Origin of the sequence: Ensifer adhaerens, from assembly GCF_013283195.1 — a bacterium.
In the GTDB taxonomy this organism is placed as follows: Bacteria; Pseudomonadota; Alphaproteobacteria; order Rhizobiales; family Rhizobiaceae; genus Ensifer; species Ensifer adhaerens_G.
In genome coordinates this window covers 1-57671 of record NZ_JABEKT010000003.1, presented here as the reverse complement: position 1 = coordinate 57671, position 57671 = coordinate 1, and the positions used below count along the sequence as shown (strand labels likewise).

49 protein-coding genes (1 of these 49 running past the window's edge) are annotated in these 57671 nt (G+C 62.4%); 29 read left to right on the top strand and 20 right to left on the bottom strand.

Features of this window, described 5'->3' with window-relative positions; translation table 11 throughout:
* From LPJGGPFB_RS23265 to LPJGGPFB_RS23245, 5 genes are all read left to right on the top strand, one after another.
* Positions 1 to 1958 carry the 3' portion of a hydantoinase/oxoprolinase family protein gene (locus tag LPJGGPFB_RS23265; RefSeq protein ID WP_173422352.1) on the top strand. Its footprint begins 55 nt before the window's first position, so the window shows 1958 of its 2013 coding nt (coding positions 56–2013); the start codon falls outside the window, past its left edge; it ends in the stop codon at positions 1956 to 1958.
* Positions 1955 to 3535: a hydantoinase B/oxoprolinase family protein gene (locus LPJGGPFB_RS23260; protein WP_173422351.1), complete on the top strand. Its 1581-nt coding sequence runs from the start codon at positions 1955 to 1957 to the stop codon at positions 3533 to 3535. The genes LPJGGPFB_RS23265 and LPJGGPFB_RS23260 overlap by 4 nt, the downstream gene beginning before the upstream one ends.
* A 48-nt stretch (positions 3536 to 3583) precedes the next feature.
* Entirely contained in the window at positions 3584 to 5053 is a 1470-nt protein-coding gene (locus LPJGGPFB_RS23255) for an APC family permease (protein WP_173422350.1), read from the top strand.
* 90 nt (positions 5054 to 5143) lie between these two features.
* Complete coding sequence (gene proC / locus LPJGGPFB_RS23250) at positions 5144 to 5971, top strand: pyrroline-5-carboxylate reductase (protein ID WP_173422349.1); 828 nt, start codon at positions 5144 to 5146, stop codon at positions 5969 to 5971.
* Positions 5972 to 6059: 88 nt separating this feature from the next.
* Positions 6060 to 6254 (top strand): 2-hydroxymuconate tautomerase, encoded by a 195-nt coding sequence (locus tag LPJGGPFB_RS23245; protein WP_173422348.1) that lies wholly within the window; start codon positions 6060 to 6062, stop codon positions 6252 to 6254.
* 148 nt (positions 6255 to 6402) lie between these two features.
* Here LPJGGPFB_RS23245 and LPJGGPFB_RS23240 read toward each other — a convergent pair whose 3' ends face one another.
* A complete protein-coding gene (locus LPJGGPFB_RS23240; RefSeq protein ID WP_173422347.1) occupies positions 6403 to 7299 on the bottom strand; it encodes a LysR substrate-binding domain-containing protein in 897 nt (298 codons plus the stop codon).
* A gap of 152 nt (positions 7300 to 7451) precedes the next feature.
* On the opposite strand from LPJGGPFB_RS23240, the gene LPJGGPFB_RS23235 reads away from it, so the two are divergent.
* The 13 genes from LPJGGPFB_RS23235 (at position 7452) to LPJGGPFB_RS23175 (ending at position 19595) form a co-directional block, all read left to right on the top strand.
* Positions 7452 to 8465, top strand: a complete 1014-nt coding sequence (locus tag LPJGGPFB_RS23235; protein WP_345791061.1) for a dimethylarginine dimethylaminohydrolase family protein — start codon at positions 7452 to 7454, stop codon at positions 8463 to 8465.
* Between the two features lie 12 nt (positions 8466 to 8477).
* Positions 8478 to 9554 (top strand): ABC transporter ATP-binding protein, encoded by a 1077-nt coding sequence (locus LPJGGPFB_RS23230; RefSeq protein ID WP_173422345.1) that lies wholly within the window; start codon positions 8478 to 8480, stop codon positions 9552 to 9554.
* Between the two features lie 43 nt (positions 9555 to 9597).
* Positions 9598 to 10221, top strand: a complete 624-nt coding sequence (locus LPJGGPFB_RS23225; RefSeq protein ID WP_173422344.1) for an extracellular solute-binding protein — start codon at positions 9598 to 9600, stop codon at positions 10219 to 10221.
* A complete protein-coding gene (locus LPJGGPFB_RS23220) occupies positions 10191 to 10373 on the top strand; it encodes a hypothetical protein (protein ID WP_173422343.1) in 183 nt (60 codons plus the stop codon). Before LPJGGPFB_RS23225 ends, LPJGGPFB_RS23220 begins: the two co-directional genes overlap by 31 nt.
* Before the next feature lie 3 nt (positions 10374 to 10376).
* Entirely contained in the window at positions 10377 to 11159 is a 783-nt protein-coding gene (locus tag LPJGGPFB_RS23215) for an ABC transporter permease (RefSeq protein WP_173422342.1), read from the top strand.
* Between the two features lie 184 nt (positions 11160 to 11343).
* Positions 11344 to 12480: an ABC transporter ATP-binding protein gene (locus LPJGGPFB_RS23210; RefSeq protein WP_173422341.1), complete on the top strand. Its 1137-nt coding sequence runs from the start codon at positions 11344 to 11346 to the stop codon at positions 12478 to 12480.
* Positions 12477 to 13394, top strand: coding sequence for an ABC transporter permease (locus LPJGGPFB_RS23205; RefSeq protein ID WP_173422340.1), 918 nt, complete (start codon positions 12477 to 12479; stop codon positions 13392 to 13394). The genes LPJGGPFB_RS23210 and LPJGGPFB_RS23205 overlap by 4 nt, the downstream gene beginning before the upstream one ends.
* A 12-nt stretch (positions 13395 to 13406) precedes the next feature.
* Positions 13407 to 14243 carry an ABC transporter permease gene (locus tag LPJGGPFB_RS23200; protein WP_234903011.1) on the top strand — a complete coding sequence of 279 codons (837 nt, stop codon included), beginning with the start codon at positions 13407 to 13409 and terminating at the stop codon, positions 14241 to 14243.
* Between the two features lie 38 nt (positions 14244 to 14281).
* Complete coding sequence (locus LPJGGPFB_RS23195) at positions 14282 to 15307, top strand: extracellular solute-binding protein (RefSeq protein ID WP_173422339.1); 1026 nt, start codon at positions 14282 to 14284, stop codon at positions 15305 to 15307.
* A gap of 59 nt (positions 15308 to 15366) precedes the next feature.
* Positions 15367 to 16770: an aminotransferase gene (locus tag LPJGGPFB_RS23190; RefSeq protein ID WP_173422338.1), complete on the top strand. Its 1404-nt coding sequence runs from the start codon at positions 15367 to 15369 to the stop codon at positions 16768 to 16770.
* A 28-nt stretch (positions 16771 to 16798) separates the two neighbouring features.
* The gene (gene aguB / locus LPJGGPFB_RS23185) at positions 16799 to 17677 is read left to right on the top strand and encodes an N-carbamoylputrescine amidase (RefSeq protein WP_173422337.1); all 879 of its coding nucleotides are present in this window, start codon (positions 16799 to 16801) and stop codon (positions 17675 to 17677) included.
* 80 nt (positions 17678 to 17757) lie between these two features.
* Positions 17758 to 18777, top strand: a complete 1020-nt coding sequence (locus LPJGGPFB_RS23180) for an agmatine deiminase family protein (RefSeq protein ID WP_210264585.1) — start codon at positions 17758 to 17760, stop codon at positions 18775 to 18777.
* A gap of 59 nt (positions 18778 to 18836) precedes the next feature.
* Positions 18837 to 19595 (top strand): helix-turn-helix transcriptional regulator, encoded by a 759-nt coding sequence (locus LPJGGPFB_RS23175; protein ID WP_173422336.1) that lies wholly within the window; start codon positions 18837 to 18839, stop codon positions 19593 to 19595.
* A 61-nt stretch (positions 19596 to 19656) separates the two neighbouring features.
* On the opposite strand, the gene LPJGGPFB_RS23170 is transcribed toward LPJGGPFB_RS23175, so the two are convergent.
* A complete protein-coding gene (locus LPJGGPFB_RS23170; RefSeq protein ID WP_173422335.1) occupies positions 19657 to 21357 on the bottom strand; it encodes an amidohydrolase in 1701 nt (566 codons plus the stop codon).
* A gap of 55 nt (positions 21358 to 21412) precedes the next feature.
* Positions 21413 to 22912, bottom strand: coding sequence for an aldehyde dehydrogenase family protein (locus LPJGGPFB_RS23165; protein WP_234903010.1), 1500 nt, complete (start codon positions 22910 to 22912; stop codon positions 21413 to 21415).
* Between the two features lie 138 nt (positions 22913 to 23050).
* Between LPJGGPFB_RS23165 and LPJGGPFB_RS23160 the strand changes: the two genes are divergently transcribed.
* The gene (locus LPJGGPFB_RS23160; protein ID WP_173422334.1) at positions 23051 to 24286 is read left to right on the top strand and encodes a Zn-dependent hydrolase; all 1236 of its coding nucleotides are present in this window, start codon (positions 23051 to 23053) and stop codon (positions 24284 to 24286) included.
* 539 nt (positions 24287 to 24825) lie between these two features.
* On the opposite strand, the gene LPJGGPFB_RS23155 is transcribed toward LPJGGPFB_RS23160, so the two are convergent.
* From LPJGGPFB_RS23155 to LPJGGPFB_RS23120, 8 genes are all read right to left on the bottom strand, one after another.
* Positions 24826 to 25479 carry a glutathione S-transferase family protein gene (locus tag LPJGGPFB_RS23155; RefSeq protein WP_173422333.1) on the bottom strand — a complete coding sequence of 218 codons (654 nt, stop codon included), beginning with the start codon at positions 25477 to 25479 and terminating at the stop codon, positions 24826 to 24828.
* A 380-nt stretch (positions 25480 to 25859) separates the two neighbouring features.
* Positions 25860 to 26237, bottom strand: a complete 378-nt coding sequence (locus LPJGGPFB_RS23150; protein WP_173422332.1) for a hypothetical protein — start codon at positions 26235 to 26237, stop codon at positions 25860 to 25862.
* A gap of 10 nt (positions 26238 to 26247) precedes the next feature.
* Positions 26248 to 27162, bottom strand: coding sequence for a glutathione-dependent disulfide-bond oxidoreductase (gene yghU / locus LPJGGPFB_RS23145; RefSeq protein ID WP_173422331.1), 915 nt, complete (start codon positions 27160 to 27162; stop codon positions 26248 to 26250).
* A gap of 741 nt (positions 27163 to 27903) precedes the next feature.
* The gene (locus tag LPJGGPFB_RS23140) at positions 27904 to 28164 is read right to left on the bottom strand and encodes a porin (RefSeq protein ID WP_173422330.1); all 261 of its coding nucleotides are present in this window, start codon (positions 28162 to 28164) and stop codon (positions 27904 to 27906) included.
* Positions 28161 to 30008 carry a recombinase family protein gene (locus LPJGGPFB_RS23135; RefSeq protein WP_173422329.1) on the bottom strand — a complete coding sequence of 616 codons (1848 nt, stop codon included), beginning with the start codon at positions 30006 to 30008 and terminating at the stop codon, positions 28161 to 28163. The genes LPJGGPFB_RS23140 and LPJGGPFB_RS23135 overlap by 4 nt, the downstream gene beginning before the upstream one ends.
* A gap of 89 nt (positions 30009 to 30097) precedes the next feature.
* Positions 30098 to 30934, bottom strand: coding sequence for a recombinase family protein (locus LPJGGPFB_RS23130; protein WP_173422328.1), 837 nt, complete (start codon positions 30932 to 30934; stop codon positions 30098 to 30100).
* A 213-nt stretch (positions 30935 to 31147) separates the two neighbouring features.
* Entirely contained in the window at positions 31148 to 32221 is a 1074-nt protein-coding gene (locus LPJGGPFB_RS23125; protein ID WP_234903009.1) for a hypothetical protein, read from the bottom strand.
* 475 nt (positions 32222 to 32696) lie between these two features.
* Positions 32697 to 33032: a hypothetical protein gene (locus tag LPJGGPFB_RS23120; protein WP_173422327.1), complete on the bottom strand. Its 336-nt coding sequence runs from the start codon at positions 33030 to 33032 to the stop codon at positions 32697 to 32699.
* A gap of 847 nt (positions 33033 to 33879) precedes the next feature.
* Here LPJGGPFB_RS23120 and LPJGGPFB_RS23115 point away from each other — a divergent pair.
* From LPJGGPFB_RS23115 to LPJGGPFB_RS23095, 5 genes are all read left to right on the top strand, one after another.
* A complete protein-coding gene (locus tag LPJGGPFB_RS23115; protein WP_173422326.1) occupies positions 33880 to 35076 on the top strand; it encodes a hypothetical protein in 1197 nt (398 codons plus the stop codon).
* Positions 35077 to 35409: 333 nt separating this feature from the next.
* Positions 35410 to 36480 carry a hypothetical protein gene (locus LPJGGPFB_RS23110; protein ID WP_173422325.1) on the top strand — a complete coding sequence of 357 codons (1071 nt, stop codon included), beginning with the start codon at positions 35410 to 35412 and terminating at the stop codon, positions 36478 to 36480.
* A gap of 117 nt (positions 36481 to 36597) precedes the next feature.
* Positions 36598 to 37131 (top strand): hypothetical protein, encoded by a 534-nt coding sequence (locus tag LPJGGPFB_RS23105; protein WP_173422324.1) that lies wholly within the window; start codon positions 36598 to 36600, stop codon positions 37129 to 37131.
* A complete protein-coding gene (locus tag LPJGGPFB_RS23100) occupies positions 37124 to 39112 on the top strand; it encodes an ATP-binding protein (protein ID WP_173422323.1) in 1989 nt (662 codons plus the stop codon). The genes LPJGGPFB_RS23105 and LPJGGPFB_RS23100 overlap by 8 nt, the downstream gene beginning before the upstream one ends.
* Positions 39109 to 39885 carry an ATP-dependent metallopeptidase FtsH/Yme1/Tma family protein gene (locus tag LPJGGPFB_RS23095; RefSeq protein WP_173422322.1) on the top strand — a complete coding sequence of 259 codons (777 nt, stop codon included), beginning with the start codon at positions 39109 to 39111 and terminating at the stop codon, positions 39883 to 39885. Before LPJGGPFB_RS23100 ends, LPJGGPFB_RS23095 begins: the two co-directional genes overlap by 4 nt.
* Positions 39886 to 40462: 577 nt before the next feature.
* Here LPJGGPFB_RS23095 and LPJGGPFB_RS23090 read toward each other — a convergent pair.
* From LPJGGPFB_RS23090 to LPJGGPFB_RS23050, 9 genes are all read right to left on the bottom strand, one after another.
* Positions 40463 to 41725 carry a benzoate/H(+) symporter BenE family transporter gene (locus tag LPJGGPFB_RS23090; RefSeq protein WP_173422321.1) on the bottom strand — a complete coding sequence of 421 codons (1263 nt, stop codon included), beginning with the start codon at positions 41723 to 41725 and terminating at the stop codon, positions 40463 to 40465.
* A 78-nt stretch (positions 41726 to 41803) separates the two neighbouring features.
* A complete protein-coding gene (locus LPJGGPFB_RS23085) occupies positions 41804 to 42610 on the bottom strand; it encodes an enoyl-CoA hydratase/isomerase family protein (protein ID WP_173422320.1) in 807 nt (268 codons plus the stop codon).
* Positions 42611 to 42648: 38 nt separating this feature from the next.
* The gene (locus tag LPJGGPFB_RS23080; RefSeq protein WP_173422319.1) at positions 42649 to 44166 is read right to left on the bottom strand and encodes an AMP-binding protein; all 1518 of its coding nucleotides are present in this window, start codon (positions 44164 to 44166) and stop codon (positions 42649 to 42651) included.
* Positions 44159 to 44671 carry a (2Fe-2S)-binding protein gene (locus LPJGGPFB_RS23075; protein WP_173422318.1) on the bottom strand — a complete coding sequence of 171 codons (513 nt, stop codon included), beginning with the start codon at positions 44669 to 44671 and terminating at the stop codon, positions 44159 to 44161. Before LPJGGPFB_RS23075 ends, LPJGGPFB_RS23080 begins: the two co-directional genes overlap by 8 nt.
* The gene (locus LPJGGPFB_RS23070) at positions 44659 to 45486 is read right to left on the bottom strand and encodes an FAD binding domain-containing protein (RefSeq protein WP_173422317.1); all 828 of its coding nucleotides are present in this window, start codon (positions 45484 to 45486) and stop codon (positions 44659 to 44661) included. Before LPJGGPFB_RS23070 ends, LPJGGPFB_RS23075 begins: the two co-directional genes overlap by 13 nt.
* Positions 45483 to 48458, bottom strand: coding sequence for a xanthine dehydrogenase family protein molybdopterin-binding subunit (locus LPJGGPFB_RS23065; RefSeq protein WP_173422316.1), 2976 nt, complete (start codon positions 48456 to 48458; stop codon positions 45483 to 45485). The genes LPJGGPFB_RS23070 and LPJGGPFB_RS23065 overlap by 4 nt, the downstream gene beginning before the upstream one ends.
* A 90-nt stretch (positions 48459 to 48548) precedes the next feature.
* The gene (locus tag LPJGGPFB_RS23060; protein ID WP_173422315.1) at positions 48549 to 49415 is read right to left on the bottom strand and encodes a helix-turn-helix transcriptional regulator; all 867 of its coding nucleotides are present in this window, start codon (positions 49413 to 49415) and stop codon (positions 48549 to 48551) included.
* Positions 49416 to 49469: 54 nt separating this feature from the next.
* Entirely contained in the window at positions 49470 to 50501 is a 1032-nt protein-coding gene (locus tag LPJGGPFB_RS23055) for a substrate-binding domain-containing protein (RefSeq protein ID WP_173422314.1), read from the bottom strand.
* A 10-nt stretch (positions 50502 to 50511) separates the two neighbouring features.
* Positions 50512 to 51864 carry an ROK family protein gene (locus LPJGGPFB_RS23050; protein ID WP_173422313.1) on the bottom strand — a complete coding sequence of 451 codons (1353 nt, stop codon included), beginning with the start codon at positions 51862 to 51864 and terminating at the stop codon, positions 50512 to 50514.
* Positions 51865 to 52046: 182 nt separating this feature from the next.
* Between LPJGGPFB_RS23050 and LPJGGPFB_RS23045 the strand changes: the two genes are divergently transcribed.
* From LPJGGPFB_RS23045 to LPJGGPFB_RS23025, 5 genes are all read left to right on the top strand, one after another.
* Entirely contained in the window at positions 52047 to 52859 is an 813-nt protein-coding gene (locus tag LPJGGPFB_RS23045; protein WP_173422312.1) for a sugar phosphate isomerase/epimerase family protein, read from the top strand.
* Between the two features lie 48 nt (positions 52860 to 52907).
* On the top strand, positions 52908 to 54026 hold the full coding sequence (locus LPJGGPFB_RS23040) for a substrate-binding domain-containing protein (RefSeq protein WP_412728405.1): 1119 nt from the start codon (positions 52908 to 52910) through the stop codon (positions 54024 to 54026).
* A gap of 110 nt (positions 54027 to 54136) precedes the next feature.
* The gene (locus tag LPJGGPFB_RS23035) at positions 54137 to 55303 is read left to right on the top strand and encodes a levoglucosan dehydrogenase (RefSeq protein WP_173422310.1); all 1167 of its coding nucleotides are present in this window, start codon (positions 54137 to 54139) and stop codon (positions 55301 to 55303) included.
* Positions 55300 to 56874 carry a sugar ABC transporter ATP-binding protein gene (locus tag LPJGGPFB_RS23030; protein WP_173422309.1) on the top strand — a complete coding sequence of 525 codons (1575 nt, stop codon included), beginning with the start codon at positions 55300 to 55302 and terminating at the stop codon, positions 56872 to 56874. Before LPJGGPFB_RS23035 ends, LPJGGPFB_RS23030 begins: the two co-directional genes overlap by 4 nt.
* Positions 56867 to 57671 (top strand): ABC transporter permease (locus LPJGGPFB_RS23025; protein WP_173422308.1); only part of this gene is annotated, 805 nt, incomplete at its 3' end. The genes LPJGGPFB_RS23030 and LPJGGPFB_RS23025, both read left to right, overlap by 8 nt.

Here is a 57671-nt window from a genome sequence, read left to right as displayed (position 1 = left end):
TCGTCATCATGGATACCCACGCGAAAACGACCAGAACATATAAGGTGCTCAGCACCCCGCGTGAGCCCGCAAAGGGAATGCTGCGAGGACTCGATGAACTTGGTGTCGCGAGGGACATCGATTTTCTCGTCCACGGCACGACGGCAGGATTGAACGCCATCCTGTCCCGCACCGGCGAGCGTATCGCGCTGGTGACGACCGAAGGCTTCCACGATGTGTTGTCGCTCGGGCGGGCCGGAAACAAGGATATCTGGAGCCTCAAGCCCAAGAAACCGGACCCGTTGGTTCACCCGCAGGACATTCACACGGTTCGCGAACGTATCCGTCACGATGGCTCGGTTGAAACACGGCTTGATGAGGCGGACGTCGAAAAGATCGCCAGTTGGCTGAGCGCCGAAGGCGTGCGCAGCGTCGCCGTGTGTTTCCTGCACGCCCACAAGAACCCTGCACACGAACTCGAGTTCAAGGCGCTGCTTCAGAAGCGCTTCCCGCAGACCTCCGTGATGCTCTCGCATGTCATAGCGCCGGAACAGGGAGAATTCGAGCGGACATCGACGACGGTAGCAACGGGCTATGTCGCCCGCACGGTCGAAACCTATCTCGCTGCACTCGTGCGGGAGCTTGGTGCACGGGAATGCACTGCGCCCTTGCACGTGATGCGCTCAAGCGGCGGTATTTGCTCGGCCGAACTTGTTGCGCGCCAGCCCATTCAAACCATTCTGTCAGGCCCCGCGGGCGGTGTGGTCGCCGCCGAGACCATCTCAAGATCGTTGAACCGGCCGAATATCATCGCAATCGATATGGGCGGTACGTCCTCGGATGTGAGCCTGGTGATCGGCGGGCGAATGACCTTGTCCGCGGAAGGCGACATCGCCGACAACGTGATGAAGATGCCGGTGGTGGAATTGCACACGATCGGTGCGGGAGGTGGATCGATCGCCCGTGCGGAAGCTGGCGGATTGCGTGTCGGACCGTTGAGCGCCGGCGCCAATCCTGGTCCAGCCTGCTACGGGCTCGGCGGAACGCAACCGACCGTAACAGACGCGCAGCTTCTCTTGGGGCGGATCGATCCAGACTGGTTCCTTGGCGGCCGGATGAACCTCGATGTTGGCGCAGCCAAGGAGGCGATGGGGTCGCTTGCCCGTGAATTGAGTATCGACGTTGACGCCGCCGCCGCGGGCGTGCTCGCTGTGGCGAACGCGATGATGGCCAATGCCATCCGGACGCTGACCATGCGTCGCGGTATCGACCCTCGCGATTTTTCGCTGCTCGCCTTTGGCGGGGCAGGTCCGCTGCACGGCGCCGCTCTGGCTGAGGAACTCGGCATTTCGGAGGTCATTGTTCCCTTCGGCACCGGCGTGCTGTCGGCCTGGGGCATGCTGCATGCCGACATTCGGCATGACGTTTCTGCACCGCTGAGTGGTCTCGCCCACAACCCGGATGCCGGGTCACTCCTTGAGCAGACACATGCGCTGCTTCGTGAACAGGGCGCCAGGCTTCTAAAGGAGGAAGGTGTAGAGGAAACTGCATCCGGCTACTCCGCAACGGTGGAGATGCGCTACGCCGGCCAGGCCCATCCGGTTTCCGTGCAGATGGTTGATCCCGAAAGCCTGTTGCAGGCGTTTCACGATACCTACCGTCAGCGCTTTGGGCACTCGATGCCGGGCGCGCCGGTCGAGCTCGTCCAGATGCGGCTTGCAGCGACCGGAAAGATCGGCGCCGATTTTGTCGACCGGTACACGTCGGCTGAAGAACGAGCCGAGACGAAGCGGACCGTTACCATCGATGGCAAGCGCCACGAAGCACGCATTGTCCACCGCGAAAGCCTCGATCGCCAGGACGTCATCACCGGCCCAGCGATCATTCTGGAAGATGGTTCGACCACGCTGGTGCCGCCTGGATGGGCCGCGCGCCAACAACAGTTCGGAACTCTAATCCTCAGGAAGATCAACCCATGACCGTCGACGTCGTTACCACAGAGATCGTTCGAAACCTCTTTCTGTCCGCAGCTGACGACATGCTGGCGACCTTGGTGCGATCTGCCTTTCAGCCGTTGATCTATGAAAATGGCGACGCGGCCGTCGCGCTGCTCGACCGCAATGCGGACGTTCTTGGTCAGTCGAGCGGCCTGCCGCTCTTCCTCGGCAGCCTCGATCAGGCCGTAAAGGAAGCCGTGCGATTGCGCGGCGGGAAAGTTTGGCTGCAGGAGGGCGATATCGTCTTCTTCAACGACCCCTACATCCAGGGGACGCATCTCACTGACGTGACGATGTTTGCGCCGCTTTTTCTAGAAGGGGAGTTGGTTGGCTATGTTGCCGCGCGCGCCGACGTCACCGATGTCGGTGGGCGCGATCCTGGCGGCGGAACCGAGACCACCGAGGTCTATCAGGAAGGCATACGCTTCGGCCCGGTAAAGATCGGCAACAAGCATGGACCGGTCGAAGACATCATCGACATCATTCGCCGGAACAGCCGCAGCAAGGACCTGATCGTCGGCGACATCAACGCCATGATCGCCGCTTGCAGGACAGGTCAGCGGCGCATGCTGGAGATCGTCAACCGCTTCGGTCTCGCCACCATCGAGGCTTGCCGCGATGAAATCTTCCGGCAAAGCGAAATGGCAGATCGCCAATCGGTCGCGGCAATTCCTGACGGAACTTACGAAGGCAAAGGATATCTGGACAATGATGCCATCGCGCTCGGACAGCCGGTTCCGATCGCAATCAAGGTCCATGTGAAGGGTGAGCGGCTGGTTGTCGATCTAAGCGAAAGCCCCGATGCGACGAGAGGGCCAATCAACTGCGGTCGCGCCCAGACGGTCGCCGCACTGCGGGTAGCCTACAAGATGCTCTTGGCGCCCGAGCGTTCCTTTGATGGTGGATGTTTCCGCAACATCGAGATCATTACTCGGCCCGGTTCGCTGCATGACGCTCTCGAGCCGGCGGCTTGTGCCTGGTACTACTCGTCGTTCGGTCTTTTGATCGACCTCTTCATCAGCGCGTTTTCCTCCGTGCTGCCCGATCGCGTTACCGCTGCGCAGTTCGGGGACTCGATGATCACCTACTTCGCCGGTCAGGACCCGCACGATCCCAACCAATCCTACATGTGCGTGGAGGCTCATGCCGGTGGTTGGGGGGCGTCGGCCAACGCCGACGGCGCCGATGGCATCATCAACGTGCTCAACGGCAGCTTCCGCAACACGCCCGTCGAGGCGCTGGAAGCGCGCTATCCGGTGACCGTCACCGAATACGCCATTCGCGTGGGTTCAGGTGGGGCCGGCCAGAACCGCGGTGGCTGCGGTATCGTCCGGCGGTATCGTTTCGACGCGCCGACGCAGCTCTATCTTTGGCTGGACCGGTCGATAACGCCAGCCTGGGGATTGATGGGCGGCGAGCCCGGTCTTCCGCCGCGCGTCGAAATAGCCGGCAGCGTCAACAGGGACGATCTTCTCAAAGCCAATGGAATCCTGCTCGCGGCGGGTGATCGGCTGTCGATCATGACCGGCGGCGGTGGCGGCTTCGGCAAGGCGGCCTGACGAAGGCGCACAAGACCAGCTCCAAACAGCAACAAAAAGGGGAATGTGATGACCAACATGTACTCGTCGGATGAACCCGGCTCAGGTGCACAGAGTTTGACCGATGCGTCGGCGAGCACTGGGGGAGGGCGGCTCGGGGCCAAAGACGTGGTGTTCTTTGTCATTGCGGCTGCGGCACCTCTCGGCTTCGCCGTCGGTTCGACGCCGCTGGCAATCGGGCGGGGCGGTATCGGAACCGCCGGCATGTTTCTGGTGGTCGGGGCATTCCTCGCGATCTTCGCCGTCGGTTACACCGCGATGACACGCTTCGTGCCTAACGCAGGTGCACTTTTTTCCTACATTGCCGCTGGCCTCGGTCGTCCGCTCGGCCTCGGTACCGCCTTCGTGGCGGTGCTCGCCTACGCAATTGCCGCGACGGGAGCGATAGGCCCCTTCGCCGTGTTCGCAAGCCAGGCGATGGCCTCGATGACGGGCGTGCAAACCTCCTGGGAGCCATGGGCGTTCGGGGCACTGGCGGCGATGGGTATTCTCGGCGTCATGAATGTCGAGTTGAACATCCGTGTTCTCGGCGTCATCATGCTGGTAGAAGTCGGCGTCTTGCTTGTGCTTTCGGCCGGCATCGTCGTTGCGGGCGGTGCAGAGGGGCTATCGCTCCAACCTTTTCGGCCGGACATCGTAGCCGGCGGTGAAATCGGCGTTGTGCTGCTCGTCGTCTTTGCTGCCTTTGCCGGCTTCGAGGCCACGGCGCTATTTCGCGAAGACGTGCGCAATCCCGTTGCGACCGTGCGCAAGGCAACCTTCGCGTCGATTGGCCTGATCGCGGTGTTTCAGGCACTTGTCACCTGGGCCATTGTACAGGGTTTCGGCAGTTCGGCTGTTGCCGTTGCCAACGAGAAACCGACTGAAATGTTCACCATGGCCGCGAGCCAATATGTCGGGGCAGGCTTTGCCGAGATCATTACGCTGCTTGTCGTCGGCAGCTGGTTCGCGTCCATTCTCGCCTTTCACAATGCCACTGCCCGCTATCTCTACGCGCTGGGCCGTGACCGCGCCATCAATCCAGTTTTTTCAAAAAAGTCGAAGGAGAGCGGGTCGGCGTGGGTCGCAAGTCTTGCCCACACACTCTTCAGTGCCATCGTTCTGTTGTACTGCATGTGGCAGGGCCTCGATCCTTATCTCGATCTGTTTGTCGTTGGAAGCGTCCCGGTTGCGGTCAGTATTCCGGCAATGGAACTGCTAACCGCGTTATCCATCCTTGCGTTCTTCTGGCACGATCGCCGCGGCGTCTCGCTGTGGGAAGGCAAGATCGCTCCCGCCATTTCGGCGATCGCGCTCGCCGTAGTCGTCTACTATGTGCTCAGCAACATACCGATGTTCACCGGGCGGGAGGGGGCAATCAACTGGATCCTCCCAGCCATCAATCTCGTCGTCCTGGCGCTCGGCATTAGTCGTGCCCTCTGGATGCGCCGCAACCGTCCTGCCGAATATCACCTGATCGGCCATTGGGGCGAGAAGTAACATTCGCAGTAGCCGCTTTGCCATGCGTCGCGTCCGCAGATCACTTGCGGACGCGACGCAGAATTTCACAAACGCTGGAGCCGAAAGATCGTGTCGCTTTTCTCGAAAGGGTGTTCTGTCCTGCTGATCGGCTGCGGAAACATGGGATCCGCAATTGCACTTGCTCTCAATGGGGCAATGGCGAACCTCTCTCTGACCGTGATCGACGCGGACGAAGAGAAGGCCAGAAGGCTGTTGGGAGAGCAAATTGAAGCCAGGGTTGTGAGCGATAGTGCTGCCCTGGGTGCCGATCAGTTTGATGTCTGCGTTGTGGCGGTCAAGCCAGGTGACGCGGTTGAGGCACTGTTGAGCGCCAAGGAAAATCTGCAAGCGTCACTGATCATTTCGATCGCCGCGGGAGCCCCTATTGCTTCGCTGCAACGAGGCGCGGCCCACAATTCACGGCTGGTGCGGATTATGCCCAACCTTGCCGCGATTGTGCGGAAGGCGATGAGCGTTGGATATGCCGACAGCGCGATATCGTCCGAGGATCGGACGTTTGTCGAGCTCGTTTTCGGGGCTATGGGGCGTTTCCATTGGCTGAAATCGGAAAATGAGATCGACCTTGCCACAGCGATCACCGGCAGTGGGCCAGGATACGTCTTCTCTTTCACGCAACATCTGCAGCAGGCGGCCGAACTGATCGGGTTTTCGAAAGAAACGGCCGATTTGTTCGCGCGCCAGATCATTGTTGGCGCGGCCGGGCTCATCGACGAGGATCCGCGCTCACCGCTTGAACTCAAGCATGCGGTCACAAGCCCTGGCGGCACGACGGCAGCGGGGCTGGCCGTCTTCGAGCAAGCGGAGGCCATGCCGCAAATCCTATGCAAAACCGTCGCCGCTGCCGCAGTGCGCGCGAAAGAATTGGCAACGGAATAAAGTTAGCGACGTCGGCCTGCTTGACGCTGCTCCCGTCTACCCCGAAAGCGTCCTTTATCACTGAACCGTTTCCGGAAAGGAACCCGTCATGCCCTGGATAAGAATTGACCTGTCTGAAGGTCGTACCGTCGAGCAAAAGCAGAAAACGGCCGAGGCCGTGACACAGGCACTGGTCGAACACTGTGGGTGTACGCGCGAAGCGGTCAGCATCGTCTTCAATGACGTCAGCGACGACAATTGGGCCTTCGCCGGCAAGCTTCTGTCGCAACGCGTCAAGCCATAGAACGTCAATGATCTCTTATCCGGCAAGCTCTCGCCTGCCGGACAAGACGCAAGTCGTTCCATCACACGATCCCGGTTCGACGGTTCTGTTCCAGCTGACGCAGAACCTCTGTCGCGGCCGGAGCGCAAGATGGAAAGAGCCAATGCAGTCAGTCAGTCACGCTCTTGGCTTCATTGAAGATCCATTCAATGAATACTTTTGACAGCGGGGAGTTCTCGCGGCCCTTCTGGGTCAGGACATAGTAGCCCTTCGGCGACGCATTGAGGGAACCCTTCAGTGGGCGCACCAGTGCACCTTGCGCCAGCTCCTCCGCGGCCGTGATGTTGTCGCCCATCGCAACGCCCAGGCCGCTGCGTGCTGCGGCTAGGTTCTGGTTGAAGTCTTCGAAATACAGCCGCCGGATGTCGGCGGGAACTGACTGGCCCTGCGCCTTGAACCAGTCGTTCCAATGGGTGCCGCCGACCCCATCGAGAAGCACGTACCGGAAGAGATCGCGATTTCGCTTGATACCGCCGTCCTGGTTCAGCAGGACCGGACTGCACACGGGAAAGAACTCCATCTGTTTCAGCAACCGGGCCTCCAGCTTGCTTGAGCGCGGGTCACCGAACGTGATCGCGAGGTCCGCGATCCCGTCCTGAAAGGGATCGCTCAGTTCGGCAAGCGACATCAGTTGCAATTCCACCCGCTCGAAACGCGCGTAGAACTTTCCGAGGCGGGGGATGAGCCAGCGCGTCGCAAATCCCGGCATGCAGCGCAGAACCAGCCGGCCTGCGATCGGGTCGCGCTGCAAGCCGTGAACAGCCTCATGGAGCAGACTGAAAGACTGACTGATCTTGCTGTGCAGCTCCTGCCCCTCGGGCGTGAGGGTGAAGTTATCGCGTGACTTGTTGGCAAGCGGAAAGCCGAAATGCTCTTCCAGTTGTCGAAACTGTTTGCTGATCGCGCCGGGCGTGACGTGAAGCTCATTGGCCGCCTTGGTCAGGCTTCTGTTTCTCGCACTCGCTTCGAAAGCGCGCAAGGCATTCAACGGCGGCAATCTGTTCAACGTTCCATCCAACAAACAGTTTGAGAAAAACTCAAGTTGAGAAGGAAATGTATTCGTTATGGATGAGAAAAGCTATCCAATATGATCCGCTGATATACAAGGCCCGGCCACCCGCAAGGAGGCTCGGACGCAGGCAGCAAAGGGGAATGAATGTGAGTGCGATCCCACCGAAAAAGCGAGATCTCTATTCGGCAACCATCAAGTATTTCGGTTCCGAGCCGGAACCGGCCTTCGAGGCGCCGCAGCGCTTGAGCGCCCTTTGGGGCCGGAACTGGGGATGCGACAACGATGTGGGCGCCCTGCGGTCGGTGCTGATGCATCGTCCTGGCGACGAATTCTCGATTATCGATCGCACCAAGACGATTGCCGAGACGGGTACGTACGGCGATCTCGAAGCCGGATGGTACTGGCAGAGCGACGTCATTCCGCAACTTGCCGAGCTCCAGGCACAGCACGACGCGCTTACCGACCTCCTGCGCCGGGAAGGCGTGGAGGTGGTGATGGTCGAGGGGGTCGACGGTTCGCGCTTCAAGTCCGTCTACACGCGCGATTCCTGCATTGCGATCAAGGGCGGCGCGATCGTGCCGCGGCTGGCGCCGCGCATGCGCCATGGCGAAGAACTGCCCGTGACCCGCACGCTTGCGAAACTCGGTATGCCGGTGCTGCGCACTCTGCACGGAAAGGCCATGGCCGAAGGCGGAAGTTTTGCCTGGCTCAACAGCAAGACCGCCGTCATCGGCCGTGGCATTCGCATCAATGACGACGGCATCGCGCAGATCGCCGAGGTTCTGCGTTATCAAGGCGTCGAGCTCATCGTCGTCGATCTCTGCGGCTATGATATTCATATCGACGGCCACTTTCTGATGATTGACGTCGATCTTGCTCTGGTGTGGGCGCGGGGGCTGCCGTTCAGCTTCCTTGAAAGGCTGAAGACGCTCGGAATCCGCACCATCGAGATGAACGAGGACGACAATCCGTGGATCGTCAATGGATTGGCGATTGCGCCAGGTCGCGTGATCATGCCACGGGGCCTTTCGGACCGCACCCGAGAGGCGCTCGGCCGAAATCATGTCGCCGTTCTCGAGATCGACTATGACAAAGTCCAGTTGAACGGCGGCGGTATTCATTGCTCGACGAGCCCGCTTATTCGCGATCGCGTCGATTGAGGTTGGTCATACATGGTCGTCCATCTTGCCATCATGAACGCACGCAAGTGCTTCGGAGCGTTCGAGGCGCTGAGGCGTGTCTCGCTCGACATCGAGAAGGGTGAGTTTCTCACCTTTCTCGGGCCGTCCGGCTCGGGGAAATCCACTTTGCTGAATGCAATTGCCGGTTTCGAGCCGCTGACAGGGGGGCGCATCCTCAAGGACGGTGACGATATCGGTCCATTGCCGCCGGACAAGCGAAATTTTGGCATGGTCTTTCAAGGCTATGCGCTGTTTCCGCATCTGAGCGTGGCCGACAACATCGCCTTCTCCCTGAAGGTGCGCGGCTTTTCGCGCGACGAGCGGGAACGACGCGTCAACAGGATGATCGATCTCGTCGGGCTCAACGGCCATGGGCACAAACGGCCGTCGGCTCTTTCTGGCGGGCAGCAACAGCGTTGCGCGCTTGCCCGGGCGCTGGTGTTCGAACCGGAACTGCTGTTGCTCGACGAGCCGCTGTCGGCGCTGGACAAGAACCTGCGCGAGCAGTTGCAGGACGAACTGGTCTCCATTCATCGCAGGACCGGGACAACCTTTCTGTTCGTGACCCATGACCAAAGCGAGGCGATGGCGATGTCCGACCGGATCGCCATCTTCAACAGAGGCGCGATCGAGCAGATCGGTCGACCGGACGAGCTTTACGATCGGCCGAATTCGAGATTTGTGGCGGAATTTCTCGGCACGATGAACGTCATTCCGCTGGGCGATCAGCCGGCCGCGGCCGGAAAGGTGTGCCACGCCGGGTTTGGTCTGGATGCGGATCACGAGACTATCTCTCGATCTGCCGCAAACGGGAGTGCCGTGCTGGCGATCCGGCCGGAACGATTGACGCTGCATCGCGATCGACCGGCAGCCGACAGCAACGTCTTGCCGTTCCGGGTCGATGCCCTGGTCTTTCAGGGATCCTGTGTCGTCGTGAAGGGGAGCGCGCCCAAACAATTGGCGCTCACCTTGACCGTCCCGCGCGGCGGTTTCAACGAGGACCTCGCCGTCGGGCAGGACCGTTGGGTGTCCTGGAACAGGAGCGACGCCAGACTTCTGCACGATTGACGAGAGCCGAAAATCAAAAACCTAAAAACAAAGGGGAATAGCCATGAACAGCAACCTGACGAACGAATGCCTCGATCTCCTGCACACGCAACACGCGACAGGCAGGATCGACCGCCGCACCTTTCTTGCCGGGCTCGTCTTTCTCGGCGCCGCCTCAACGATCGGCGGCAAGTTCGCCCGGGCGGCCGAGAAGCAACTGGTCGTGACGAACTGGGGCGGCGACGCGGTCGACGCATTCGAAAAGGCGCTGACGAGCAGCTATGCAAGCGAGCACGCCGTGGAGGTCAAGATCAACGGCTCCGGCCCGACGAAGGGTGCAATGAAGGCGCAGTTCGAGAGCGGCGCCGTCAGCTGGGACGTGTGCGACGCCGACCCCGGCGCCACCAAGTCGCTCGGCGAACTCGGCATGGTCGAGCCGATCGACTACACCGTCGTCGAGCGCGATGCGGTCCAGCCGGGGTTCGCCTATGAATTCAGCGTGGCGAACTATTTCCTGAGCTATGTGATTGCCTACGACGCCAAGAAATTTGGCGACAATCCGCCCAAGTCCTGGGCCGACTTCTGGGACGTGGAAAAGTTTCCGGGCAAGCGCTCGCTCTACAAATGGATGTCGGGGTGCATGGAGGCAGCACGCCGATGGTTCTGGGCGGCGGCCGGGTCACGATGATCGCGGAAGCGGTTTTCGTGCAGATGTTCCAGACGGCCAACTGGGGGCTTGGTTCCGCACTCGGTATCATCCTGCTCCTCTTCGTCGTTGCGGTGCTGTGGCTGGTCCAGCGTGTCGTCAAACTCGATCCATCCGTCACGCGGCAGGAGTGAACAATGCTTGGAAGATCACGTATGGGTGTCCTTCTGGCGGGAGCGATCGGGCTTTTCCTCCTCCTCCCGCTGGTAGCGGTGGTGCCGTTCTCCTTCACTGCGAAACGGTTTCTTTCGCTGCCGGATGGAGACTATTCGCTGCGCCACTACCGCGCGCTCCTGGACGCCGACACCTGGCTTGCCAGCATCGGCACCAGCGCGCTGATTGCGATCCTGTCGAGCATCGTCGCGACGCTGCTTGCCACCGCTTTCGCGCTTGGCGTCTGGCTGCTGCGGCCAAGACTTGCAAAGGTCCTGACCGGGCTGGTGCTGCTGCCAATCATCGTGCCGCCGGTCACATCGGCCGTCTCGATCTACTTCCTTCTGGCCCAGATCGGCTTGCTGGATACGATTGCGGGCGTGATCATAGGCCATGTCGTGGTGACGGTGCCTTTTGCGGTCGTCGCCATCATGACCGCGCTGAACAGAATGGACCGAACGCTGGATCAGGCGGCACGCATTCTGGGCGCCGATCCCTTTCAGTCGATTTTTCTGGTTATCCTGCCCAACATACGCTTCGGCCTCTTCACCGCCTGGTTCATCAGCCTCGTGATGTCCTGGGAGGAGAGTTCCGTCACCCTCTTCATCAGCGGCGTCAACGTCACGACATTGCCGAAGAGGATGTGGGACAATCTCCGCCTCGACCTCGATCCGGCGATCGCGGCGATTTCCGTGCTGATGACCGTGATGACGGCCCTGGTGATCATCCTGCGCGGCAGGCGGCAGCAAAGCGAAGCGCAGGCATAGACGCTTCGTTTCGACGCTGCCCGCGGGTCGAAGGATCCGCGGGCCGATACCCCCTAAGGGTGACTTAACGCACCTCGGCCATGTCCTCATACTCCTTGAAAAGACGGGAAGTTTCAGTCCCGAACAAGGGGAACATCAGATGCGGACAAGTGCCAGCCTATCGATTTCGCGCTCAAGCGAACGCATGCAAGGTTCAACGGAAAAGTCCAGGTTTCGCGACGCGCGACAGGACACGATCGCCGCGGAAGTGAAGGGGCTCTCGAAAGTCTACAACGCCGGCAGCGCACGGCCCTACGAAGCGCTCAAGAATTTCCATCTGTCGATCCACGCCAACGAGTTCTTCACCCTGCTTGGCCCCTCCGGCTGCGGCAAGACAACGCTACTGCGCATCCTCGGCGGCTTCGAAACCTTGAGCGCGGGGACCTGCACGATCTTCGGCCAGGATGTCAGCCGGCTGCCGCCGGAAGCCCGACCGGTCAACACAGTGTTTCAGCAATATGCGCTTTTCCCGCATATGACCGTTCGGCGCAACATTGCCTTCGGGCTGGAAATGCTCGGCATTGCGCGGGCCGAAACCGAACGCACGGTCGAGCGCATGCTCGAGCTTGTGCACATGACCGAATATGCCGATCGCAAACCCGAGACCATGTCCGGCGGCCAGCGGCAGCGCGTTGCTCTTGCCCGGGCGCTCGCGCCTCGGCCGAAGCTGCTTTTGCTCGACGAGCCGCTATCGGCGTTGGATCTGAAGCTCCGACAGAAGATGCGACTCGAGCTGAAGGCGCTGCAACGGGAAACCGGCATCACCTTCATCTTCGTGACCCACGACCAGGAAGAAGCGCTGGCAATGAGCGACAGGATAGCCGTCATCGACCAGGGACGATTGCAGCAAGTCGGCACGCCCGAGGAGATCTACGAACATCCCGAAAGCCGTTTCGTCGCGGACTTCATCGGCGAAAGCAACCTTCTCGATGCACGCGTTTCGGGGCTCATTGGCGGCGAGGCAACCTTGACCGTCGAGGGCTTCGCCGACATCCGCACGTCGATCGAGTGGCCGCTTGTGGTCGGCCAGATCGTATCCCTGTCCATTCGTCCTGAACGTTTGGTCATGCGCGAGGCCGGCAAGGAAGCGTGCAGCGGCACGGCGCGGGTCGTTGCCCGGACCTATCTCGGCAACGCGGTCGAGTATCACCTCATGGCCGGGAGCCAGACACTGACCGCAAGAGCACCGCGCGGTGGATTGCGCGGCCTGCTGGATTTCGCGCCCGGCGATGAAGTCGGGGTGGGTTTCGAACCGGGCTCGATCAAGGTGCTTTTGTCATGAGCGCCCGGCAACTTTCCCTTTCCTCGCGCGTCTCGCCGCGCCTTGCCGATCTCGGCCTGCTCGGTCCGGCCATCGCGGTCATATTGCTCTTTATGGTCGCGCCAATGGCGATCATGTTCGTCTACTCGTTCCTGCAGGCGGCTCCCTATGGTGGCGTCGAATGGACGTTCACCACCGAGGCTTACAGCTCGATCCTGTTCGAACGGGATTTTCTCGACGACAGTCTGACCTTCACGCCCGACTACCTCATCATCGTTGCGCGCTCGGTCTGTCAGGCCGGCCTTGCAACGCTGCTCTGCCTCGTCATCAGCGTTCCGACCGCCTACTACATCGCCACCCGGCCTGAGCGGCAGAAGAACATCTGGCTGGTGCTGATCACCATTCCCTATTGGGTCAACCTGCTGATCCGCACCATCGCACTCCTATTTGTCCTGCGAGGAGATGGTCCGATAAACGCCGTCCTGATGCAATTCGGGATCATCAGCGAACCGCTGCCCTTGAGCTACAACGGTTTTGCGGTCTGCCTCGGGCTCATCTATTCCTTCCTGCCCTTCATGGTGTTGCCGCTCTACTCGGCCTTCGAGCGTTTCGATTTCCGGCTGCTGGAAGCGGCCTACGACCTCTATGCCAGTCGCCGCATCGCCTTCTTCCGCATCGTGCTGCCGGTCATGCGGCCTGGGCTCATCGCCGGTAGCCTCCTCGTCTTCATTCCCTCGATCGGCTCCTACCTGGCGCCCGACATTCTCGGCGGCGGCAAGACCCTGATGATCGGCAACCTGATCGGCACCCAGTTCCAGAGCGCGCGCAACTGGCCGTTCGGCGCGGCGCTGTCGATGATCCTGCTGACGCTCACGCTCCTTGTGCTCCTGTGGCTTGCCCGTCGGGCCGGGCAGCAGAAGTCCGATTGCCGCTAGGGAGACCAACAGATGTCCAACGCACCTTCGTCAGCCATGAAAACCATCAAAGCCACAGCGCGCATCGGCGACATCCGCGCCTTCGCCGGGTTCGGCGCCGTCTCGGTCGGCTGCCTGATTTTCCTCTATGCGCCGATCGTCTTTCTGGCGGCCTATTCCTTCAACGACGGCCGCTCGGTCAGCCGGTGGAGCGGTTTCTCCTTCCGCTGGTATGCGACCGTATTCGGCAACGAGAACATCCAGACCGCGGCGCTGAATTCCGTGATCATCGCGATCATCGCGGCGACGGTGTCAACGCTGTTGGCACTTGGCGCCGCCGTGGCCACCGTCAATCGCCGTGCGTCCGGTGGAGAGGCAGCCTATTTGGTGTTGACCTTCCCGCTGATGGTGCCGGAAATCGTCACTGCCGTCGCGTCGCTGGTCTTCTTCGTGGCCATCGGCATCAGCCTCGGCTTCGTCACCATTCTGATGGCGCACATCGTCTTCTGTATCCCCTTCGCCTATCTGCCGATCAAGGCGCGGCTGGAGGGGCTGGATGCGAGCTTGCCGGCGGCGGCGGCAGATCTTTATGCCTCGCCGGCGCGCGCTTTCGCCCGCATCACCCTGCCGCTGCTGGTGCCGGGACTGCTTTCGGGATGGCTGCTCGCCTTCATCATCTCGCTCGACGATTTCATCATCACCGCGCTGGTAGCCGGACCGGGCGCGACCACCTTGCCGCTCCACATCTACGGGATGCTGCGGCTCGGCATGACGCCGGAAGTCAACGCCATCTCGACGCTGATGCTGGGGGCCTCCACCGTTCTCGTCCTCGTCTCCGCCCTTATCGGCAAGATCGGCCACAAGCACTGACCACCGCCTGACAACAAACAACAAAGGGGAACGTTCACATGAAGAAGATCATTCTGTCCGCTGCATTGCTTGCCGGCGCGGCCACCCAACCGGCTTTCGCCGCCGGCGACCTCTTCATCTACACCTGGGGCGAATACACGCCACCGGAAATGGTCGCCAAATTCGAGAAGACCTACGACGTCAAGGTTCACATCGACACCTATGATTCGATGGAGACCATGCTGGCGAAGCTGAAATCGGGCGCCGGCGGCTATGACGTCATCGTGCCCGGGCACGACACGATGACGATCCTGGTGCGCGAGGGGCTGCTGGAGCCGATCAATGTTTCGCAGATGGAGAACTACAACCATGTCGACGAGACATGGCGGGACGTGTTCTGGGATCCGGGCCGCGTCTATTCCGCGCCCTGGGCCTGGGGCTCCACCGGCTTCGTCATCGACAGCGCCGTTGTCGACGGCGCCGATCATTCGCTGAAGACGCTGTTCGAGCCCGCCGACGCGGTCAAGGGCAAGATCAACATGCTGCGCGACGTCAACGACGTGATCAACATGGCCTTGCGCTATCTCGGCAAGCCGCGCTGCAACGAAAACCCCGAGGACCTGAAGGCGGTGCTCGACCTTTTGACCACGCAGAAGGCGTTCGTGAAGAGCTACAATTCCGAAACCAAGGAACTGCTTGCCTCGGGCGAGGCCATCGTCTCGATGAGCTGGAACGGCTATGCGATGCGGGCTCGCGACGAGAAGCCGACGCTGGAATACATCTATCCGAAGGAAGGTTATACCGGCTGGATGGACAATGTCGCCGTGCCGAAGGGCGCGAAGAACCTCGAAAATGCCAAGCTTTGGGTCAACTTCATCATGGCGCCGGAAAATGCCGCGATGATCACCAACTACGCCCGCTATTCGAACGGCATCAAGGGGTCCGAGGCCTTCGTCGACAAGGCGCTGGCGGGTGCGCCCGAACTCAATCCACCTGCCGACGCACCGACGCCGGAATTTCTGACCGCCTGCTCGCCCGCGGTGACCAAGCTCTACGACCGCGTCTGGACCAAGCTCTTGCGCTGAGCCCATCGCGACAAAACCCTGACGCGGCTCGGCCGTGTCAAACCTCCCGGAGAAAGAAGATGACGATCCAGCACAACCTTGGTGCCAGCGAAAGCGCGCGCCTCAACAGTCGTTCCGCGTGGGAAATGGACCGCGACCATGTCCTTCATCCCTATACCGATTTCACGACCTTTGCCGCGACCGGCAGCCAGGTGATCGAAAAAGCAGAAGGCGTGTTCGTCACCGACAGCACCGGGCAACGCTTCCTCGACGGCATCGCCGGCTTGTGGTGCGTCAACATTGGCCATGGCCGGCGGGAGATGGCCGATGCCATCGCCCGTCAGGTGCTGGACATGGAATATTACAACCCCTTCGGCGCCTCGACGAATGTTCCGGCAGCCGAGCTGGCTGCCCGGCTGGCCGACCTTTCGCCAGGCAGCCTCAACCATGTCTATTACACCTGCGGCGGCTCGACGGCCAACGATGCGGCCATTCGCATCGTTCACTACTACTTCGCCATGCGAGGGCAACCGGGCAAGCGCAAGATCATATCGCGAAACAACGCCTACCACGGTGCAACCTATGTGGCGGCCGGTCTCACCGGCATCCACGGCACCAAATACGGCTTCTCCCAGGTGGGCGAGGATTTCATCCACCATATCTCTGCCGCGGACTGCTACGCCAAACCCACCGATATGACCGAGGAAGCCTATTGCGATTTTCTGGTGAAGGAGTTCGAGACCAGGATCGAACAGCTCGGCCCGCAGAATGTCGCCGCCTTCATTGCCGAGCCGATCATGGGAGCGGGCGGCGTTCTGGTGGCACCGAAGGGATACCACCGCGCGATGCAGGCGGTCTGCCGACGCCACGATATCCTCTACATCGCCGACGAGGTGGTGACCGCCTTCGGTCGCCTGGGCGAATGGTTCGCCTCCGACGCGATCTACGAGACCCAGCCGGACATCCTCGTTTCCGCCAAGGGCATCACATCGGGCTACATCCCGCTCGGCGCGACGCTGATTTCCGACGAGATCCATGCGGTTATCAGCCGTCCGCAATGCGAGGGCGGCGTGTTTTCGATGGGGCTGACCTATTCCGGCCACCCGGTTGCCTGCGCGGCGGCGCTCACCAACATCGCGATCATGGAGCGCGAGCAGTTGCTGCCTCATGCGGCGCGGGTCGGCGCCCACCTGCAGCAGAAGGCGCGCCTTCTCTTGAAGCACGACATCGTCGGTGACGTGCGCGGCCGCGGCCTCATGCTCGGTATCGATTTCGTCGCCGACAAGGCAACGCGCCAGCCGCTGCCAGCCCATGAAAGGGTTACGGAAAAGGTCTTCAAGGGCTGCGTCGAACGCGGCGTTATCGTTAGGCCGGTCGGCAATCGCATCATCCTGTCGCCGCCCCTGATCATCACGGAAAACCAGTGCGATGAGATCGTTGAAGCCATCTCCGCTTCCGTGGCGGACTTCATGGCTGCGCGTTGAAACGGCGCAAACGGCGAAGGACAATCGAATGAGCAAAGTCACTGTCGCGGCGACCCAGATGGCCTGCAGCTGGGATGTCGATGAAAACATTCAAAAGGCAGAGGAGCTGATCCGGCTCGCGCACGAGGATGGTGCGCGCATCATCCTGCTGCAGGAGCTTTTCCAGACGCCCTACTTCTGCCTTGAGCAGAACCTCGCGCATCTGGAGCTATCCGCATCACTCGGCGAGGATCGGGCGATCAGGCATTTCCGTGCCGTGGCAAGAGAACTGGAGGTCGTGCTGCCGATCTCCTATTACGAGAAGGCCGGCCCGGTTCAGTACAATTCGCTCGCCGTCATCGATGCCGACGGCGAGGTCCTCTGGAACTACCGCAAGTCCCACATTCCTCAAGCGCCGGGTTACGAGGAGAAATTCTACTTCAGCCCGGGAGATACCGGCCTGCGGGCGATCGATACGCGCTATGCCCGCATCGGCTGCGGCATCTGCTGGGATCAATGGTTTCCTGAAACGGCCCGTCTGCTCGCGCTCGACGGAGCCGAACTGATGTTCTTTCCGACTGCGATCGGCAGCGAGCCAAACAGCCTCGACCTCGACAGCTCGGGCCATTGGCAGCGCACGATGCAGGGGCATGCGGCGGCCAACATGGTGCCGCTCATCGCGTCGAACCGGGTGGGCACGGAAACGGATGGCCAGACCACCAGCACGTTTTATGGCAGCTCCTTCATCGCAGACCACACCGGCCTGATCGTCGCGGAAGCCAATCGCGTCGACGAAACCTTCCTGCTTGCGACGTTCGATCTCGACGATGTCAGGCGCTACCGCCGCTCCTGGGGCGTGTTTCGCGATCGCCGCCCGGATCTCTACGGGTCGATCCTGACACTGGACGGGAAGACGCCCCGCGGCTGAGTGAAGCCGCAAACCGTATTCGACAGCACCAACGGCCCGACGCCGTTTGCAATAGCCAAGAAGTGCCTTAGGCAGAAAGAATGAACATGCCCAATCAGACACCGAAACAAGCCGGCTTCAGCATGCCGGCGGAATGGGAACCGCACAAGCGGACCTGGATGATGTGGCCAGGTCGCCGCGGCGTCTGGGACGATATCGAGGCGACGCGGCGCGACTATGCCGCCGTCGCTCACGCCATCCGTGAGTTTGAACCTGTTACCATGGCCGTGCGGCCAGCAGATGTCGCCGGTGCAAGAGCGCTGCTCGATCCGTCGATCGACATCGTCGAAACAGAGATCGATGACAGCTGGGCTCGCGACGCCGGCCCGTGCTTCCTGACCTCGGCCGATGGCCGCAAGGCTGCAACGCGGTTCCGCTTCAACGCCTGGGGCGGCAAGTATCACCCGTATGATGCGGATGCCCGCTTCTCCGAAACCGTCGTCGATCAGGCGGGCGTGACCGGCTTCGTCTCCAATCTGGTTGCCGAAGGCGGTGGCGTCAGCGTTGACGGGCAGGGCACCATCATCACCACGGAGACCTGCTTTCCCAATCGCAACCGCAATCCGGATTGGACCCGCGACGAGATCGAGCGCGAGCTTTTGGAGATGCTCGGAGGCGAGAAGGTCATCTGGCTCCCGGGCAACCCGCTCGAAGACGAGACCGACGGCCATACGGACGGCATTGCCGTCTTTGTCGCGCCGGGCGTCGTGCTGATGGAAAGCCCTGGCGAAGAGGAGTCGCCCTGGAACGACTATATCCGCCTGAATTATGAGGCGATGCAGGGGCAGACCGACGCCAAGGGCCGGCCGATCAGGATCGTTACCGTGCCCGAGGCCGTGGATGCACCCTCGACCCATCCGAAGTTTTGCCGCTCCTACGTCAATTCCTACATCGTCAACGGCGGCGTGATCATGCCGGCCTACGGCGTTGCGTCGGACACGACCGTCCGGCGGATGCTGCAGTCGCGGTTCCCCGACCGGCGGATCCGCGAAGTGCGGATCGATTCGATTGCGATCGGCGGCGGTGGCATTCACTGCATCACCCAGCAGGAGCCGCTTTGACAAAACGGATGTGGTCGGCAAGGTAGCTTTGCGATGAGGCTTTCAGGAGTGGGGTGCAGATGACGGGAATTCCTTTCGAACATGTGCAGCCCCTCTCGCAAGCGGTCGCAGCGCTTGGCGGACCGGATTTTCCCGACGCCCTGCGCCAGCTTTGCCTGGGCGCATGTGGCTTCGACAGCCTGTACATTTCGGTGTTTTCGACCGACCGGCCGCCGGTCCAGCTCTATAGCGATCTCGACGCGGAGGCCACGCGCTGCACCGTCGCGCCCTATCTCAGCTTTGCCTACCTGCTCGATCCTTTCTATGGCCTCTTTGCCAGCGAACCGCGGGACCGTGTCGTCAGCCTCGACGAGTGCGCGCCCGATGATTTCAGGGAGAGCGAATATTACCGGATCTTTTACGCGGAAACCGGCTTGCGGGACGAGATCGCTATCCTCGTCGGGGCGGGCCCGAAGACGAGCATTGCGCTCTCTATCGGCCTGCGGCGAGAGGATCGCCATGCGGATCCTTCCGGAAGGGCATCGCTTGACGCCTTGCTGCCGGTGATATCAGCCCTTTGCCGCAAGCATTGGCCCGAGGCCTGTCATGTTGAACCGACCGATGTTCAGGAGCCGGTCGTCGACCGGCTTGCCAGCATGCCGGTCAGTGTCCGCGAGGCCGAGGTCATCAGGCTGATGCTCAAGGGACATTCGACCAAAAGCATCGCGCGGCACCTCGGCAACAGCCCGGAGACCGTCAAGGTTCACCGCAAGCGCATCTATTCCAAGCTCAAGATATCGTCGCAGGGCGAGTTGTTTTCGTTGTTGTTCGGGCAGTAACGGCGATGGCGCGCCGGTCGATGGCGCGCCAGGTCTCACATCCCCGTTCATGCGCGGCGTGTCAGTTTGGCGCGAACAATCCGTCCGCGTCGAAGACCGGCTTGCCCTGCAGCAGCGTCGCCTTGACCTTGGTCTCGCCGATCTCATTGACCGGAATGTCGAAGATGTCTTTGTCGAGTATGACGAGATCGGCGTATTTCCCGACCTCGAGAGTTCCGGTGCGGTCGTCCTGGTTCAGGAGCCGGGCAGGATTGACGGTCATCCATTTGACCGCGGTGCGCACGTCCGCCGCACCTTCCTTCGGGCGTTCGAGCGCCGCCTCGATCTTGACCAGCGGCGAAAGCTCATCGGCATCGAAGTCACTGCTCATCACGACGGTCGCGCCACTCTTTTCCAGGCTCGCCGCCGGCATCATGCGATCGGCGCGCTTGCCGATGAACTGGCGGATGAAGGCGATGTAATCGGGATCGAGCGAGCTTGGCGCCAACTGAAAATCCGCAACAGTTCCCGTGTCGCGAAAGCGGTGATAGTCCGCCGGGTCGAGCAGGTAGAGGTGCGTGAGGCGATGCGGTCCCGGCTTCTTATCCGCCTGATCGATGGCGTCGAGCGCCAGGCCCGCGCCACGGTCGCCCGTCACGTGGAAATGCAGCTTGAAGCCGATATCGGCGAGGGCTCGGGCGTAATCATTCAAAACCGGTGTTTCGAAATAGAGGAAGCCTGAGTTGAAGCCGTGATCGATGCCCGGTCCGTTCAGATACGGCTGCAGCACCGCACCGGTGCGCTGCTCAAGAATGCCGTCGACATAGAGCTTGGCCTGGTTGAACTTCAAAAGCCGGTCCGGATCGTTGCTGTAGAGCTTCGCAAGCTTCTCGACCTGTTCGTCGAAAGGCAGATCCGGGTAGACGTAGAGGGCGTTGAACGCCCGCACCGTCAGCGTCCCGTTTTTCTCGGCTGTCTCCCACGCCTTCACATGGCCCTGGGGCCAGAACCCGCCGGCGTCGCTGACTGTGGTAATGCCGTTCTCGGCGAAGGTCTTCAGCGTCGGCAGCATGCTTTCATAGGCAAATTCTTCGTTTTCGGGCGTATCGGGAAACGCCAGATTGCGCAGCTTCTGCTGGGCATTCTCGAGCACGATGCCGTTGGGTTTGCCGTTTGCATTGCGCAGGATGATGCCACCGGGCGGGTTTCCTTCGAGCGTGTCGTAGCCGACCGCCTCAAGGGCCTTGCTGTTGGCCCAGGCGGCATGTCCGATGTCGTCGAGGATAAGGGCCGGCCTGTCGGGCACGAGCTCGTCCAGCACGGCAACCGGGTTATCGGTCTGGTCGAGGAGATGCGGCATGCCGACGCCGGAACCGAGGACCCACTCACCCTCCGTCTCGGCGTCGCAGGCCTCGACCGCCTCTCGGGTCTGCTTCAATGTCGCGAAGGGCTCAAACTCGCAGAGGATCTCGTTGACGCCGGCCTCGACGAGATGGACGTGGGCGTCCTGGAAACCCGGCAGTACGGCCTTGCCGCCGAGATCGATCACGCGAGCATCCGGTCCGGCCTGGGCCAGCACATCGGCTTCCGTGCCGACGGAGACGATCATGCCTTTGGCGTCGATCGCCAGCGCATCCGCTTCGCCCCCGTCCTGCGCCATCGTGTGGATCGCCGCGTTCCGGATGACGGTAATGTCGTCTGCCGCATAAGCCGGGGCGGGCGCATACGTCGTCAGAAGCGCGATCGCCGCAGCACCTCCTGCCTTGCCGATTGACGTTTTCATCATGGTCTCCTGCTCACGTCGGTCTTGGTCATTCACTTGCACAAATAGGTCAGGGTCAGTCGAGCGTCACCCAAACGGATTTGCTATGGGTCGAATCCACCAGCGCGTCGAGGCATTTGTCGCGGCCGTGGCCGGAAAGCTTCCATCCGCTCCATGGCTGGCTCATGTCACCATTCATGTAGCCATTGATCCAGACCATGCCGCATTCCAGATCGCGCGCGACCCGATGAGCAGCGCCCAGATTTGTCGTCCAGATCCCGGCGGCAAGTCCGTAAGGGTTGTCGTTGGCAATCGCCACCGCGTGTTCCGGCCCGTCATGGAGAATGATGGCACCGACGGGGCCGAAGACCTCCTTGCGGGCGATCGACATGTCGTTGTCGACCCCGGTAAAGAGTGTCGGCTCCACGAAGGCTGATGCCTCGGGAAACCGCCCGGACGCACCTCCAAGGATGCAACGGCCGCCTTCATCAATGGCCCTCGCGATATGTCCAACAACGCGCTCTTGGTGCGTCTTGCTGACCAGCGGCCCCATTGTCGTTGCCGGATCCAGCGGATCTCCGGGCCGGTAGCGGGCAAGGGCCTCCTGCCGCAGCAGTTCGGTGAATTCCTCCTCCAGCGGCCGTGCGACCAGGATCCGGGTTCCGGCGGAGCAAACTTCGCCCTGATTGCCGAACAGGCCATCGGCGACCGTGGCTGCGACTTTCGCCAGGTTTTCGACGTCACCAAGGATGATCTGCGGCGATTTTCCGCCGAGTTCTGCCGAGACCGCCTTGAGATTGGAGTCGGCGGCGTAACGATACATCTGCCTCCCCACGGCCGTGGACCCGGTGAACGCGATCTTGGCGACATCGTGCGAGAGGGCCAGCGCCTTGCCGGCGACCGCGCCCGGGCCCGGGACGACATTGAAGACGCCATCGGGGCCGCCCGCCTCCAGAAACAGTCGCCCGAGCAACAGCGCACTCAGGGACGCGTCTTCGGCGGGCTTCAGCACCACGCTGTTTCCAGCCGCCAGCGCCGGCGCAACCTTCCACACGGCCATCATCAAGGGATAGTTCCATGGGGTGATACAGCCGACGACACCGAGTGGCTGTCGCAGGATGTAATGCAGCGAACCGTCGTTGGTCACGGGGCAGGTGCCGCCGATTTTATCCAGTCCCTCGGCCATGAACCTCATGGTCAGAATGCTGGCAGGAACGTCGATGCAGCACATTTCCGAGATGGGTTTTCCCATCTCCAGCGTGTCCAGCACGGCGAGGGTCTCGCGATGTTCGCCGAGAAGTTCGGCAAACCTGGTGAGGATGTCGACGCGGCGTCGCAACGGCATCTTCGACCAGACACCGTCCCTGAAACGTCTGGCGGCCACATTCGCCGCCAGATCCACATCATCCGCGCCTCCGCAAGCGATATCGGCAATGTGCTCGCCGGTTGCCGGGTTGATGGAAGCAAGCGTCGCGCCGCTCGTCGCATGACGAAACTTGCCGTCGATCAGCAGCCGCGTTTCCGGCCTGACGGCACGCGCGACCGCGTTCCAGTTTATGTCTGCCTTCATATCCATCTGCTGCTCCCAAGGGTCTCTGTCCGATCAGCCATCCTACGTGCGGCTCGACTGGGCCATCGAGTCCCCCATGCGGGGGACTGGCAGCCCATGCGCGGAAGGGCGATGTGAAAACGAACGAGGCAGGGAGGACAGCGGATGCAGCACCGCATCGACGGCGAGCGGCTATGGGCAAGGCTTCTGGCGATGGCGCAAATTGGCCCGATTCCAGGTGATGGCAGCTGCCGGCTGACCTTGTCTGATGAAGATGAGGCGGGCCGCGCCCTGCTTGTCTCCTGGTGCGCGGCACGAGGGTTCGCCTTGCGGCGGGATGCGATCGGCAATCTGTTCTTCCGCCGACAAGGGCGCGATGCCGACGCGTCCCCTGTTCTCGTCGGCAGTCACCTCGACACCCAGCCGACCGGCGGGCGTTTCGACGGCGTTCTTGGCGTGCTGGCCGGGCTCGAGGTTCTCGAGACGCTTGCGGATCTCGGCCTTGAGACCGAGAGGTCGGTGGACCTTTGTGTCTGGACCAACGAAGAAGGCAGCCGCTTTCAGCCGGCGATGATGGGGTCGGGCGTTGCCTGCGGCATCCTCCCCCTTGAACAGGTCCTTGCCGCGAGCGATGCGGACGGCGTCCGTGTCGCGGACGAGCTCGTTCGCCACGGCTATGACCGCGAGCCGGCACCGGATGTCGGCTTGGCCGACTGCTATCTCGAACTGCACATCGAGCAGGGGCCCATCCTTGAAAACACCGGCAAGACCATCGGCGTCGTAACCGGCGGGCAGGGGATCCGCTGGTACGAGATCGCGCTGCATGGCGAAGAAACCCATGCCGGGCCGGTTCCAATGGCGCTGAGGAAAGACCCGGTGCCGCTGCTCGCGCGAATGATCGACCTTGTCCATGCAATCGGCGGGCGCGATCCGCAGGCGCGGTGTACCATTGGGCAGGTCCGAACACATCCCGGGTCCATCAATGTCGTGCCGGGCCGCATCGAGATGACCGTCGACCTGCGGCATCCCGACGAGGCCGAGTTGGACGCCATGCATGATGCCTTGATGCGTGGCTGCAGAGACCTGGCATCCAGCCACCCGTCCATAGGGCTGGACGTTCAGCTTCGCTGGCATTCGCCCGTCGTTCGGTTCGATCCGAGCCTCGCAAAGCTGGTCAGACAGAGCGCCGAACGCATGGGCATCGCCGCCCACGATATGGTGTCCGGGGCGGGCCACGACGCCTTTCATCTGGCGCGACGGGTGCCAACGGTCATGATCTTTGTCCCCTGCCGGGATGGCGTCAGCCACAATCCGCGCGAATACGCCTCACCGGAGCATGTCGCCGCCGGGGCGAACGTCCTTCTGTCTGTCGTCCTGGAGAGGGCCATGTCTCGCGGATGAGCCACTCGAATTTCCGCCGGGCCCGTGCAATGCCCCGTGCAAAATACGTGCCGTCGCAGTCACTGTCTTAACAAGAGTTTTCTAGTCCATTCTTGTCGGCCGATTGCCCATATCGGAACGGTGGAGGCCGGGCCGTTTGGGAAGATTAATCGCGACCTCTTTGTCGATGAGTAAGCTTACAATGGCTATGATTGCGAACAGGCCGTCATCGGCTACGAATTCAGACACGCTGCAACGATGTCTGGTCGCTCCGCCACAACGCGAAAAATATCTCGGTTGACGATTCCTACGGGACGTTCTTCTATAACGGCTATGTCGAGACGGGCGGGGTGATCGACCACACGACGAACATCGGCATCGATTACAAGTGGTTCCGCAACGACGATGCACCCACATCATTGTCATGGAGGACGGGGCCGTCGTCGCGCAAGGCGCGCCGAAAGACATCAGGGCAGGGGGTGAGGACACAGGGCTGCGATCGGCTGCGGCCTGCGGGCCGCCTTGGCGTTGGATGCCCGCTTCCGGTAAAGAACGGTTCTTTAGCCGTCTGTCGATGCGGCGCTGAAAACGGCCAATTGAGCGTCGAAAGCACGACGGTAGGCGGGCCGCGCCTGGCCGCGGGCGATATAGGCGGAAAGGTTCGGATAATCGTTCAGCAGGCCTGATCCCTCCAACCTGCGCAGGACGGTCACCATAAGGAGATCGCCGGCGCTGAACGCGCCGTCGAGCCAGTCGGCATCGCCAAGTCGGAACGACAGTTCGCCCAGTCGTTTACGGATGCGTTCCTCGACGGCAGGCAGGCGCTCCTCATACCATGTCTTCTCACTCTCCAGATATCTGGCGACTTCGCGCTCGACGATGGGCGGCTCCATTGTGCTGAGCGCGGCGAACATCCATGCGATTGCGCGCGACCGGGCATTCGCATCATCCGGCAGCAGGCCCGGATGGCGCTCGGCGATATGGAAGACGATGGCCCCCGACTCGAACAGGGCAAGGTCGCCTTCTTCATAGGTCGGGATCTGCCCGAAAGGCTGAAGCACTGTATGGGCAGGCTCCTTCAGCGCATCGAACGAAACAAGACGGACATCGTATGACTGGCCCGTTTCCTCGAGCGCCCAGCGAACACGCATGTCACGCGCCATCCCCCTGCCGCGATCGGGTGACCGTTCAAAAGCGGTAATAGTGATCGTCATTGTTGTTCTCCATGGCTTGTCAGTCTTGAAGACGACTGGCGACATGGGATCCCGACACGCCGCCGAGTGATGATTTCGCTCGCGCTGAATCCAATCGATCTCGCAGCAACTGTAACATTGGTCTTCTTGTTTGACGGGGGCGGCGGCTTACCCCCGGCATTTCCGCAGAGAAGTTCCTGGGGGCACGCCAAAGATGAGTACCACCGACCAGAGGCATGGCCCGTCTTGGACGCGCCGACAACTTGGCAGCAGCGTGTCAGGTCAGCAGCGCTCCCCACAAGTCAGATCCCTGGAAGGAGCAATCATCGCCGTTTGCAAGCGAGCGGCCGGTTCGCCCAAGGGACCTGTGCGGCGGCGCGCACAGGTTGGGAGCCGTTGCGTCAGACTTCGAAGATGTCCTCGAAGGATTCAGGGAAGCTCTGCCGGGCGACGCGTTCGTTGATGACGAGCAGGGCTTCGTAGGACACCGGATCGAAATCCTTCTCCACGGCCATGACCTCGCGACCGAAGAGGAGATTGAGCCGGGCGGCGTCAAGATTGCCGCGCTCGAACGGTTCGGCGCCGAAATGGTGCCAAAGGGCGTGGAGGAATGCCGCATCGATGCGGTGCGCTCCCGAGCCCGGCCGGGCGTGGCGGGGCAAAGCCTTGATCGGCGTTGCCCCTTTGGGATTGGCGCGGCGGATAACGAACTGTATGCCTGTGCCTGGCATGGCGTAGGGAAAACCCCGGTGTTTCGTCATATCAGGCAGCTTCGCCATTCGTTTCTCCTTACGCTGTCTCGTTTTGGTTGATCTTGTCCTGCGTCTTCGTATCGAAGTCGGAGGCGTCGTGGCGTTCGTGCAACTGCTCGGACGGATCGCCGCTCAGGCGGTTCACCATGCGGCCGCGCTTGACTGCAGGTCGGGCGGCGATTTCCGCCGTCCAGCGCTGGACGTTGCTGTAGCTCTGGACATCGAGGAACGTGCCGGCGTCGCCATAGGCCTGATTGAGCGCCAGGCTGCCGTACCAGGGCCAGATGGCCATATCGGCGATCGTGTATTCCTTGCCGGCCATGAACTGATTGCTTTCGAGGTGGCGATCGAGCACGTCGAGCTGGCGCTTCACCTCCATCGCGTAACGATCGATGGCGTATTTGATCTGCATCGGCGCATAGGCATAGAAATGGCCAAAACCGCCGCCGAGGAAGGGGGCGGAGCCCATCTGCCAGAACAGCCAGTTGAAGGTTTCCGTGCGGGCGCGAAGTTCGGCCGGCAGGAACGCGCCGAATTTCTCCGCGAGATAGAGCAGGATTGACGCAGATTCGAACACGCGAACCGGCGCACCGCCGCCCTTCGGGGCATGGTCAAACAGCGCCGGGATCTTGGAGTTCGGATTGATTTCGACGAAATCGGAACCGAACTGGTCACCATCGCCGATGCGGATCGGCCAGGCATCGTATTCTGCTTCTGAATGGCCGGCCGCCAGCAACTCTTCCAGCATGATCGTCACTTTCACGCCATTGGGAGTGGCAAGTGAATAGAGCTGAAGCGGATGCCTGCCGACGTGCAGCGCCTTTTCGTGCGTGGGGCCGGCGATCGGGCGGTTGATACTGGCGAATGCGCCGCCGTTGCCTTTGTCCCAGGTCCAGACCTTGGGGAGTTCATAGCCGGCGGGAAAATTATCGGCCGGGGATTTCTCGCTCATAAAATCTATCCTTGTCGTTGCCAGAACACATCCGAGCTACCCGGTGTGACGTCGCTCAATATAGGTTGGCGCTCGGTCTTCACCAGCTCCTGCCACCTGCCGATAGGGTGGATTTTTGAACAAAAGGTGTTCACGATGCAATGGCCGAGGGAACGTCGAGATGGCAACGCGGTCAGCCTGGAGCCGTGCTACCGGTTGAGCGATGCCGACGCAACCTTCCGCAACGATCCAGTTTATCGTTTTCTCTTAACTGGCTATCGATCCTTGTCGATGGGATCGTCCCACTTCGGGCATAGCTGCAAGAAACGGCTGGAACCGGTGGAGCCGGCAGGCTGCATTTGTGGTGCAGGGTGACCCTGCTCCTCACATCGATCAAGCGATCCTGATCGGCGTGTTGCTGACCAAGCGATTGCTTCTCACATGATCGTGGCGAGCTTGCGCGGTCTGTCGCGCACGAACGCTGCAATGTGGGAGCCTGTGTGTTGCGCATGCGTGGGCCGATGAAGGCGCGCGGCAGCAGGGGGATGATAGCAGCGAGGACGAGGGTTGCCGGCGCCTGCTGCACTGGGAGGGCGCGGCGATCAATGGCGAGAGGTCTGCGGCTGATCCGGACGGCGCTCAGCGCTTCGTCATGGCTCGCCGTGATAAGCCAGCTTTGGTTCGTTTGTTCCAAAAACTGTGATGTCCAGGAAGCCCGCGGCAATCTCTCGCCGCGGGCCATGCACTCAAGCCGAGTTTGGCTTAGAAGTTGCGCTGCAGGCGGACGAAGCCCTTGACCTCGTCGTTCGAGCCACCGCCAACGGTGTCGGTGTCTTCGTACTGAACCGAGACGCGGGTCGCGAGACCTTCGGTGATCGCGTAGTCGAGGGTCAGACCAGCGCGCCACTTGTCGAGGCCGCTGTCGAAAGTGTTGCCGGTGCGCAGATCGCTCCAGTACTGAGCACCGGGGGTGATCTTCAGCTTGTCGGTTGCCTTGAAGGCGTACGAGCTCGTCAGGCTCATAACCTGAAGGCCGCAGGTTCAAATCCTGCCCCCGCAACCACTGAGACTTGAATATTCTGCCATTCAAGTCGCTTCACAGAAAGCTCCTCCGCATAAGCGTCGAGGAGCTTTTTTTGTTTCTGCTCCGTGTCCAGTTCGCCGGCGCGCAGCCGCTCCAGGTAATCATGCTGCTTCAGTGCCTCGAACTGTTTCTCCAGGATCGTTGCCGCTTCCATCGCCGCGAGGATCGAAGCGATCCGGCCGTGGACCTCAAGTGATGCCGGCTGATGGCCGGGGGTCTTGCCGATGACGACCTTCTGGATGAACTGGCGCACGATGTTGATAAAGGGCTGCTTTGTCTCCGTGTCGGCGTGCTCGCGCAGGTAATAGAATGCGGAGTTGAGGACCAACTCGACGGCTTCCGGACTGACTTCCGCCTTCAGCTTCCTGATCTTCTCGCCGAAATCTTCCTCCTTTGGTGCTTGCTTCAGCCGGCTCTCGAGCCCGGCTCGGCGCTCCTCGAGTTGATCGAGCATGTCGTCGTAGGCGGGCAGACGCGGCCGGCCTTCTGCGGCACGATCGCTGATCTGCTGGATGATCTGGCGCTGCTCCTGTTCGGCAGCCTTCAACTGCTCGGAAATCTGTTGGCGCTCGTCGGGTTCGTTCCTGACGGACGTTGCGAGGTTGCGGCGCGCCTGTCCGGCGACGTCGTCGAATACACCCATGCCGAAGAAGGCGGCGGGCAGGCAGGACAGGACGCGATCCTCGAGGTTCTTGCGCAGGATGGTCTTCTGGTTGGAACAGCAGGCGCCGTCGAGGCCACTGATCGGCAGCTTGTTCTTGTGGTTGGTGCAGCCGTAGCGGTCCTTGGCCATGATGGCGTAGGATCCGCCACATTCGGCGCATTCCAGCATGCCGCTCAGCAGGTAGCTCGGCCGGTGCGTCCTGTTCAGCCTGTTGGTCGTCGTCCGGGAAAAGTTCTCCAGGGTCGTCAGTTGCCGTTCCTTCACGCGCGCCCAGAGTTCGTCACTGACGATACGCAAGGACGGGACTTCCGTCACGACCCATTCGCTCTTGTCGTTGAGACGGGCTGTGCGGCGTTCCGTCTCCGGGTTCTTGCGATAGTTCTGCTTGTTCCAGACTATCCGGCCGACATAAAGCTCGTTGTGAAGAATGCCGCTCTGGCGCTTGCCATCTCCGCGGATGGTGTCGTCACGCCAGTACTCCTCCTGCGGTGCGGGAACGCGGCGCGCATTGAGACTCTGAGCGATTGTCGCCGGGCTGACGCCATTCGCATATTGTTCGAAGATCCAGCGCACGATCTCGGCCTGGGCAGGCTCGATCTCCCGCAGGCCCCGGATACGGTCGCCGTTGGCGTCGCGCTGTTGGCCGATGCGGTAGCCGTAGGAGAGGCGAGTCGTTGCGATGCCCTTGCGCGCCGCCGTCTTCATGCCTTCCCGGGTGCGGTAGCGGATCTGCCCGACAAGTTCGTGACTGAGCATCGCACGGAACGACATCTCCATGTCCGTGACCGGGGTGCCGGCGTGGACCGTCCAGAGATCGACATCGCGGTAGCGCAGTTTCTTGAGGATCTTGTGGCTGTGCTCGATATCGCGCGACAGTCGATCGACGGTAACGCAGAGAACGACATCGATGCGCTCCTCCTTCACGCGGGCGAGAAGCTGCTGGATGCCGGGACGCAGCATGAAGGACGTTCCGCTGACTGCGGCGTCGCAATAGTTCTCCACCAGCTTCCAGCCCTGCTTCTCGACAAAGGACTTACCGAGTTCAATCTGCGTTTCGATCGACACCTCGTCCTGGCGGTCGGTGGAGTAGCGGGCATAAAAAAGCACGGTCTTGGTCATGTGTAGACTTCCATCTCAAACAATCTCTTTGGTGAACACTGGCCGGCTTTGCCGGCCAGTGTGATGCGGATCGGCTCGCGGGGCTGCCGCTATTTTGCAACGCCCCGTGCGACCATATGCTGACGCTGCTTCACCCGGTGCCAAAGGTCCTCTGCGACGATCTGAAGCGCCGGCACGAAGTCGAAACAGTCACGGCCGGGTACCCAGGATCGACCGAGATAGAGCTCGTCGTTGAGAATGCCGTTTCTTTGCCTGCGGTCACCGCGGATGGTAGTGTCACGCCACGGCTTGCCGTGCGGACCGGCGATACCCAGCGTATTGAGGAGTACTGCAATCTTTGCAGGCGACATGCCCTCGGCATACAACTGGAAAATCTGCTGAACCGCGTTGGCGGCGTCTGCATCCACCTTCCTGAAGCCGAAGATATATTGGCGATCGGCATTGAAAGCGCCCGTATAGCGGTAACCATAGGAAAGAGGCGCAAGGTGTTCGGCCTCGTAGAGTTCGTCCGGCATCGGCGCAAGAGGATTGCCGCGTCCGAACATGCCGCGCTGATCATCGCAATAGTATTCGATCAGGTCATTGGCCTTGATCTGAACGCCCGGATCGGCCGCCCAGACTTCGATGCCTTTTGCGCGGAGGTCATGCAGCAGCCGTTCCGCAACGGCATGTCTCGAGCACAAACGGTCCAGCGTATGGCAGAGGACGACATCGATCGCCTCCTCTTCGATATGGCCAAGGAGTTTGCGGGCACCCGGCTGCGCCGTGAAGACGACCTCGCCGATATCTTCATCGCGGCAGACAGCGTCCAGCGACCAGCCGTTCTCCTTGATGAAGCGCTTCGCATAATGGAGCTGTGTATCGAAGCAGGCGCCGAGATGGGGTGTGGTCGAACTGCGTGCATAGAACAAAACGTTCTTCGTCATTGTGGACCCTTGAGATGAAAACCTTCCGTGGGGGACATGGTAGCCGGCGGCGGGAGAGCTGAGAGCCCCCGCAGCGCTGCCAGGCCATCATGGCCTGGCGCGAGTGATGGATGGAAATCTACGACCATCCATGGGAACTGCCGGAAGTGTGAGGTGATTGCCGACGGCAATAATTGCCGCGATCACGCTTCGCCGGCGCCGGCGCCGGTGTAGCTAGTAGCCCATAGCGGCGCGGTAAGCCGCCGCCTCGGCGGAGTTGCCACGAAGGCGGCCGTCGCGCTGGGGCTCGAGGATCTGCTGCTGGATACTGTCGCGGGCGCCGAGCCAGTACCAACCGCTTTGATCGGGCAGGATGACGAACACCTCGTTCGGGGTGATCCTGATGCGGGTTGCTCCGGTCTCAGCCTTGATCGCCTCACGAAAGAGCTGGTCGCGTTTGCTGTTCGCGTCAGTCTTCTTCGCCTTTGATACCGGCTTCCTGGAGGCGATCGTCGAGGGGGCGATGCGCTTGGTCAGAACCAGCACGTGGCGGACCTTCTTGCGACGTCCCTCCGCATCGTCGACGTCGATCACAATGCCGCGGCTGAAGATGTCGCAGAAAACGCCGCCACTCACGGCAACGCAATGCGTGCTGAGAACCACGACGCAGGGATGATCGCGCTCAACGCCGGTTCGGGCGTTCAGATAGGCGGCGAGTGTCGGCTGGTCAGGGAGATGGCGCCAGTAGCCGACATATCCAAGAAGGCGCAGCGCTCCCTCGATCTCTCCGTCACCAATTCTTTTGATCGGAGGGGTGCGTGGCAAGTCGAGCCACCGCGAGCCGTAGCGCACCTGGCGGATCGCGTCTTTCGCTTTAGACAAACTTACGCCTGTGATCGACGCGATAACGTCCGGCCCGGGATACAGGCGGGATTTGGTGTCGTTGTCGACGTCATGCAGGTGACGCAATTTGACTGTTCCGGCAGACGGAGCAGTTTGAATCACCTTGGCTTTTACGAGACCTTTCGGGCTCGGAGCGGCTTCCGGTGGATTGCGGACGACAGCGTTCAAGTCGCCAAAGGGGAAAGCCAGAATATCCTGGGGATCCCCTTCAGACTGGAAGAGCTTGAGTGTGTCGTTCTTGTGCTGTGCTGTACGCGACATGATGAGTCCTTTCTCTCGTGGTTCGCCTTCGTCGTCGAAGGAGAACCACGCGAAGGACCTCTCCGCGCATGCGGCCGGTGCAGATCGTGAAACCAGGATCTTTCTTGCACTCCCGGGACGGCTGGATCGTGGCGCCATCGGCATGGGTTTGGTGATCCATGGGCGCCTCCTTTCCGTTGCGGGTTGGCCTGTTGAACACTCGTTGGCGCCAATAACTCATAAAGCGCGGGACTTCTCAAGTGTCTGTATCTGCATGGTTATCGATGCAAATCTGCCGAAACTTGTCGCGAATCTCAAAATGAGACAGCGGGAGCGACTGAGCGCTCTGAACGTGCGCGCCCGTGCGGGAATGACAATAAGCCATTGTTAAGCATGTATTTATCAAAGTGCCGTTGCAAATGCGCAACACATTGATTGGGTGATGAGCTATCTGTCAATCAGGCCTGCTTGTCGGCCCGAGGCTCCCCGCGAAAGCGCTCGAAACATTCGATTCAGGATAAACGGCGTTTAACCGAGTAATGGGGGGAGGTATCGTAGGGTTTGCAAACGCCGTTAGGTGTTCCAGTGGCCGCGCAGGGTGAACAGGCCGGAACCGCAGGTGGCAGTCGAACGAAACCGCTCAGCCGCTCTCGTCGGCACCGTCAGGATAGAGCAGATGGGGCTTGCGGCGGAAGGGCGAGCCGCCCGTTCGGTATTTGTAAATGAGGTCGTCGAGAACGATCTCGCATTGGCGGCTGTCAAAGCCCTGCTCGGCCAGCATCGCAATGATCCTGCTCCTGAACCTCTCGAGTTCCTCGTGCTGCGCCTTCTCGATCGCCCGGCTGATGAGCCAGTAGAGTGCTACCCGGGCCACGTCATCGCGTCCGGGCCGCTTCGCCTTCCGGTCAGCGTCACGCAGCATCTGCTGCCGTTCGCGCTGTTTGCGGTTGCGGATCTCCTCGGACTTCGCTGGCATGCACGCTCTCCATCAGGTCTGCGGCTACCGATGCCAGACCGCATTCCTGTCGGCAACGCCGTTTGCGGGGAATCGGAAATCCCGGTTTATGAATCGTTTGTCTCGAGTACTGAATCAAATGAGCGCAACTTGAGATGCCTTGCGGGCACGTTGAGACAGGTCGAGATGACTTGGCGAGCGGCAAACGGCGTTGGTGAATCAAATGACCAGCGTTCGGAATCAAAAATCTCGAGGCTGGAATCAAATGAGCGCAATTTGTCTCAATGTGTGGGCAGGTTGAGATGACGTGTCGGCACCTGGCTTAACTCGCAAGCGGTTTGCGGCTATCGCTTGTGCGTGCTGCGTCCTCTCCATTGCGCAGCGCACGCCGCCGACCGAGCCCTTTCCGGTTCGGTTCATCCACGGGTCGGGTGTCATAGCCCCTGCCGTTCATGCGGAATGTGACCTCTCCGGACAGCAATCGGACGTTCCGCCCGGGCGGTGCGACGGTGGCCTCGCGGATACTTGGCTGCCCGATTTTTGGTCGCGAGGACTTCTTTGCGGAGACCGCAAATGCGCGCTGCCGCTTTGTCCGGTTCGATGTTTGGATTTTAGATGGAAGTAAAGGTAGCCGATATAAAAGAGAAAAATATTTGGAGACGCTGTATAGCTTGAAATATGAAGGTTTAATTACGATTAATTCGAAAAATAAAGCATATGAAATGCGGACAAAATGAAGAAAATAGATCCACATATACTATGATGTTGTTTTACTTGAATTTGCATACCTGACGATATGATGAGATCATATAGTCATTCGATGAGTTTCTCACCGGATGTATGAGTAACGCGTTGCCAGGAGCACGACATGACGACCAAGACCAGCAAGACGTCCGCCTCTATCTCTTCTTCTACCTCCACTTTCTCTTACTCCTACGAGGAGCACGGGATCCGCGACCAGGCGCTGCGCGAGCAGCTCGAAACCAGCGCGGCCCATATCTTCGACCTCGGCCGCCGCACGACCGAGCAGACCTTCGAGCTCGGCGACCACCTGGCCCAGGCTGCAGACTTGCTGGCCGACGGACGGTTTGACCGCTGGGTGAAGATGCGCTGTGGGCTCTCGGCGCGCAGCGCCCGCAATAATATGGCGGTGTTCCGCAATCTCGGCCAGTTTCGAGACGATCTGGTCGACCTCTCGATCGGAGCGACCGTGCTGTACCATCTGAGTTCGGCAACACCTGACCAGGTCAAGGCGGCCATCGCCTTCGCCGAGGAGAACAAGCGGCTGCAGGTGGCGGACGTGAAGGCCATTCTGAACGGCAGCGAAGAGGGGGAAGACAAGCCGGAGAAGGACGACCAGTCCGACATCGGCGGCATCACCGGCCTGAAGGCGCTGATTGCCGTCAAGTTGCGCGAGGGGTTGAAGGCGTTCATCGCCCACGTCGTCGCGATCTGCCAGGCGATCGAGGCTGCGCTGGCCAAGCCGCGTGTCATCAAGGAGGCGCTGGCGAAGGAGATCCAGGACATCGCCCGGGTCGCCCGCCAGGAACTCGAAAGCCTGGCCCTGTTCATCGAGCCTGAACTTGATTGGGGGCGCAATACCAAGCCCACCAAGTTCCCGAAGAAGTCGGGTTGGGCCGAGGTCAATGACACGCTTTATACGTTGGGCGGCATCGATAGCTGGCCGAAGTCGAAGGAGATGCGGGACTGGCTTGCCTTGCATGTGCTTCCGGTTCTCGGCTGGGCAGTATCGAAACAGCGGAAACCTGAATGGCCGCTCGCGGCAGCGAAGACTTCGGCTCCTGAAGCGGCGGGACCCGTTGAGGCGGCCAGCGTCGCCGACCGGCACGATGTTGCACCGGAAGTGTCGGTTGAGGCCACGACTGGGGCCGATGTCACGGAGGATGGGATCGCCCGGTTTGGCAAGGCGCTGGAAGAAGCGACAGGCGGCTTCATGACGGTCACTCGGGAAGTGCCGCGGAACCGCAAGCAGTTTGCCAAGGTGCCGCCGCTTGCGGATGACGCTGTGGTCGAAGCCGAACCGATGCCCGCGGTGACGCCGTAAGATTCAGCTTGCTCGAAGGCCGGTGATCCAGCCTTCCCACCAAGCTCGAGAGGGCCGCGTGTCGGCCCTTTTGCTTTGCCTTCGGATGCCGAGTGGAAACGCACAGGCGAATGGTGCCGATCGCCGTAAGCCTTCACCGGTCTCGGGCTTCGTGAGCCCACCGTTAACTACGTACCGGCTTTGTTCTTTTTTGCTGTTCCGGGTCCTTGAGCCCGGTCGCCGGTCCTGCCAGGTTAGGGGCGTTCGGATGACCGGACACAAAACGGCCCAAGCCGATGCTGGTAACATCGACAAGGGCCTGACCTTCAGCCTTCTCGTAAAAGGAATCGGGCTATGACCACGTTTACCTCCATGACCCCCACTAGGGAAGTTCTCCGTTCGACCGCCGCGGCGGCCACCATGTTGTCCCACCGTTCGCTCAGTCTCGGCGCCCGGGTCGGCCTCGGCGAACCCGCCGCGCTGCGCCGCCATCCGCATAGTGTTCGGTTTGCCGAAGTCGAAGCCGATCTCGATCTGCTGATCGATCGCGCAATCACTGCAATCGCCGACGGAGAGCCGGTCGAGGACGAAATCCTTGGCCACTACGTTCACATTGCTTCGCTCGTCCGCGCCGTGTCGTTCCGGGAAGGCAAACTGCTCGAGCAGGCGGTCGAGCGTCTGGCCAAAGCCAGTCCGAATGTGACCGTGCTGACGCAGTCGCTGAAGCTGCCGCTGGTCAAGGCGGCGCTCGAAGCCGTCTCCGGAAACGACTGGGAAAGCCTCGACGGCATCAAGCTCGATTGCGAAGCGCCCGCCAAGGGCAGCTACACGCCCGACCTGATCGTCGTGAACCGCGACCGGCACACGGCCTATATCCTCGACTTGAAACGCTCACTCGCCTCCTATGGCGACACCAGTCGTCTCGAGGAATTGAAGTTCAAGATGATGGCCGGCGCCATGGTGCTGCCCGACTGGCTCTACAAGCACCACAAGCGCATGATGGTCGACACCGTCGAGGTCGCGATTGTCGATGGCGCCAGCCGTCCGAGCGATCATGCCACCGGCATCTGGGCGCTTTCCGAAATCGACGACTTGCTGGAGATCGACGGTGTCGCCGCCTGCATGGCCGAACTGCGTCTGCGCTTCGGGCGCCGCGTCCAGCAACTTCTCGAAGCGGAAGCGCGCAAAGCGCTCGGTGTCCCGGAGGCGGCCGTCTTCAACACGGCGCCTGCTTCGGCCATCGCCGACAGGCCGCTCATCGCCCTGAACGGTCCGGCGCTGAGCTATGAAGAAGAGCAGGCGATGGCCGCGCAGGATGAGGACGATGGTCACTGCGATCTTGGCTGCTTCGACGAGGATCAGGATGACGAACCGGAACCGGTCAGAATCCGGGTCGGCTTTGCCCGTCGTCCCCGCCGGCACTGACGCGCCGCTGGTCTAGCGTCACTGATCGCGGCCGCGCCGTGACGCGCGTGGCCGGCTTCCCTAATCCTTCCATTCCATGAACGCCGGATGGCGATGCACTCCGGCGAGGAGACAGTCATGTCCATCGAGACCCACAGCCCGTCTGTCGCCGGCTTCCGTTGTGAAGCGGTCACGACCGACACCATCGCGTCGTCCTGCACCCACAGCAGGCTTGCGACTATCGCCCATGCCAAACCCGCCGGCATCGATCGCGGCGCGGATGACCCCGCCGTTTTGATCGGCCTGGCACTTGCCTTCGTTCGGCAAAGCCCTCTGCTGGATGGTCCTGTGCCGGCGCCTCTGATGCGTCGATTGAATGCGCTCGCAGACGGCGGCAATGCGGCCTGCCGCTTGCTGCTCGACTGGCTTCGGAGCCGCAACCGGGATCTCGGTTGGTCCCGGAACGAGCATCTGATCCCCCCGACCCCGGTCACGGTGGCGGCCGACATCCATCTGCCGCGCCGTTCGCCGCGCGAGCGTGTGCTGGCGGCCTCCGCGAGGTCCGGCCCCAGGGGCGACCGCCGGCGTGGCCGAACACGGCCGCGCGATCCGGTGCAGAACCTTGAAACGGCAATTATTGCCGCGGAGACGGGAGGGCGCGTCGATGGATAAACTCGCTCGTCTGTTCATCCGCCGCCTCCGGCATCTTGCCCGCCGCGAGGCGCGCCGGACCGCGCTGCGCAACGGCCTGCTGGAATGCAAGATCGTCGATGTCGATGGTCATCTGCTTTGCTGCTACAGCCCGGCTTTCGACACGACAAGGCTGACCGGCGATCCGGTTCGCGATGGTCTCTGGTTCCGGCGCAATTTTGGCGGAGGGCTTATCGCACCGAAAGAGGCGAGCAAGCCAGGTTCCGGCCCCGGCGGAGACGGCGGCGGTGTCGTGACGATGGAGGTCATCGACATGACGTCCGTCTCGCCGCTGCTTGCCTTTCCCCGGAAGCGTCGCGGTGCAATCGCGCAAGACGCGGTGCTGGGCAACGGCATTGGTCGGCGTGCCTACGCGGTTCGTCTCGTGGACCGGGCAGCAGCGCCGCCGCTGGTCAGTCATGTCGTGGCGGCCCTGGTGTTGGCGCGCGCGGTGCGCAGCAGCGGATGGTCGCTGCGGGAGATTGTTCACACCCTGATCCATGTGACACCGGTCATCACGCTCCATGCGCCGCTCGATGGCTTCGAACGCGAGGGGGTGAGGCTCCTGGAAAAATCCCGGCTGGTGCCTGGCGGTCCGTTCGCCATCATCGATGCCGACCATATGTTCGATGACAACCACTTCGACGTTCATGAAGGAGAGGTTCGCAAACGCCTTGTGGCATTCTCGGGTGCCGGCGTGCATCGTGTAACCGGCAATGCCCTGCGTCGGCGGATGATCAGCGCGCTGTCCCGCGACTTGCCCATCCTTGCCATCGCCGAGAAGCGATCGGATATTCCCTCGCTCCTGCGCATCTCCGCCGACCTGTCGCTGGAAACGGGAAAGCTTGACCGGAGGTTTGTCGCTGACCTGATCGAGGCGCTCTATCCGGACACGGCAATTGAAAGCGTTCCCCTGCCATCGGATTCGGATGCGCGGTGGCTGTCGCTGGAGGATCTGGTCCTTGCGTTCCGGCCGGGACGGCATGTTCGGGACGCGCTGCATGTGCTTGCCACGCTCATCGAACGCAATCGCAGCGACTTCGAAGAAGGCGATGGCGAGGAAGGTGGGGGAAGCGAGAAGACAAAGGGATCCGGATCCAAGCCTTCCACCGCCTCCACCGAGAAATCCTCGGCGTCGGACGAAAAGCCGAAGGCTTCCGACAGTGACAGCAACGGCCGCTTGAAGAACAAGCCGTCGGGTGCCGAAGTGATCCAGCCGGAGCTATTGGCGACCACCGGCGGGACTGGCGACAGGTCACCGATGACCGTCGAGACCCTTGCCGGATACGGCCGCGCAAAAGACTGGGCGCTCGATCTCAAGGCGGATCTGGACGATTACCGCGCCAGCATCCTTACCTGGTCGGAGATGAGCACTAAGCTGTTGCTGTCGGGCCCGCCCGGAACCGGCAAGACGACCTTTGCCCGTGCGCTGTGCAACAGCCTGCAGGTCCCGCTGGTCGTCACCTCCGTCTCGACTTGGCTGCAGGGTGGGCATCTGAACGATGTCATCGACAAGATGGCGAAGACCTTCGCCGAGGCTCGCGCCATGGCGCCGGCGATCCTGTTCATCGACGAGATCGACGGCATCGGCAAGCGGCAACCTGCCGAGCGGGAGCATGCGGACTATTGGAACGCCATGGTCAACAAGGCGCTGGAACTGCTCGACGGTGCCGTGAAATCCGAGGGCTTGATTATCGTCGGCGCCACCAATCGTCCAAACGATATCGACGAGGCGATCAAGCGATCTGGGCGCCTTGAGACCCATATCGAAATCCCCAAGCCGGACGTGCCGACCCTTGCGGAGATCCTCGCCCATCATCTGGGTGATGACGTGACGGCGCTGATCGGGGAGCCGGTATCGGGTGTCGGGTCGGAGACCGACGACGGGTTCTCTTTGAAGAAGATCGTCGCCGACCATCTGAGAGAAGAAGCAGAGAGCGAACGGAAGGATGTAGACCGATGAACGAGCAGCAGAGCAGCAATACGACGGAAACGCTGGCGGTCACTCAGCGGGGCAATCCTGTCGACGCGATCCTGCGGCGCCTCGCCACGCGGGCCATGGGACTAACGGGCGCTGATATCGAGCGCATCGTCCGGGAGGCGCGATTGAAGGCGCGCCGTGGCAAGCGCGCGATCCGCTACGAGGACATCGAAGAGGGCATTCGTGGAAATCGCCCACCCGTGCCCATCGACTTGCGCTGGCGCTACGCATTCCACGAGTCGGGGCATGCCGTCGTCCATCATGCCCTCGATCTCGGCCCCGTCCGCGGTCTCAATATCGACACTTGGGAGGGCGCCTATAATCTGCTCGGCTTCCATACATCCGGAACCAACACCCACACCTGGTACGAAAACATGCTCACCGTGTTGATGGCTGGGAGGGCCGCCGAAAAACTGGTGCTGAAGCGGGTATCCAGCGGCTCGGCGGGCGCCGACGAAAGTGATCTGGCGCGGGCCACGCGGGTCGCGTTCGACATGGAGCGGACGCTTGGCTTCGGGACAGAGCATCCACTGCTCTATCGCCCGCATCGTGATCCGGGCGCGGTGTTCGACCGGGACCCCGAACTGGCTGATCGCGTTCACGCCAGGTTGGAGGTGGCACTCGACCGCGCGGCGGCGATCCTCAGGAGGCGCAGGCCGACATTCAATGCCTTGGCCAAGGCGCTGTTCGATGCACAGGCGATGGATGAAAAGGCGGTGATGCATATACTGAAAGACGATGATCTGCCGCCCTGAAGCTGATAGTCATGCGGCCGATGAGGAGAAGCCGAGTGCAGGATGAGTGTCGCAGTCGTAGCCCATTGCGATTGGAGCATGGACCACAAGAAGCGCAGGATGACCGTCGCCGACACTGATAGCGTATTCAGTCTCCAGTGGGTCGGACGTGCAATCCATAAAGAAGTTCACCCATAAGAGATGTCGGTGCAGGCGGTCATACCGTTCACGCACGAGCGACCATCGGCGATTGACGGCTGGAGTAGAGTTTGGTTCTCCAACGCTGCTCGAGACTTTGCCATTGACGAAGAGACACGCCTCGCCAGGGCCATTTATCGCGTTTGCCCACGCGATGCTGAACACGATGTCGAAACCAACGTGGGCGGCGCGCGAGCCTCTTCACCTGTCAAGCCGCGCGCTAAGGGGCTCTGGCAGCGTTGCTACCGGCGCTGACACGCTCCTTGATATCGCTATCGGGATTCAACGGCTAGAACCCACTCAAAAGCTGGAAATTCGACTGCCCCGGAGGGTCCAATACGGATGCACCGGGGCAATGATTTGCTCTTTATACCGCGACCGCTCAGCGCTTGACGTCGCGTCACGCAGCCTGTTTTGCCTTGAGCGTTCCGGCCTCGACCACGGCCGAGACGAGGACGCCGGCGACCAGGGCCCAGAAAGGCGCGCTGATACCGAGAAGCGAAACGTTTGACATTGCGACTGCAAGCGCCACGAAAGCGCCTGTCTGATTGCCGAGCGACTTGCCGAAAGCGTTCTGGAAGGCGGACAGGAGCACGCCGATCATCGCAAGGCCGGCGACGGTGCCGATGAGGGCCGACGGTAGGCTGAGCACGATCGGAACAGCGGCGCCGGCGAGGAGGCCGAAGGCGGCGAAGAGCACGCCGTTGACAACCGTCGCGGCATAGCGCCCCTCCTTGTTCTCGCCGGCCTGTTCGGACGAACATATGGCTGTCATCGGGCCCGCGATATTGGCGTTGTGGCCGCCGAGGAAGCCGGCCGCAACGCCGCCGATGCCGGAAATGATCGTCATCGCATTGACTGGCGGCCGGTAGCCTTCGGCCATGAGCACGCCGGTCGCCTGCGCGTTTTCAGCGCCGATCACGAGAAGGGCGAGCGGGATTGCGATCGCGAAGAAGGCATCGATGGAGAACACCGGCATTGTGAATTCAGGCGCGGCGAAGGCGATGTTGGCCGCGCCGCCTCCGACCGCACCGGTCGCGAGTGCCGCGATCAGGCCGGCGACGAGGGCGGCCAGCACCGGCGGGATGGTCCTGGACAACCGCATGGAGACGAAGAAGGCGAGGATCGCGGCGCCGGCAATCAGCGGTGCTGTGCCGAGCGCAGTCACGGCGCCTGTCGCAAAGCGGATCAAGGCGCCGGCGATCATCGCCATGACGATCGGCATCGGCAGCCAGCGCATCACCTTGCCGATGAGCCCGGTGACGCCGAGCAGCAGGACGAGCAGGCCCGCCAGGATGAAGGCGCCGACGGCTTCGTTGAACGGAATGGTCGCAAGCGAGCCGGCGACGAGGGCAGCACCCGGGATCGAGTAGGCGCCGTTGACCGGCTGCTTGTAATAGAGCGCAAGCAGCAGGCTGATGAGCCCGCCGAGCACGTAGATCGCAAAGAGCCAGGCGACGGTCTGCCCGTTGGTCAGATGGCCCGCCTCGGCGGCGCCGATGACGATGAGCGCCGGGCCGGAGCAGCCGAAGATGGCGGCGACGAGGCCGGCGCTCATGGTCTTGATGCCGAGATGCTTCGGCAGGTCGCGCAGACCCGACGCAAGGCCGGGTCCCCGTTCGACAAGGCGTTTTTCCTGTGTCGTCTGCTTTATCTTGTTCATTTTTCAATCCTGCCGAAGCGGATCCATGGCCGCTCCCTCCTCGTGGAACTGGGGCCGGGTTCCCGCCCGGCCGATGGTTCAGCGGCCGACGAAGGCCGGCGCGCGCTTTTCGTGGAAGGCGAGCACACCTTCGCGGAAATCCTCCGATGTGCGAAGCCGGCTGTAGCAATGGCCCTCGAGTTCGATGGCCGTCGACAGCAGCGCGTCGTCGGTGTCGTTCAGGAGCTTCTTCGCCGTGCGCTGGGCAAGCGGCGAAAAGCCGATCAGTTCCTCGACGAGCGCATCGACGGCCTTTTCAAGATCGGCATCCGCAACGATTTCCGAGGCGATGCCCCAGTCGTAGGCCTCCTGGCCGGTGATCCGCTTTGAACGCATCACGATGTTCTTGGTGCGGGTGACGCCCACCATCTTCTGCAGGCGGGCCGAGCCGCCGGAGCCGGGGATCTGGCCGAGCTTCTGCTCGGGCAGTGCGTAGCGCGTGGTATCCGTCGCGATGCGGAAGTCGCAGGCGAGCGACAGTTCGAAGCCGACGCCGAAGCAATAACCGCGGTTGGCCGCGATCACCGGCTTGGAGCAACGGGCAGGTGCCGCAATGTTCCAGGCTAGGTGCGAGACGTGCTCCGGGCTTGCCTCGAGGAAGCCCTTGATATTGCCGCCGGACGAGAAGTGCTCGCCCTTGCCGGCAACGACGATGATGCGTACGCGATCGTCCTCGTCGAGGGCCTCGAAGACGAGGCGCAACTGGTCGCGCGCCAGCATGGAGACGACGTTGTAGGGCGGACGGTCGAGCGTAATGTCGGCGCGCTGGTGGGCCACATCCATCGTGACGGTGAATCCGTCGAGTTCGGCGAGGCGCGGGTCCTGGAATGCGGCTTGTTCGGTCATGGATTTTCCTTTCGTTGGTCTGGCGGCGCTCTGGCCGCTCACTGATGTTCGGGAATGCGTTCTTCGGTGTACTCGCCGGCCACCAGAAGGCGGCGCAGCAGCTTGCCGACAGGGGATTTCGGGATAGCCTCAACGAAGACGAAGCGGCGCGGCCGGCGGAAATTGGCAAGGCCGGAAGCGCGGCAATGGTGGTCGAGGTCCTCAGCCGTAACAGTGCCGCGCCGCTTGACGAAGGCGACGACGATCTTGCCCCAACGCTCGTCGGGCAGGCCGACGACGGCGACTTCGGCGACGCCCTCATGCAGCGAAAGACAGCTTTCCACCTCGACCGGCGAAACATTCTCGCCGCCGGTGATGATCATGTCGTCGGCCCGCCCGGTGACGAAGAGATCGCCGTCCTGGTCGACGAAGCCGGTGTCGCCGGTGAAGTACCAGCCGCGGTGCAGCGCCTTGGCATCCGCGTCGGGCCGGTTCCAGTAGCCCTCGAAGGCCTCGTCGCTCTTCATCAGCGCGATGATCTCGCCTTCCTCGCCGACGGCCGCTCCCTCGTCCGGGTTGCGGCCGCCCAGTTTGACGACACGGATCATCTGGTTGATGCCGGCGCGGCCGGCGGAGCCGGGCTTGCCCGCCGCCTTCTGCTCGATCGTGAAGGTGTAGATTTCCGACGAGCCGTAATGATTGACGAAGAGTTCGGGCTCGAAAGTCTGATCAAGTCTTTTCAGCAGCCCGTCGGTCATCGAAGCGCCGGCATAACCGAGCTTGCGGACGGAAGCGACGCGCTCGGGCGAAAAGGCCTCGTGATGCACGAGATCGTGGTAGAGCGTCGGCACCAGATAGAGGTTGGTGATCTTCTCGCGCTCGATGAGATCGAGCGCCTTTGCCACTTCGAAGCGCGGCAGGCAGACGAAGGTCCCGCCGATCAGCGCGGAAGCGATCAGCGAACGCACGCCCATCGTGTGATACAGAGGCATGACGCCAAGTGTGCGCTCGCCATGCCGGTAGAGGTTCTGCGCGACGTGGGCCAGGGCGCCGGCGCGCTCGGCCCGATGCCGTCGAGGCACGCCCTTCGGCTTCGACGTCGTGCCAGATGTATAGAGCATAAGCGACCAGTCCGCAGCGTCCGCCAGGGGCACCGCATCGCGGGCGCTGCTATCCATTATGCCGGCGAGCGCATCGGCGGAGAAATGCGGCAGGTCGCGCGCGAGGCGCGACAGGCGCACGGCCTCTTCCGTTGCGACCTCGTAGAACACGGCCCTTGCGCCGGCATCCGCGATGCCGAAGTCGATTTCGTCGGTCTTGGCCCGCCAGTTGAGCGGCGTGACGATCAGGCCGAGGAATTGGCAGGCCCAATGCAGCGACGCGTTCTCCCAGCGGTTCTGCATGGCGGTGAGCACATGGTCGCCCCGCTTCAGGCCGGTCTCGTCGAGAGCTGCGGCAAGCGCCGAAACCTTGCCGTACCAGTCGCGATAGCTCAATCGCACCTCCCCGTCGACGATCGCGAGCCGGTCCGGGTCGCGCTCGACGCTTGCGAGGAAACTCGTTCCAAGATCAAACATTCGGTTTCTCCTCCTTCCGTTGTTCCTCAGCGGCGGCGAGCGCCGCCTCGACGATGGTCGCGTAGCCCGTGCACCGGCAGAGATGGCCGGAGAGGTGCTCGCGAATCTCTTCCCGGCCCGCGTCGGGACGCTCACGCAAAAGGACGTCGAGCGACATCAGGATGCCGGGCGTGCAGAAGCCGCATTGCAGGCCGTGGTGGCGGCGAAAGGCCGCCTGAAGCGGGGAGAGCTCGGCCGGGTCGGGCGAAAGCGCTTCCACGGTCCTCACATCGCTGCCGCGCACCTGCTGGGCGAGTGTCAGGCAGGCGCGGGCCGGCTTTCCGTCGATCTGCACGGTACAGGCCCCGCAGACGCCGTGCTCGCAGCCGACATGGGTCCCGGTCAGTCCGATCTCGTGGCGAAGCAGGTCCGAGAGTAGCATGCGATTTTCGGCCTCTGCGCGGACCGTTCGGCCATTGAGGGTGAAGTCGACCGGGTGCTTCCGGGCAGCATTCATGCGCGGCATCGGCTTGCCTCCTTCAGGGTCTCGCGGCCAAGGCTGCGGACCAGTTCGCGCCGGTAGCGCGCGCTTGCGTGAATGTCGTCGCGGGCGTTCAGCGACCAGGCGATGTCGTTGATGGCATCGTCGAACTGGTCGTCGTCGAGCGCCGGCAGCGGGAAGACGCGGGGCCGGTCGTCGACGCCGGCAATGCCAAGGCGCAAGCCCCTGTCATCGGCGACGGCGGCGCAGGCGACGATGGCGAAATCGCCATGCCGGCGGCCGACCTCTCGAAAGGCATAACCGCTGCCGTGCCGTGCCTTCGGGAAATGCACGGCTTCGATCATCTCGCCCTCGGCGAGGTCGGTGGCCATCATGCCGATGAAGAAGTCGTCCGCCTTGACCACACGCTTCTGCTTGCGGCTGCGCAGGCTGACCGCGCCGCCGAGCGTCACCAGGGACAGCGGCAGCTCCGCGCTCGGGTCAGCATGGGCGATCGAGCCGCAGACTGTGCCGCGAGCCCGCGTCTGCACATGCCCGAGCCACGGGAAGGCGGCGGCCAGAAGCGGCAGGTCGCGCAAAAGGCTGGGCCAAGCTTCCAATTCCGCCTGCCGCACGCCCGCCCCGACGACGATTTCGTCGCCGGATGTCTCGATCCGGCGCAGCGCTTCAAGCCGCATGATGTCGACGAGCAGGGCAGGGCGGGCGAGCCGCATGTTCAGCATCGGTACCAGCGACTGTCCGCCGGCGATCACGCGCGCTTCGCCGCCGCCCTCGGCGAGCGCGGCCAGCGCTTCCTCGATCGTTTCCGGACAGAGGAAATCGAAGGATGCGGGTTTCATCGGCGCCCCCCGAAGAGTTTGAAAAGCCGCTGGATGAAGCCGGCGGCGGCGCTGGGAGGCGCGCCGCCGCCGGCATGACGGGCGAGCGCCTGGAAGAACTGGCCGATCACCACGCGCGCCGCGCCGTCGAGTAGGCGTCCGCCGACCGAGGCGACCTTGCCGCCGATCGCCGCCTCGTAGCGATAGTCGATGCGGGTGCCGGTGGCGGTTTCGGTCAGCGTGACGCGGCCCGTGCCGCGGCCGGAGCCGAGTGCGCCTTCCGTGCCGCCGGAGAGCGTAACGGCTTCCGGCTCGACCATGTCGGACAGACGGATGTCGGCGCGGTAGCGGCCCTTGACCGGCCCGATGCCGAGTGTGACCTCGGCGCGGAAATGCGTGTCGGAGACCTTCCGGACCTCGTGCGCACCGGGGATGATCGCCTTCAGCGTGTTCGGGTCGAGCAGCATCGCCCACACCGAAGCGCGGGTGGCGGTGACCTCAGCCGAGCCTGAACCGGTCAGCATCCGCTCACCCGAGGCCCCGGTGGCGACCGGGGTCGGATCTCGCGGCTTCGACGGAGGTCGCTCCTCGCCATAGAGCCATTCGCTGACCCGGCTTGGCGACAGTGGCAGCCGGATGTCCTCGACGCCGAGCGCATCGGCGACGGCGTTGGCGATACAGACGGGCGTCGACATGCAATTGCCCTCGCCGACGCCCTTGGCGCCGAGCGGTGTGAAAGGCGACGGCGTCTCGTGATGGAGGATCAGCGGCTCCGGTGTCTCCATGACGGTCGGGATCAGGTAGTCGGCGAGCGTTCCAGTCAGGAAACTACCGTCGCCGCCATAGGCATACTCCTCGTAAAGCGCAGCGCCGACTGCCTGGGCGAAGCCGCCGCGCACCTGGCCATCGACCATGCCGGGATGCAGGATGCTGCCGCAGTCGTGCATCGTCACGTAGCGGTCGATACGCACCTGGCCGGTCTTCCGGTCAATTTCCACGCCGCAGAAGTCAAAGATGAAGCCGTGACAGAGTGACGAGTTGATGCCGTCCGCCGCTGTCGGCGCCTGCAGCTCGTCCGGCGTCCAGAAGACCGTCTCGCGGATCGTCTGGCCTGTACCCTCCGGCAGGGTGCCTGGTGCCCAGTGGCTTGCCGCCGCGACGCGCCCGAAGGAGACGGCATTGTCTGGATTGTCGCGATCGAGGAGCTTGCCGGCCCTGAAGTCCACGCGGTCAGGCGTGATGTTGAGCTGGCGAGCGGCGATCGTTGCAAGTCGGGCCCGGATGCGGTCGGCCGCAAGTGCTGCAGCGCCCGCGACGGCGGGAGCGAAGCGGCTTGCATAATTGCCGGACGCGATCGACCAGGCGTCGCGCGCCGTGTCGAGTTCCGTGTTGACGCGCACCGTCTCCATGGCAAGCCCGAGCCGCTCGGCAACCACCTGTGCCAGGACGGTGCGGTGACCCTGGCCCTGTGGCACGGAGGCCACCTTGACGGTGACGGAACCGAGCGGATCGATGGCCACCGTCGCGACGGCCTGGGCGCCGTTCTTCGGCCCCGCCTTTGCCCGCTCCTCCGGCGTCAGCACGGTCGTGATGTAACCCATGTTGGAGACGCTCGGCTCGACCACCGCCGCATAGCCGATGCCGTAGAGCCGCCCTTCGGCGCGGGCTGCGTCCCGTTGCTGCAGCAGCGCCTTAAGGCCGCCTTCCCTTGCGGCGCGATCAAGAGCAGTCCTGTAATCGCCGGAATCGAGCAGCCCGCCGGTCGCCGTGCGGTAGGGAAAGGCATCAGCCGGTACGAGGTTGCGGCGAATGACGTCGAGCGCGTCAAGGCCGAGGTCGTCGGCGATCTTGTGCACCAGCCGTTCAAGCGCGAAATAGATCTGCGGTCCGCCGAAGCCACGGTTCAGCCCAGTCGGCGTCTTGTTGGTGAGCACGACACGGTTTCGAATGGCGACGTTTTCGATCGCATAGGCGCCGGTCATGTTGCCGTGCATTCGGTAGAGTGTCGCCGGCTCCGGAGCGCGCAGATGGGCGCCGCAGTCTTCCAGTTGATCCCAGCAAAGCGCGGTGATGCGGCCGTCGGCGGCAACGGCGGCTTCCAGCGTCGTGACGCGGTTGGTCGCCGAGACGGATGCCGTCAGGTGTTCGAGCCGGTCCTCGATCCATTTTACCGGCCGTGCGGAGACGCGGGCGGCGACGGCGGCGAGAATGACATAGGGAAACACGCCCTGCTTGATGCCGAAGGAGCCGCCGGAATCGGGCGGCGTGCGCAGCCGCATACGGTTGCCAGGCACGTTCAGGGCGCGGGAAATCACCGCATGGATCGAGAACGGACCCTGAAAATTTGCCGTGACGTCATAGGCGTCCTCGCCTGGATCGTATTCCGCGATGACGCCGTAGGTTTCGATCGGCGTGCAGGAATTGCGCGGATAGGCGATGCGGATGGAAACGCGGTGGGCGGCCGCCGCGAACGCTGCTTCCGGGTCGCCATAGCGAAAGGCGCGCTCGTTGATAAGGTTGGTGCCGAGCGACGGATGCAGCACTGGTGCGTCCGCCGCTACCGCCTTCTCGGGATCGACGACGGCGACCAGCGTCTCGTATTCGACCTCGATCAGGTCGAGCGCGTCTTCGGCGACATAGCGGTTTTCGGCGACGACAAGGGCAACGGGCTCCCCGACATAGCGCACCCGATCGCGGGCAATCGGCCAGCATTCGACATTGGCCTTTACTCCCACCGTCATGCTGCGGGTGAGCCTCGCCACGTCCGCGCCGGTCATGACGGCAAAGACGCCGGGCAGCGCGCGGGCGGCATTCGTATCGATCGCCCTGATCTCGGCATGGCCATGCGGCGAGCGCAGGATCGCCAGATGCGCGGTGTCGCGCCGGACGGGCAGGTCGTCGATGTAGCGGCCGCGGCCGGTCAAAAGTCCGGCATCCTCGACACGTTCGACGGTCCGGCCGATCAGGCCTCCCGTCGTTTCCAATCTCGTCATTCGCTCCTCCCGCACCCGTTGGTGAAGGGTGCCGTGGAACCAAGAGTGGAGAAGGGGTCGCGATCGGGCGATACCGATGCGTATCAGACCTTACCGAGGAGTCTCAAAATCTTGATCCGAGAGCCGAGTGACGCTGCGAAAGATACTCGGCGACGACCCGGCATGATCGTGGAAGAAGCGTGAAAAATGCGCCGGCACGGAAAAGCCGAGTTGGTCGCCGATCGCGGCGAAGCTCTCCGTCCCGTCGGCGACGGCCGCAACCGCCCGTTCGAGCCGCTGCACGTTGAGGAAGACGCGCGGCGTCACACCCATCGAGGTTTCGAATAGCCGGAAGAAATGTGCCCTTGAGAGGCCGACATCGATCGCCAGCCGGTCGAGGTCAGAGATCTCGCCCGGTGCCGCCTTCATGCGCTCGACGGCCTTGCGGATGCGGAAGTCGAGCATGGGGCGCGATGTGAGGTCGCGAATCGAATTCGGCACCGCGCGCCAGTCGGCGAAACGCTCGATGACGGCAATCATCAGTTCGCCGAGAAGCACCTCGTGGACTTCGGTGCTGTTCGGCTCCTGCACCATGGCCTCCGCAAGCGTGCGCGTGCGCGAACGGATGTCGGGGGTGATCGAGCCCACATTGCAGGCGAAGAAGTCGGGCGCGTGGCTCGTCGCCCAGTTCGGCCGGAAATGACCGAGCCATTGCGGTTCGATATAGAGCGCGAGGATCACCGTCTTCGGACGCGTCTGGTCGTGCGCATAGGCATGCGGTTCCCACGTGTTGATGAGAACGGCGCTTTCGTCGGTGAGGGGCACGAGCCGATCGCGCACCGAAAACTGCGTATCGGCCCCCTCGACCTTCAGCAGGACATGGCAATGCGGGTGCGCGTGCCGCACCAGGGGCCGATCCATATCCAGCAGCGCCACCCTCCCAAAGCGGCCACGTGCGATGCGCAGAGCATTCGACATCGCTTAAATATTGTCCATTTCGTAGAAACCGCAAGCCCGGCAGTGTTTAAGCCCTCAGGGCAGATGCCGGTCCGATCTCTTCAGGCCGACGAGGCTGAGCTTGCGCAGAACTTCATGTGGCGCAGGCATGCGCCACACGGTTTGAAAGCACTCCACGACATTGCGTGCCGTCACGGCAAGGCCTGGAAGGGCGACCCAGGCCGGGGCGAGGCGACCGAGCAGGGCGGTGACGGTGATGGAAGCTGCGGTTTCGCCCTGGCGGAACGGCTGTTGGGCCGCAATGGCCATAAGCGGTTCGTTGGCCGCAAGGCCGATTGCGGCCTCCTGGCCAAGATCCACCGTCGTCATCGGAATCTTGCGTCCCATTGTTTCGAGAACCCGGGCGGCAGTCATTGCCGGCGTGTCCCAGACGACAAAGAGGCCGGCAAGTTCGGGATGGGCTTCTGCAAGCGTCCGCGTGGTTGCTGCGACCGCCGACAGCGCCGGAAAACGCTGTACGCGGAGCGAAACGTCCGGGCGGTTGACCTGCATCCATTTCACGAAGGCGATCTCGCGTTCATTGGTCGCGAAGAAATCGGCGTCATAGCCGAGCACGCCGACCTCGGCCCCCTCGCGCAGATGCGGCGACAATCCTTCGGCCGCGATCTTTCCGAGCCCGAAATTGTCCGCCGAGACAAGCGAGATATAGTCCTTGCCCGGAAGCAGGCCGGTCGGCACGTTGTCGAGCAGGACGAGCTTGATGCCGGCCGCTGAAACGCGCGTATGCGGCGCCGCGACTTTCGAGTTGGCGACGGGCAGCGATATGATCGCATCCGGCGCCTCGAGGGTCAGGCGCTCCAGTGCTTCGATCTGCAGCTCCGGGTTGAAGGCGCAATCGACCACGTCGATGACTGCGACCCCGCAATTGCCCAGCGTGCCGACGATGCCCGAAAGCTGCTGCTTGGCCCAGTCGCTCTCAAGCGTGTGCAGCACGATCGCGACGCGGAAGCCGCTTGCCCGCGCCCGCTCCATGTCCTCGGGCAGCAACAGAACGCGTTCGGGTGCCGACGCGCGCTCGCCGTGAGGGCCAAGACCAGTAATTGCCATTCAATCCTCCTCACATGTCCGGCGGTCGGACAATGTCTCCCTCGATGACTTTCCGCTGGGCGATCTCGTTTTTCATTTGCTGGAAAAGCGGATGCGCCTGGGGCTGACCCGACATGACCCAGTCTCGCAGCATGGGTGCTGCGAACAGGCCTTCGGTCGCGACGATGGCGGCTCCGACAAGCCCCGACGAACTGCCCATCTGGGAACGGATGATCTGCAGATCGCGGCTGACGAGCGGATGGCAGGCGCCGTAAATTGCCTCCCGTGCGGAAGCGAGAAGAATGTCATTGGTCTGGGCGATCGAGCCGCACAGGACGATGAGCGCCGGGTTCAGCATGTTGGCGAGCGTCGCGACCACCTGGCCGATCAGCCGGCCACTCTGCGACAGGATCTCGATTGACGCCGCGTCGCCCATCTGGGCGGCCTGGGCGACTTCCAGCGCCGTGATGTCGCCGCCGCGCCGCACAAGTTCGGCGAGGACCGGGCTCGCTCCGTTCTCCGCCGCATGCCTGCCGTCCTGGGCGATATGGTCAGATCCCGCCATCGCTTCGAGCGTGCCGGTCCTGTCGCCCATCGTCACCGGTACGGAACCGATGAGGCCGACGGTACCCTGCGCGCCGCGAAACAGCGTCCCGTCGCTTGCCAGCCCGGCGCCGATGCGTTTGCCGACCTTGACCAGCAGCATCGTGCGTTGATTGCGTCCGGCGCCGGCGTGGAGTTCGCCCATCGTCATCGTTTCGACGCTGGAGCGGAGCCAGACTGGAGCATTGAAGGCGGCCACCAGTGTCTCGACCAGCGGAAAGCTCTCCCAACCTGGGAGGACACCCGGCGTGGCACGCTGGAAGAGCGCCTCGCCACCGTCGGACACGGCGCCGGGAACGGAGATGGAAATGCCGTAAAGCTGAGGATTTGACTGCCGCTCGAGAATCCAGCGGAAGAGCGTCACCAGCCGTTCGGCTAGGGCGGAGACCGGCTGGGTGAGTTCGGTCGCCTCGTGATGTTCCATGAGCAGCGAGCCGGCAAGATCGGCAATGCCGACGCCGAGCGCGGTCTGATCGAGCGTGGCGACGAGAATGCGTCCGCGATCCGCCGAAAACCGCACAAGGCGCGGCGCTCGGCCACCGGTGGCGGTGCCGAGCTCGCTTTCATCGACGAGGCCGAGTTCGCAGAGCGTTCCGAGCCGATCCGCGACGACGGCGCGCCCAAGCTCGCTGTACCGCTCGATTTCCTGGCGGGTGGTGGCCTGTTCAGTGCGGACAAGGTTGAGGATGTCGACGAGGCTGGGTGCAGCGGTTTCTGAAACGCGCGGACGGCCTTTGCGCCGCGGATGCCCATCAGTTTGTACGCTCGCCGTCGTCGGCATGGTTCTTCCTTCCTGGCAGCTTCGCCTTCCTTGCTTTGATAAAGCCGCTCGTTTCGACTGGCAACCTCATACTTTTGTATTAAATCAGCAAAAGTTATAGCTGATATGCTTGTAAATATTTGACATCGATTTTTTCTCGACGTAAGGCTGTCTGCAACGACGGTCACTGGGAGGAGGCGCTGATGTCGAATTTCAAGCTCGCTTATCATGCGAATTGCTGGGGCAGCCTTGGCGGGGATGCGGTCGGCGTCACGTCGATCACCAATCTCGCCTATCGGACGTTTGGCGACATGCGCCGTGCCTTTGCCGACATTGCGGCGGCGGGCTACGAGGGGGTCGAGCTTTTCGACGGCAACCTTCTCGATTTCAGCATCGAGGACATGCGTTCCCTGCTCGCCGACAACGGTCTTGCGCTCGTTGCGACCTATGCCGGCGGCAATTTCATCTTCGACGATATCCTGCCGGAGGAGCTTGCCCGGGTCGTTCGTGCTGCCGATCGCGCCGCCCAACTCGGCGCGCCGCATCTCGTCGTCGGTGGCGGTGCGAAGCGCTTCGATGGCATCCGCGAGGCGGATTATCACAAGCTCGCCGCAGCGCTTGACCGGGTGAAGGAGATCGCCGAAGCGCGAGGCCTTACCGCCCACTACCACCCGCATCTTTCGACGATTGTCGAGGGACCGGCGGAAGTGCGCAAGATTTTTGCACTCACCGGTATCGATTTCTGCCCGGACACGGCCCATCTCGCGGCTGCCGGCGGCGATCCGGCGGCGCTTGTCCGCGAGCATGCGGCGCGCATCTCCTATGTGCATCTGAAGGGCTTCCAGAAAGAGCCCTTCGCCTTCACGCCGATCGACCGTGGCGACGTGCCAACGGACGGGATCATCGCGGCCCTTCGGGAGACCGGCTTTGCCGGCTGGGTCTGTACTGAACTCGATTCCTGGCCTGATCCGCTTGAGGGAGCAAAGGCGAGCATGGCCTATCTTAAATCGGCCTGACGGCCGCGACCGGGGCGGGAGCCCCACTTTCGGGAGGAGAAAGTGATGATGAAAAGACGAACTCTGTTGGGCACCGCCGCCGTTTTGGCGCTCGCTCTTGGTTATGCCGCACCGGCCTCGGCCGATCCGGACACCGCGCTGGCGGAGCTTCAGAAGACGGTTCTTTCCAAGGGACCTTCAGGCGAGGATCCGTCGCCGGCCGCCGATGTGACGCTGACCGATGAGGAGCTGGCGAAGATCAAGGCGATGAACGCGACGGCGGCGATCGTCATGCATTACGGCGGCAACGACTGGTCGCGCGCCCAGATCAACGGCCTGCAAACACAGTTCGCCGCCATGGGCATCAAGGTCCTTGCTGTGACCGACGCCGGATTCAAGCCGGAAAAGCAGGTCTCCGACATCGAGACGATCATGGCGCAGAAGCCGAGCATAATCGTTTCGATCCCGACCGACCCGACAGCGACCGCCGGGGCCTACAGGGCGGCGGCGGAGGCTGGCACCAAGCTCGTTTTCATGGATAACGTGCCGACCGGTTTTGTTTCCGGCAAGGACTACGTGTCAGTCGTGTCGGCAGACAACTACGGCAATGGCGTCGCTGCGGCACATCTTATGGCGAAGGCGCTGAACGCGGAGGGCGATATCGGACTGGTCTTCCATGCTGCCGACTTCTTCGTGACCAAGCAGCGCTACGATGGCTTCAAGGCAACGATCGCGTCCGACTACCCCAATATCAAGATCGTGGCCGAGCAGGGCATCGGCGGACCGGACTTCTCGGGTGACGCGGAAAAGGCGGCGTCCGCGATCCTCACCTCCAACCCGAACATCAAGGGCATCTGGGCGGTCTGGGATGTTCCGGCCGAAGGCGTGATCTCCGCAGCGCGAGTTGCCGGCCGCGACGATCTCGCCATCACCACGATCGACCTCGGCGAGAACGTAGCGATCTCGATGGCCCAGGGCGGTTTCGTCAAGGGGCTCGGCGCGCAGCGGCCCTACGACGCCGGTGTGGTCGAAGCCAAGCTTGCCGGTTATGCGCTGCTCGGTAAACAAGCGCCCGCATTCGTCGCGCTGCCGGCTCTACCGGTGACGCGGGAGACGCTGCTCGACGGCTGGAAGGCGGTTTATTCCACCGAGGCCACGGACAACATCAAGTCAAGCCTCGGACAGTGACCGACCAGGCACGGGGCGACCACCGTGCCCCGTGCCGAATGACATGATCCGGCTCCGGCCGGCAGATGGAACGCGGCTCGCTGCAGCCGACCTCTTTCAGGAGAGAACTGATGACCAAAGTGATGAACGTCGCCATGATCGGCGGCGGCTTCATGGGCAAGGCGCATGCCATGGCCTATGCCTCCATGCCGATGTTCTTCTGGCCCGCACCGGCCATTCCCCACCGTAAGGTCGTCGTCGACGTGACAGACGGTATGGCGGAGGAAGCGCGCCGGCGCTACGGCTTCGAGGAGGCGTCCTCGGACTGGCGGGCCGTCGTTAATCGACCGGATATCGATGTCGTCGATATCTGCACGCCGAACAACGTGCATGCCGAAATTGCCATCGAGGCGGCGAAGGCCGGAAAGCACATCATCTGCGAGAAGCCGCTCGCCCGCACCGTCGAGGAAGCTAGGGCGATGCTCGACGCGGTGAAGGCCGCGGGCGTCATCCACATGGTCGCCTTCAACTATCGCCGCACGCCGGCCGTGGCGCTCGCCAGGAAATATATTGAAGAAGGCCGCATCGGCCGGATCCTGAATTTCCGCGGCACCTATCTGCAGGACTGGTCGGCAGACCCGGATTCACCACTCTCCTGGCGCTTCCAGAAGAAGATCGCCGGGTCCGGTTCGGTCGGCGACATCGCCACGCATGTGGTTGATCTTGCGCACTATCTCGTCGGCCCGATCGCCGAGGTAAATGCCCTAACCACGACCTACAACAAGACGCGGCCCCTCCAGCAAGGAGGCGTCGACAAGCTTGGCGCCGCGGAGAAAGCGAAGGATGCCGAACGCGGTGAGGTGGATGTCGACGACGAGGTCGTCTCGATGCTGAAATTCGAGGGCGGTGCGATCGGAAGCCTGGAAGCGACCCGCAACGCCTATGGCCGCAACAACTTCATCACACTGGAAATCCACGGCACCAAGGGCGCGATCCACTTCAACTACGAGCGCCGCGACGAGCTGCAGGTGATGTTTGCCGACGATCCGGCAGATGCGCGCGGCTTCCGCACTGTCTATACCGGCCCGGCGCACCCCTATGGCGATGGCCTCTGGCCGATCCCCGGTCTCGGCATCGGTTATTCGGAGACGAAGATCGTCGAGTGCTACGATTTCTTCTCGGCCATCGCGAAGAACCGGCAGCCGAGCCCTAACTTCGAAGATGGTTTTTTGACCGAACTCGTCGCCGACGCCCTTATCCGCTCCGGTGAGACGGGCCAATGGGAGAAGGTGGGATGACTGTTAGCGCCACTGCCGTCCGCATGACCGGCATTTCCAAGGCTTTCGGGGGGGTACGCGCGCTCGACGGCGTATCCTTGGAGGTCCTGCCCGGTGAGGTCCATGCGTTGCTTGGCGGCAATGGCGCCGGCAAGTCGACGATCCTCAAGGTGCTGAACGGGGTGCATCGCCCCGACCAGGGCGCAATCGAGGTCGGCGGCTTGCCCCTGACGACGCATACGCCGGAGGCGTCGCGCGCGGCCGGCATCGCGATGAACTACCAGGAAATGAGCCTGGTCCCGACGTTGACGGTCGCGCAGAACATCTTCCTGACACGCGAATGGCGCGACGGCACGGGGTTTATCGACGACCGGGAAGCCGAGCGGCGCGCGGCGGACATTTTCGCGCTGCTCGACGTCTTCGTCGATCCGAAGGCCGTGGTCGGCGATCTCGGCGCCGGCCAGAAACAGTTGACTGAGATCGCCAAGGCGATCTCGCAGGATGCCAAGGTGCTGGTTTTGGACGAACCATCGACGGCGCTTGCCGTTTCCGATGTCGAGCGGCTCTTCATCTTCCTGCGCAAGCTGAAGGCGAAGGGGGTGGCGATCATATATGTCAGCCACCGCATGGACGAGATCGCCCGCATCGCCGACCGCGCGACGATCCTGCGCGACGGTCGCCACGTCATCACTGCGCCGCTGAGTGAATTGCCAATCGACACGATGATCGAGCATATCGTCGGCCGGCGCTCGAAAGGGCTGTCGGACGTCGAGCGCGGCGAGGCCGTCAAGGGCGAAGTGCTGCTGGAACTCGCGAATGTCAGCGGCCTTCACAAGCCGGAGAACATTTCCCTGACGCTGCATCGCGGCGAAATCCTGGGGCTCGCGGGACTGCTCGGCTCGGGCCGTTCGTCGCTTGCGCGGGTGATCGCCGGCATCGACCCGGCGGTCAAGGGCGAGATATACATCAAGGGCCGCGCCGTCGCGATCCGTAAGCCGGGCGACGCGATTGCCGCGGGTGTCGCGCTGGTGCCGGAAGCGCGTGCCACGCAGGGCATAATCCCCGCCCATTCGGTTGCCTCCAACATGATACTCGCCGTCATCGATCGGCTTTCCACGGGCGGCCTCGTTGATGCGAAGGCGGCAAACGACCTGACCGACGCGCAAATCGAGCGCCTGCGCGTGAAAACGGCGAGCCGCGACCACGCCGTCTCGACGCTTTCGGGCGGCAACCAGCAGAAGGTGGTTATAGGTAAGTGGCTCGCCACCAATCCGGACATACTCATCCTCGACGAGCCGACGGCAGGCATCGATATCGGTTCGAAGTCCGAGATCATCCGTCTGGTTCGCGAGCTTGCCGCCGCCGGCAAGGGCATCATCATGATCTCATCCGAACTCTCCGAGCTTTTGACCGCCTGCGATCGCATTCTCGTCATGTCCGAGGGACGCGTGCACCAGGATCTGGCGCGCGAGGCGCTGGAAGACCCGTCTGTGCCCGCCGATGACCTTGCCCACCGTCTCCAGGCGGCCGAACAGCGGCTGCAAATCGAAATCCAGAAAGCCCTTGCGGTTCAAGAGGTATCCAATGGCTAACGCCTTCTTCGCCAACTGGCGCCAGAACATCATCTATATCGGCTTCGTCGCAGTCTTCCTCGTCTTCGCGGTGACTTTGGCCGACAAGGGGTTTCTCAATCCCAACAACCTGCTCAACATCGTGCGGCAGACGGCGATGATCGCCGTCATGGCGATCGCCATGACCTTCGTTCTGTCGGCCGGTGAGATCGACCTTTCGGTCGGCGCGGTCGCGGGCCTTTCGACCGTCACCGTGGCCATGGCAATCGCCGCAGGCGGGCCGATCGTCGGCGTCGGGGCCGGCATCGCCACGGGTCTTGCGGTCGGCATGTTCAACGGATGGCTGACCACCCGCATTGGCATTCCCTCATTCCTCACCACGCTTGCCATGATGGGTATCGCCAAGGGCGTCGCCATGTGGATATCCGCGACGGCGGCGGTACCGATCCTGTCGCCCGGCTATTCCTGGCTCTTCGGCGGTGGCAATCTCGGGCCGGTGCCGGTGTTGCTCTTCTGGATGGCGGTGCTCGGCGGCATCGGCCATATCGCGCTGCGGCGCTCGGGCTTCGGCCGGCGGGTCCTGGCGACCGGCGGCGGCGAGACGGCGGCGCACTATTCCGGCATCGACACGAAGGCAATCAAGTTCAAGGTGCTGGTCATCTCGTCGCTCGCGGCAGCGCTCGCCGGCATGCTCTATGCGGGGCGTCTACAATCCGGCCGCTTCCAGCTTGGCGAGGGCGACGAACTCTCGGTCATCGCGGCTGCGGTGCTCGGTGGCACGAGCCTCTTCGGCGGCAAGGGAACGGTGATCGGCACCA

Bases quoted from the DNA above. Each gene is read 5' to 3' on its own strand.
- LPJGGPFB_RS23260 (WP_173422351.1), top strand. From the start codon at position 1,955: ATGACCGTCGACGTCGTTACCACAGAGATCGTTCGAAACCTCTTTCTG.
- LPJGGPFB_RS23255 (WP_173422350.1), top strand. From the start codon at position 3,584: ATGACCAACATGTACTCGTCGGATGAACCCGGCTCAGGTGCACAGAGT.
- LPJGGPFB_RS23245 (WP_173422348.1), top strand. From the start codon at position 6,060: ATGCCCTGGATAAGAATTGACCTGTCTGAAGGTCGTACCGTCGAGCAA.
- LPJGGPFB_RS23230 (WP_173422345.1), top strand. From the start codon at position 8,478: ATGGTCGTCCATCTTGCCATCATGAACGCACGCAAGTGCTTCGGAGCG.
- LPJGGPFB_RS23225 (WP_173422344.1), top strand. From the start codon at position 9,598: ATGAACAGCAACCTGACGAACGAATGCCTCGATCTCCTGCACACGCAA.
- LPJGGPFB_RS23220 (WP_173422343.1), top strand. From the start codon at position 10,191: ATGGTTCTGGGCGGCGGCCGGGTCACGATGATCGCGGAAGCGGTTTTC.
- LPJGGPFB_RS23215 (WP_173422342.1), top strand. From the start codon at position 10,377: ATGCTTGGAAGATCACGTATGGGTGTCCTTCTGGCGGGAGCGATCGGG.
- LPJGGPFB_RS23210 (WP_173422341.1), top strand. From the start codon at position 11,344: ATGCAAGGTTCAACGGAAAAGTCCAGGTTTCGCGACGCGCGACAGGAC.
- LPJGGPFB_RS23205 (WP_173422340.1), top strand. From the start codon at position 12,477: ATGAGCGCCCGGCAACTTTCCCTTTCCTCGCGCGTCTCGCCGCGCCTT.
- LPJGGPFB_RS23200 (WP_234903011.1), top strand. From the start codon at position 13,407: ATGTCCAACGCACCTTCGTCAGCCATGAAAACCATCAAAGCCACAGCG.
- LPJGGPFB_RS23195 (WP_173422339.1), top strand. From the start codon at position 14,282: ATGAAGAAGATCATTCTGTCCGCTGCATTGCTTGCCGGCGCGGCCACC.
- LPJGGPFB_RS23190 (WP_173422338.1), top strand. From the start codon at position 15,367: ATGACGATCCAGCACAACCTTGGTGCCAGCGAAAGCGCGCGCCTCAAC.
- aguB (WP_173422337.1), top strand. From the start codon at position 16,799: ATGAGCAAAGTCACTGTCGCGGCGACCCAGATGGCCTGCAGCTGGGAT.
- LPJGGPFB_RS23180 (WP_210264585.1), top strand. From the start codon at position 17,758: ATGAACATGCCCAATCAGACACCGAAACAAGCCGGCTTCAGCATGCCG.
- LPJGGPFB_RS23175 (WP_173422336.1), top strand. From the start codon at position 18,837: ATGACGGGAATTCCTTTCGAACATGTGCAGCCCCTCTCGCAAGCGGTC.
- LPJGGPFB_RS23170 (WP_173422335.1), bottom strand. From the start codon at position 21,357: ATGAAAACGTCAATCGGCAAGGCAGGAGGTGCTGCGGCGATCGCGCTT.
- LPJGGPFB_RS23165 (WP_234903010.1), bottom strand. From the start codon at position 22,912: ATGGATATGAAGGCAGACATAAACTGGAACGCGGTCGCGCGTGCCGTC.
- LPJGGPFB_RS23160 (WP_173422334.1), top strand. From the start codon at position 23,051: ATGCAGCACCGCATCGACGGCGAGCGGCTATGGGCAAGGCTTCTGGCG.
- LPJGGPFB_RS23155 (WP_173422333.1), bottom strand. From the start codon at position 25,479: ATGACGATCACTATTACCGCTTTTGAACGGTCACCCGATCGCGGCAGG.
- LPJGGPFB_RS23150 (WP_173422332.1), bottom strand. From the start codon at position 26,237: ATGGCGAAGCTGCCTGATATGACGAAACACCGGGGTTTTCCCTACGCC.
- yghU (WP_173422331.1), bottom strand. From the start codon at position 27,162: ATGAGCGAGAAATCCCCGGCCGATAATTTTCCCGCCGGCTATGAACTC.
- LPJGGPFB_RS23140 (WP_173422330.1), bottom strand. From the start codon at position 28,164: ATGAGCCTGACGAGCTCGTACGCCTTCAAGGCAACCGACAAGCTGAAG.
- LPJGGPFB_RS23135 (WP_173422329.1), bottom strand. From the start codon at position 30,008: ATGACCAAGACCGTGCTTTTTTATGCCCGCTACTCCACCGACCGCCAG.
- LPJGGPFB_RS23130 (WP_173422328.1), bottom strand. From the start codon at position 30,934: ATGACGAAGAACGTTTTGTTCTATGCACGCAGTTCGACCACACCCCAT.
- LPJGGPFB_RS23125 (WP_234903009.1), bottom strand. From the start codon at position 32,221: ATGCCGATGGCGCCACGATCCAGCCGTCCCGGGAGTGCAAGAAAGATC.
- LPJGGPFB_RS23120 (WP_173422327.1), bottom strand. From the start codon at position 33,032: ATGCCAGCGAAGTCCGAGGAGATCCGCAACCGCAAACAGCGCGAACGG.
- LPJGGPFB_RS23115 (WP_173422326.1), top strand. From the start codon at position 33,880: ATGACGACCAAGACCAGCAAGACGTCCGCCTCTATCTCTTCTTCTACC.
- LPJGGPFB_RS23110 (WP_173422325.1), top strand. From the start codon at position 35,410: ATGACCACGTTTACCTCCATGACCCCCACTAGGGAAGTTCTCCGTTCG.
- LPJGGPFB_RS23105 (WP_173422324.1), top strand. From the start codon at position 36,598: ATGTCCATCGAGACCCACAGCCCGTCTGTCGCCGGCTTCCGTTGTGAA.
- LPJGGPFB_RS23100 (WP_173422323.1), top strand. From the start codon at position 37,124: ATGGATAAACTCGCTCGTCTGTTCATCCGCCGCCTCCGGCATCTTGCC.
- LPJGGPFB_RS23095 (WP_173422322.1), top strand. From the start codon at position 39,109: ATGAACGAGCAGCAGAGCAGCAATACGACGGAAACGCTGGCGGTCACT.
- LPJGGPFB_RS23090 (WP_173422321.1), bottom strand. From the start codon at position 41,725: ATGAACAAGATAAAGCAGACGACACAGGAAAAACGCCTTGTCGAACGG.
- LPJGGPFB_RS23085 (WP_173422320.1), bottom strand. From the start codon at position 42,610: ATGACCGAACAAGCCGCATTCCAGGACCCGCGCCTCGCCGAACTCGAC.
- LPJGGPFB_RS23080 (WP_173422319.1), bottom strand. From the start codon at position 44,166: ATGTTTGATCTTGGAACGAGTTTCCTCGCAAGCGTCGAGCGCGACCCG.
- LPJGGPFB_RS23075 (WP_173422318.1), bottom strand. From the start codon at position 44,671: ATGCCGCGCATGAATGCTGCCCGGAAGCACCCGGTCGACTTCACCCTC.
- LPJGGPFB_RS23070 (WP_173422317.1), bottom strand. From the start codon at position 45,486: ATGAAACCCGCATCCTTCGATTTCCTCTGTCCGGAAACGATCGAGGAA.
- LPJGGPFB_RS23065 (WP_173422316.1), bottom strand. From the start codon at position 48,458: ATGACGAGATTGGAAACGACGGGAGGCCTGATCGGCCGGACCGTCGAA.
- LPJGGPFB_RS23060 (WP_173422315.1), bottom strand. From the start codon at position 49,415: ATGTCGAATGCTCTGCGCATCGCACGTGGCCGCTTTGGGAGGGTGGCG.
- LPJGGPFB_RS23055 (WP_173422314.1), bottom strand. From the start codon at position 50,501: ATGGCAATTACTGGTCTTGGCCCTCACGGCGAGCGCGCGTCGGCACCC.
- LPJGGPFB_RS23050 (WP_173422313.1), bottom strand. From the start codon at position 51,864: ATGCCGACGACGGCGAGCGTACAAACTGATGGGCATCCGCGGCGCAAA.
- LPJGGPFB_RS23045 (WP_173422312.1), top strand. From the start codon at position 52,047: ATGTCGAATTTCAAGCTCGCTTATCATGCGAATTGCTGGGGCAGCCTT.
- LPJGGPFB_RS23040 (WP_412728405.1), top strand. From the start codon at position 52,908: ATGAAAAGACGAACTCTGTTGGGCACCGCCGCCGTTTTGGCGCTCGCT.
- LPJGGPFB_RS23035 (WP_173422310.1), top strand. From the start codon at position 54,137: ATGACCAAAGTGATGAACGTCGCCATGATCGGCGGCGGCTTCATGGGC.
- LPJGGPFB_RS23030 (WP_173422309.1), top strand. From the start codon at position 55,300: ATGACTGTTAGCGCCACTGCCGTCCGCATGACCGGCATTTCCAAGGCT.